General features: G+C 71.5%; 43 protein-coding genes and 2 pseudogenes (1 of these 45 running past the window's edge). 23 read left to right on the top strand and 22 right to left on the bottom strand.

The window, feature by feature from the left end:
- Both ABZT12_RS08070 and ABZT12_RS08065 read right to left on the bottom strand, forming a co-directional pair.
- Positions 1–114, bottom strand: partial view of a response regulator transcription factor gene (locus ABZT12_RS08070; RefSeq protein WP_356379195.1) — the beginning only. Its footprint begins 588 nt before the window's first position; the window shows 114 of its 702 coding nt (coding positions 1–114); its start codon is at positions 112–114; the stop codon falls past the left edge of the window.
- A gap of 197 nt (positions 115–311) precedes the next feature.
- A complete protein-coding gene (locus ABZT12_RS08065; protein ID WP_356379193.1) occupies positions 312–776 on the bottom strand; it encodes a cyclic nucleotide-binding domain-containing protein in 465 nt (154 codons plus the stop codon).
- A 346-nt stretch (positions 777–1,122) separates the two neighbouring features.
- Between ABZT12_RS08065 and ABZT12_RS08060 the strand changes: the two genes are divergently transcribed.
- From ABZT12_RS08060 to ABZT12_RS08030, 7 genes and pseudogenes are all read left to right on the top strand, one after another.
- Positions 1,123–1,746: a hypothetical protein gene (locus ABZT12_RS08060; protein ID WP_356379190.1), complete on the top strand. Its 624-nt coding sequence runs from the start codon at positions 1,123–1,125 to the stop codon at positions 1,744–1,746.
- A 147-nt stretch (positions 1,747–1,893) separates the two neighbouring features.
- A complete protein-coding gene (locus ABZT12_RS08055) occupies positions 1,894–2,799 on the top strand; it encodes a universal stress protein (RefSeq protein ID WP_356379187.1) in 906 nt (301 codons plus the stop codon).
- A gap of 28 nt (positions 2,800–2,827) precedes the next feature.
- Positions 2,828–3,022, top strand: a pseudogene (locus ABZT12_RS08050) (zinc-dependent alcohol dehydrogenase); the annotation flags it as partial.
- A 104-nt stretch (positions 3,023–3,126) separates the two neighbouring features.
- Positions 3,127–3,996 carry a universal stress protein gene (locus ABZT12_RS08045; RefSeq protein WP_356379184.1) on the top strand — a complete coding sequence of 290 codons (870 nt, stop codon included), beginning with the start codon at positions 3,127–3,129 and terminating at the stop codon, positions 3,994–3,996.
- 64 nt (positions 3,997–4,060) lie between these two features.
- A complete protein-coding gene (locus tag ABZT12_RS08040) occupies positions 4,061–6,445 on the top strand; it encodes a phosphoketolase family protein (RefSeq protein ID WP_356379181.1) in 2,385 nt (794 codons plus the stop codon).
- Between the two features lie 202 nt (positions 6,446–6,647).
- A complete protein-coding gene (locus ABZT12_RS08035) occupies positions 6,648–7,193 on the top strand; it encodes a DUF1360 domain-containing protein (protein WP_356379179.1) in 546 nt (181 codons plus the stop codon).
- A gap of 549 nt (positions 7,194–7,742) precedes the next feature.
- The gene (locus ABZT12_RS08030; protein WP_356379176.1) at positions 7,743–10,514 is read left to right on the top strand and encodes a lectin; all 2,772 of its coding nucleotides are present in this window, start codon (positions 7,743–7,745) and stop codon (positions 10,512–10,514) included.
- A gap of 191 nt (positions 10,515–10,705) precedes the next feature.
- Here the strand turns inward: ABZT12_RS08030 and ABZT12_RS08025 are convergent, their stop codons facing one another.
- Complete coding sequence (locus ABZT12_RS08025) at positions 10,706–11,281, bottom strand: helix-turn-helix domain-containing protein (protein ID WP_356379173.1); 576 nt, start codon at positions 11,279–11,281, stop codon at positions 10,706–10,708.
- An 88-nt stretch (positions 11,282–11,369) separates the two neighbouring features.
- On the opposite strand from ABZT12_RS08025, the gene ABZT12_RS08020 reads away from it, so the two are divergent.
- A complete protein-coding gene (locus ABZT12_RS08020; RefSeq protein WP_356379170.1) occupies positions 11,370–12,296 on the top strand; it encodes an NADP-dependent oxidoreductase in 927 nt (308 codons plus the stop codon).
- A gap of 166 nt (positions 12,297–12,462) precedes the next feature.
- Here ABZT12_RS08020 and ABZT12_RS08015 read toward each other — a convergent pair whose 3' ends face one another.
- The 7 genes from ABZT12_RS08015 to ABZT12_RS07985 all read right to left on the bottom strand — a co-directional run bounded on the left by ABZT12_RS08015 (position 12,463) and on the right by ABZT12_RS07985 (position 21,175).
- Positions 12,463–13,860, bottom strand: a complete 1,398-nt coding sequence (locus tag ABZT12_RS08015; protein ID WP_356379167.1) for a hypothetical protein — start codon at positions 13,858–13,860, stop codon at positions 12,463–12,465.
- A gap of 32 nt (positions 13,861–13,892) precedes the next feature.
- Complete coding sequence (locus tag ABZT12_RS08010; protein WP_356379164.1) at positions 13,893–15,230, bottom strand: hypothetical protein; 1,338 nt, start codon at positions 15,228–15,230, stop codon at positions 13,893–13,895.
- Positions 15,227–16,567, bottom strand: a complete 1,341-nt coding sequence (locus ABZT12_RS08005; RefSeq protein ID WP_356379161.1) for a neutral/alkaline non-lysosomal ceramidase N-terminal domain-containing protein — start codon at positions 16,565–16,567, stop codon at positions 15,227–15,229. Before ABZT12_RS08005 ends, ABZT12_RS08010 begins: the two co-directional genes overlap by 4 nt.
- Before the next feature lie 32 nt (positions 16,568–16,599).
- Positions 16,600–17,910 (bottom strand): MFS transporter, encoded by a 1,311-nt coding sequence (locus tag ABZT12_RS08000; RefSeq protein ID WP_356379159.1) that lies wholly within the window; start codon positions 17,908–17,910, stop codon positions 16,600–16,602.
- Positions 17,911–18,212: 302 nt separating this feature from the next.
- A complete protein-coding gene (locus ABZT12_RS07995; RefSeq protein WP_356379156.1) occupies positions 18,213–18,794 on the bottom strand; it encodes a carboxymuconolactone decarboxylase family protein in 582 nt (193 codons plus the stop codon).
- Between the two features lie 251 nt (positions 18,795–19,045).
- Positions 19,046–20,035 (bottom strand): DUF6879 family protein, encoded by a 990-nt coding sequence (locus tag ABZT12_RS07990; protein ID WP_356379153.1) that lies wholly within the window; start codon positions 20,033–20,035, stop codon positions 19,046–19,048.
- 234 nt (positions 20,036–20,269) lie between these two features.
- A complete protein-coding gene (locus ABZT12_RS07985) occupies positions 20,270–21,175 on the bottom strand; it encodes a LysR substrate-binding domain-containing protein (protein WP_356379150.1) in 906 nt (301 codons plus the stop codon).
- A gap of 87 nt (positions 21,176–21,262) precedes the next feature.
- Between ABZT12_RS07985 and ABZT12_RS07980 the strand changes: the two genes are divergently transcribed.
- The gene (locus ABZT12_RS07980) at positions 21,263–21,709 is read left to right on the top strand and encodes an ester cyclase (protein WP_356379147.1); all 447 of its coding nucleotides are present in this window, start codon (positions 21,263–21,265) and stop codon (positions 21,707–21,709) included.
- Positions 21,710–21,795: 86 nt separating this feature from the next.
- On the opposite strand, the gene ABZT12_RS07975 is transcribed toward ABZT12_RS07980, so the two are convergent.
- The 3 genes from ABZT12_RS07975 to ABZT12_RS07965 form a co-directional block, all read right to left on the bottom strand.
- The gene (locus tag ABZT12_RS07975) at positions 21,796–22,047 is read right to left on the bottom strand and encodes a hypothetical protein (RefSeq protein WP_356379144.1); all 252 of its coding nucleotides are present in this window, start codon (positions 22,045–22,047) and stop codon (positions 21,796–21,798) included.
- Positions 22,048–22,282: 235 nt separating this feature from the next.
- Positions 22,283–23,068 (bottom strand): SDR family oxidoreductase, encoded by a 786-nt coding sequence (locus ABZT12_RS07970; RefSeq protein ID WP_356379141.1) that lies wholly within the window; start codon positions 23,066–23,068, stop codon positions 22,283–22,285.
- 604 nt (positions 23,069–23,672) lie between these two features.
- Positions 23,673–24,620: an NADP-dependent oxidoreductase gene (locus ABZT12_RS07965; RefSeq protein ID WP_356379138.1), complete on the bottom strand. Its 948-nt coding sequence runs from the start codon at positions 24,618–24,620 to the stop codon at positions 23,673–23,675.
- A gap of 73 nt (positions 24,621–24,693) precedes the next feature.
- Here ABZT12_RS07965 and ABZT12_RS07960 point away from each other — a divergent pair, with 73 nt between their 5' ends.
- From ABZT12_RS07960 to ABZT12_RS07945, 4 genes are all read left to right on the top strand, one after another.
- Positions 24,694–25,074 (top strand): helix-turn-helix domain-containing protein, encoded by a 381-nt coding sequence (locus ABZT12_RS07960; RefSeq protein ID WP_356379135.1) that lies wholly within the window; start codon positions 24,694–24,696, stop codon positions 25,072–25,074.
- A 54-nt stretch (positions 25,075–25,128) separates the two neighbouring features.
- Positions 25,129–25,767, top strand: a complete 639-nt coding sequence (locus ABZT12_RS07955; RefSeq protein WP_356379132.1) for a hypothetical protein — start codon at positions 25,129–25,131, stop codon at positions 25,765–25,767.
- 126 nt (positions 25,768–25,893) lie between these two features.
- Entirely contained in the window at positions 25,894–26,865 is a 972-nt protein-coding gene (locus tag ABZT12_RS07950) for an ATP-binding cassette domain-containing protein (RefSeq protein ID WP_356379128.1), read from the top strand.
- Positions 26,862–27,653 carry an ABC transporter permease gene (locus ABZT12_RS07945; RefSeq protein ID WP_356379125.1) on the top strand — a complete coding sequence of 264 codons (792 nt, stop codon included), beginning with the start codon at positions 26,862–26,864 and terminating at the stop codon, positions 27,651–27,653. The genes ABZT12_RS07950 and ABZT12_RS07945 overlap by 4 nt, the downstream gene beginning before the upstream one ends.
- On the opposite strand, the gene ABZT12_RS07940 is transcribed toward ABZT12_RS07945, so the two are convergent.
- Together ABZT12_RS07940 and ABZT12_RS07935 are read right to left on the bottom strand one after the other, a co-directional pair.
- Entirely contained in the window at positions 27,634–30,816 is a 3,183-nt protein-coding gene (locus ABZT12_RS07940; protein WP_356379122.1) for a BTAD domain-containing putative transcriptional regulator, read from the bottom strand. The two genes, ABZT12_RS07945 and ABZT12_RS07940, sit on opposite strands and share 20 nt — an antisense overlap.
- 172 nt (positions 30,817–30,988) lie before the next feature.
- Positions 30,989–31,129 (bottom strand): annotated as a pseudogene (locus tag ABZT12_RS07935) (LuxR C-terminal-related transcriptional regulator); the annotation flags it as partial.
- 86 nt (positions 31,130–31,215) lie between these two features.
- Between ABZT12_RS07935 and ABZT12_RS07930 the strand changes: the two are divergent.
- The 3 genes from ABZT12_RS07930 (at position 31,216) to ABZT12_RS07920 (ending at position 32,467) form a co-directional block, all read left to right on the top strand.
- A complete protein-coding gene (locus ABZT12_RS07930) occupies positions 31,216–31,785 on the top strand; it encodes an MMPL family transporter (RefSeq protein ID WP_356379119.1) in 570 nt (189 codons plus the stop codon).
- Positions 31,770–32,108: a TM2 domain-containing protein gene (locus ABZT12_RS07925; RefSeq protein WP_356379116.1), complete on the top strand. Its 339-nt coding sequence runs from the start codon at positions 31,770–31,772 to the stop codon at positions 32,106–32,108. Before ABZT12_RS07930 ends, ABZT12_RS07925 begins: the two co-directional genes overlap by 16 nt.
- Positions 32,109–32,233: 125 nt before the next feature.
- Positions 32,234–32,467, top strand: coding sequence for a hypothetical protein (locus ABZT12_RS07920; RefSeq protein ID WP_356379113.1), 234 nt, complete (start codon positions 32,234–32,236; stop codon positions 32,465–32,467).
- Here ABZT12_RS07920 and ABZT12_RS07915 read toward each other — a convergent pair.
- Positions 32,457–33,413, bottom strand: a complete 957-nt coding sequence (locus ABZT12_RS07915) for a helix-turn-helix transcriptional regulator (protein WP_356379110.1) — start codon at positions 33,411–33,413, stop codon at positions 32,457–32,459. The two genes, ABZT12_RS07920 and ABZT12_RS07915, sit on opposite strands and share 11 nt — an antisense overlap.
- A gap of 221 nt (positions 33,414–33,634) precedes the next feature.
- Here ABZT12_RS07915 and ABZT12_RS07910 point away from each other — a divergent pair, with 221 nt between their 5' ends.
- Positions 33,635–34,516: an alpha/beta hydrolase gene (locus ABZT12_RS07910; protein WP_356379107.1), complete on the top strand. Its 882-nt coding sequence runs from the start codon at positions 33,635–33,637 to the stop codon at positions 34,514–34,516.
- Between the two features lie 144 nt (positions 34,517–34,660).
- On the opposite strand, the gene ABZT12_RS07905 is transcribed toward ABZT12_RS07910, so the two are convergent.
- The 5 genes from ABZT12_RS07905 to ABZT12_RS07885 all read right to left on the bottom strand — a co-directional run bounded on the left by ABZT12_RS07905 (position 34,661) and on the right by ABZT12_RS07885 (position 38,835).
- Positions 34,661–35,425, bottom strand: coding sequence for an SDR family oxidoreductase (locus ABZT12_RS07905; RefSeq protein WP_356379104.1), 765 nt, complete (start codon positions 35,423–35,425; stop codon positions 34,661–34,663).
- 219 nt (positions 35,426–35,644) lie between these two features.
- Positions 35,645–36,667, bottom strand: coding sequence for an LLM class flavin-dependent oxidoreductase (locus ABZT12_RS07900; RefSeq protein ID WP_356379101.1), 1,023 nt, complete (start codon positions 36,665–36,667; stop codon positions 35,645–35,647).
- Between the two features lie 73 nt (positions 36,668–36,740).
- Positions 36,741–37,043, bottom strand: a complete 303-nt coding sequence (locus tag ABZT12_RS07895; RefSeq protein WP_356379098.1) for a Smr/MutS family protein — start codon at positions 37,041–37,043, stop codon at positions 36,741–36,743.
- Positions 37,044–37,099: 56 nt separating this feature from the next.
- The gene (locus ABZT12_RS07890) at positions 37,100–37,993 is read right to left on the bottom strand and encodes an NAD-dependent protein deacetylase (RefSeq protein WP_356379095.1); all 894 of its coding nucleotides are present in this window, start codon (positions 37,991–37,993) and stop codon (positions 37,100–37,102) included.
- A 257-nt stretch (positions 37,994–38,250) separates the two neighbouring features.
- Positions 38,251–38,835, bottom strand: coding sequence for a hypothetical protein (locus tag ABZT12_RS07885; protein ID WP_356379092.1), 585 nt, complete (start codon positions 38,833–38,835; stop codon positions 38,251–38,253).
- A gap of 478 nt (positions 38,836–39,313) precedes the next feature.
- Between ABZT12_RS07885 and ABZT12_RS07880 the strand changes: the two genes are divergently transcribed.
- From ABZT12_RS07880 to ABZT12_RS07860, 5 genes are all read left to right on the top strand, one after another.
- Positions 39,314–40,519 carry a glycosyltransferase gene (locus tag ABZT12_RS07880; protein ID WP_356379089.1) on the top strand — a complete coding sequence of 402 codons (1,206 nt, stop codon included), beginning with the start codon at positions 39,314–39,316 and terminating at the stop codon, positions 40,517–40,519.
- 142 nt (positions 40,520–40,661) lie between these two features.
- Positions 40,662–41,051 carry a signal peptidase I gene (locus ABZT12_RS07875; protein WP_356379086.1) on the top strand — a complete coding sequence of 130 codons (390 nt, stop codon included), beginning with the start codon at positions 40,662–40,664 and terminating at the stop codon, positions 41,049–41,051.
- Between the two features lie 523 nt (positions 41,052–41,574).
- Positions 41,575–45,573, top strand: a complete 3,999-nt coding sequence (locus tag ABZT12_RS07870; protein WP_356379083.1) for an amino acid adenylation domain-containing protein — start codon at positions 41,575–41,577, stop codon at positions 45,571–45,573.
- 29 nt (positions 45,574–45,602) lie between these two features.
- Complete coding sequence (locus ABZT12_RS07865) at positions 45,603–54,881, top strand: amino acid adenylation domain-containing protein (protein WP_356379080.1); 9,279 nt, start codon at positions 45,603–45,605, stop codon at positions 54,879–54,881.
- Positions 54,882–54,920: 39 nt separating this feature from the next.
- The gene (locus ABZT12_RS07860) at positions 54,921–55,793 is read left to right on the top strand and encodes a TauD/TfdA family dioxygenase (protein WP_356379077.1); all 873 of its coding nucleotides are present in this window, start codon (positions 54,921–54,923) and stop codon (positions 55,791–55,793) included.
- A 145-nt stretch (positions 55,794–55,938) separates the two neighbouring features.
- Here ABZT12_RS07860 and ABZT12_RS07855 read toward each other — a convergent pair whose 3' ends face one another.
- Positions 55,939–56,307: a VOC family protein gene (locus ABZT12_RS07855; RefSeq protein WP_356379074.1), complete on the bottom strand. Its 369-nt coding sequence runs from the start codon at positions 56,305–56,307 to the stop codon at positions 55,939–55,941.
- Positions 56,308–56,370: 63 nt separating this feature from the next.
- On the opposite strand from ABZT12_RS07855, the gene ABZT12_RS07850 reads away from it, so the two are divergent.
- On the top strand, positions 56,371–56,832 hold the full coding sequence (locus ABZT12_RS07850) for a MarR family transcriptional regulator (RefSeq protein ID WP_356379071.1): 462 nt from the start codon (positions 56,371–56,373) through the stop codon (positions 56,830–56,832).
- Positions 56,833–57,671 lie beyond the last annotated feature (839 nt).

The following is a 57,671-nucleotide window of genomic DNA, read 5'->3' as shown; positions in this document are numbered from 1 at the left end:
GATGTCGGGCTCGGCGTCCAGCAGGTCGGAGAGGCCGCGCCGGACGACCTCGTGGTCGTCCAGAAGGAAGACACGGATCGGATCCTGTGCGGTGAAGGTGCGTGCCTCGGTCATCTCGACCCCTCGTTCCCGGAGTGCGGACGGGCTGCGGGCCGTCCACTGAGGACGATCATCACTCGCCCGGCCCGTGCGCACCAGGGCCGACCGGCCCAACCGGACCAACGGGCTCTGGTGGCGCGGTGGGGCGAGGGACGCGCCCTCCACGTCCACGACGCACGGTCACTCCTCTCCTCGTCGTCCACCTGGGGCGCTCACCGCAGGCCGCCGCTGCCGTACGGCGCGTACAGGTCGAGCAGCCGGGTGCGGGCCGAGCGGAGCCGGCGGGCCACGATGTCGCCCACCCACCGGGAGATGTGCGCGCCGAACGCGGGATCGTCCTCGCACAGCGCGCGTACGGCCGTGGCGTCGAACTCCCAGGCGCGCACCGGGGTCGTCGCCTCCGCGCCCAGGTGCCAGGTGTGCGGGGCGAACAGCCAGGACCAGCCGACGAGTTCGTTGTGTCCCAGCGAGTCGATGACGGCGCTCCGGCGTCCCGGCACGCGCATGTCGAGGTCGATCGTGCCGGTGCGGATGATCCAGAACCGGTCGGCTCGGCCGCCCTCCTCGAACAGCCGGGCGCCCTGCGGGACCGACACCGCGTGGGCGAGCCGCATCAGCCGTGCGCGGTGCTCGGGGGGCAGGGCGCGCGGTGTGCTCGTGGTGACGGGAGCGTTCATGGCGTGCCTCCAGGAGGGCGTACGTGGCTACCGCGTCCAGCGTCCGCGCCCGTCACCGCGCCGCACCAGGGGCCATCTGGCCCATGGACCGGGCCGACCGGCCGGCGCCGTGCCGGGTGTACCCGCCCCCGTCCGGGCTTTTCGAACTCCTTCCGCCGGGTACTCCGCCCTGCCCGACCGCCGGGGTGACACCCGCGAGGCCCGCCCGGGCCGGGGCCCAACCGGCCCTGTGGAAAGGGCCGTTGAGCCCGGCGTCGGCGGACCAATGGCATCCGGCGGCGGACGGCCCGGCGCACCACAGTGAGCGGTGCGACGAACGATCCGACACCCCGGAAGGACCCCGATCATGGCCGTGCACGAGCACCCGCACCGCAGTCCCAGGTTCCGCCTGCCCTCGATACGCGGGGACCGGTCCGGTACCGACGGCGCCGTGCCGGCGACCGCCACGGCGACCACCGTGCCCGACCGTGCCTTCGCGTCCCTGCGTCTGCTGACCGGTTTCGTCTTCCTGTGGGCGTTCCTGGACAAGACGTTCGGGTTCGGTTATGCGACGCCCTCGGGTAAGGGGTGGATCGACGGTGGGTCGCCGACCAGGGGTTTCCTCAGTTCGGTGGCGGCCGGTCCGATGGCGTCGACGTTCCATGACTGGGCCGGTGCGGGCTGGGCGGACTGGCTGTTCATGCTGGGTCTGCTGGGGATCGGCGTCGCCCTCTGCGCGGGTGTCGCGCTGCGGCCGGCCGCCGTCGCCGGCACGCTGATGATGGCGTTGATGTGGTCGGCGGAGTGGCCGCCGGCGAGGTGGCTGTCGGACGGGTCGCCGAGCATGTCCTCGAACCCGTTCGCCGACTACCACCTGATCTACGCCCTCGTCATCATCGCCCTCGCCGCCGCGGGTGCCGGCGTCACCTGGGGTCTGGGCAGGCTCTGGGCCGAGCTGCCGGTCGTCCGCGACCACGGCTGGCTGCGCTGACCGCGGGGGACACGGCGGGCCCGCCCGAGGGCCCGCCGCGCGGCTGTCCGTTGGGCCGAACGGCCCCGCGGGGGGACATGCGGCCCCTGCAACGGGAATCCCCTCACCGCGACGCTGGAACCAGACACTCGTTCAGGAGGCAGAATCATGGTCCGCACTGTTGTCGCAGGTCTCGACGGTTCACCCGAAAGCCGTGCCGCCGCCGAATGGGCGGCCCGTGAGGCGAAGCTGCGCGGCCTGCCGCTGAAGGTGGTCCACGTCCGGGAGCCCACCCCCGATCCGCTGGCCCAGGCACCCCTGCTGGGCGCCGAGACGCAGCAGCACTGGAGCGAGCGGATCCCCCGCGAGGCGGGCGAGGGCCTGCGCCTGCGCCACCCCGGCGTGGACGTGACCGAGGAGCAGGTGACCGGGACGCCCGCGGACGTTCTGGTGGACGCGGCGAACGACGCCGAACTGCTGGTCCTCGGCTCCCGTGGGCTGAGCGGAGTCGGCGGTTTCCTCGTCGGCTCCGTCGGTCTCTCCGTCGTCGCCCGCGCCGAACAGCCCGTGGTCCTGGTCCGCGCCGGTGAACTGGCGGCCGAGGAGCACCAGTTGGATCCGGCCGGCATTCCGTCGGCCGCCGCCCCGTACCGGCCCGTGGTCCTCGGTCTCGACGCTGCCGCCCCCGCCGACGCGGTGATCGAGTTCGGGTTCGCCGAGGCCGCCCGGCGCGGCTCCGTCCTCCGGGTCGTCTACGGCTGGAACCTGCCGCCGTACTACGCCTACGGCCTGGCACTCGACGGGAGCCTGAACGAGGAACTCTCCCAGGAGGAGACCGCCGCCCTCACCGAAGCCCTGCGTCCCTGGCGCCAGAAGCACCCCGAGGTCGAGGTCGTCCTCGAACCCCGCGTCGGCAGCGCCGCCGGCCACCTGGTCGACGCCTCCCGCGAGGCATCCCTCGTCGTCATCGGCCGCCGGATCCGCCGTGGGGCCCTCGGCGCCCGCATCGGCCCGGTCGCGCACGGTGTCCTGCACCACGCCACCGCCCCCGTCGCCGTCGTCGCCCACGACTGATCCACCTCCGTCCACGAGGAGCAGCACCATGAAGGCAGCCGTTGTCGGGGCGTTCGCTGAACGCCCGGTCATCGAGGAGAGCCCCGACCCCGAGCCGGGTCCTGGTCGGGTCCGTGTCCGCGTAGAGGCCTCCGGCGACCGGCCCGGCAGGCCGAACCCGCCGTTCGGGCCCGGCCAGGAGGGCGTCGGCTCGGACGAGGGGCTCGGCGACGGCGTCACCCACGAGGTCCGCCCGCCGGCGTCCGCGCACGAGTCCGTCGCCGCCGGGCCGCCCGGCGCGGTCCGCGCCCGGATCGTCCTCGACCCCGGTGCGGGGCGGTGACCGCCATGACGCTCCCGGTCGTCGTCGGCGCCGACGGCTCCGAGCCGAGTCTGCGCGCGGTCGACTGGGCGGCCGACGAGGCAGTGCTGCGCGGACTCCCGCTGCGGGTGGTGTACGCCTCGCTCTGGGAGCGCTACGAGGGCACGTCGCCGGTGAAGGCGGACGAGCCCGACGAGCAGGTGATGGCCGAGGACATCGTGTACAGCGCCGCCCGCCGGGCGCGCCGTCGCCATCCGGACCTTCACGTGAGCGTCGACGTGCTGCCGGAGGAGCCCGAGTACGCGCTGGTGAACGAGGGACGGCACGCCGCCGCCCTGGTCCTCGCCACCCGGGGCCGCGGTGGCCTGACCGAAATGGTCCTGGGCTCCGTCAGCCTGGCCGTGGCCGCCCACGCCGACTGCCCCGTGATCGTGCTGCGCGGCAGCCACGACAACCGGGTCGCACCCGCGTCCCGCCGACGGGTCGTGGTGGGCGTCAGCGGCGACGGGAAGGAGTCCCCGGCCGTGCGTTTCGCCGCCGACGAGGCACGCCGCCGCGGTGTGCCCCTGGAGGCGGTACGGGCCTGGCGGTGCCCGGCGCACGAGTCCACCGCCCACCCGCTGTCGGCGGCCGAAGTCGCCAGGCCGCACGAAGAACACGCCGCGGAAGCCCTGGAACAGGCGGTACGGGACCTCCCGGCCGACGTGGAACTGCACCGGCACACCGTCGAGGGCCACGCCCGCCGCGTACTCCTCGACGCCGCCGCCGACGCCGACCTCCTCGTCGTGGGGGCCAAGCGTCGCGACTCCGCCTTCGGACTCCAGCTCGGCCGGGTCGCCCACGCGGTACTGCACCGCTCCAGTTGCCCCGTCGCCGTCGTGCCGCACCGCGTCTGAGCACCGTGACCGCCCCAGGGACCCGCCGCGCGCACATCTCACCCCGATGACTTACGGAGTCACCATGGCCAAGGCCGAAGACCAGCACAGCACCGTACTGACCGACGACGAACTGCGCACCCTGGACGCGCACTGGCGGGCCGCCAACTACCTGGCCGTGGGCCAGATCTACCTGCTGGCCAACCCCTTGCTCACCGAACCCCTGACGGCCGAGCACATCAAGCCGCGGCTGCTCGGCCACTGGGGCACCTCGCCCGGCCTCAACCTCGTCCACACCCACCTCAACCGGGTGATCAAGGCCCGCGACCTCGACGCGCTGTGCGTGTGGGGGCCGGGCCACGGAGGGCCCGCCGTGCTCGCCAACTCCTGGCTGGAGGGCAGCTACAGCGAGACCTATCCGGACGTCAGCCGGGACGGAACGGGGATGGAGAAGCTCTTCCGCCAGTTCTCCTTCCCCGGCGGCGTGCCCAGCCATGTGGCGCCGGAGACGCCCGGTTCGATCCACGAGGGCGGAGAACTCGGCTACTCGCTCGCCCACGCCTACGGTGCCGCCTTCGACAACCCGGACCTGCTGGTCGCCTGCGTGATCGGCGACGGCGAGGCGGAGACCGGGCCGCTCGCCGCGTCCTGGCACTCCGACAAGTTCCTCGACCCGGTGCACGACGGGGCGGTCCTGCCGATCCTGCATCTCAACGGCTACAAGATCGCCAACCCGACCGTCCTGTCCCGCCTCCCGGAGTCCGAACTCGACGAACTGCTGCGCGGCTACGGCCACGAGTCGATCCACGTCACCGGCAGCGACCCGGCCCAGGTCCACCGCGCCATGGCCGCGGCCCTCGACGACGCCCTGGACCGTATCGCCGCCGCGCAGTCCGCCGCCCGCGAGGACGGCGCGGCCGAGCGGGTGCACTGGCCCATGATCGTGCTGCGCACCCCGAAGGGCTGGACCGGCCCCGCCGAGGTCGACGGCGAACCCGTCGAAGGAACGTGGCGCGCGCACCAGGTCCCGCTCGCCGCCGTCCGCGAAAACCCCGACCACCTACGGCAGTTGGAGACATGGCTGCGCTCCTACCACCCCGAGGAACTGTTCGGCACCGACGGCCGGCCGGCCGATGACGTCCTCGCCTGCGTGCCCGACGGCACCAAGCGGCTCGGCGCCACCCCGCACGCCAACGGGGGCCTCCTCCTGCGCGATCTGCCGGTCCCGTCCCTGGACCGCTTCGCCGTCCCCGTCGAGAAGCCGGGCGTCACCCTGCACGAGCCCACCCGAGTCCTCGGCGACCTCCTCGAACAGATCATGAAGGACACGTCCCACCGCCGCGACTTCCGCCTGGTGGGCCCCGACGAGACCGCCTCCAACCGGCTTCAGGCGGTCTACGAGGCCAGCGGCAAGGCATGGCAGGCGCAGATCCTCCCGGTGGACGAAGACCTGGACCGGCACGGCCGCGTCATGGAGATCCTCTCCGAACACCTCTGCCAGGGCTGGCTGGAGGGCTATCTCCTCACCGGCCGGCACGGCATGTTCTCCTGCTACGAGGCCTTCGTCCACATCGTCGACTCGATGGTCAACCAGCACATCAAGTGGCTCAAGACGTCAAGGGAGTTGGCGTGGCGGGCCCCGATCGCCTCTCTCAACTACCTGCTCACCTCGCACGTCTGGCGCCAGGACCACAACGGCTTCTCGCACCAGGACCCCGGCTTCGTCGACCACGTCATGAACAAGAGCCCCGAGGTGGTCCGTGTCTACCTCCCGCCGGACGCCAACACCCTGCTGTCCGTGGCCGATCACGTCCTGCGCAGCCGCGACTACGTCAACGTGATCGTCGCGGGCAAGCAGCCCTGCTTCGACTGGCTCTCCATCGACGAGGCCCGCGTCCACTGCGCGCGCGGCGCCGGGATCTGGGAGTGGGCGGGGTCGGCCAACGGCGACCGCGAACCGGATGTGGTCCTCGCCTGCGCGGGCGACGTGCCCACCCAGGAGATCCTGGCCGCCTCCGACCTGCTCCGCCGCCACCTGCCCGAACTCGCCGTACGCGTCGTCAACGTCGTCGACATGACCCGGCTGCTGCCCCGCGAGGAACACCCGCACGGGATGGGCGACTTCGAGTACGACGGGCTGTTCACCACGGACAAGCCGGTGATCTTCGCCTACCACGGCTACCCGTGGCTGATCCACCGCCTCGCCTACCGCCGCGCGGGCCACGCCAACCTGCACGTGCGCGGTTACAAGGAGATGGGGACGACCACCACCCCCTTCGACATGGTCGTACGCAACGACTTGGACCGTTACCGCCTGGTCATGGACGTCATCGACCGTGTTCCCGGCCTCGGGGTCCGCGCCGCCGCCGTACGCCAGAGGATGGCCGACGTCCGCACCCGCCACCACGCCTGGATCCGGGAACACGGCACCGACCTGCCGGAGGTCGCCGAGTGGACCTGGACCGGCTGAGACCCCCGTCCCCCGTCGGCACCGCGCCGCGCCGCCCCCTGCGGGCGCGGGTGCGGTGACCGCTCGCGGCTCGGTTTGCCGTCCGCGCCGGCGGGAACCCGGCGGCCCATGAGTACAACATTCCCAGGTCGCGGGAGAGGGCACGGCCGGGTTCCTCGGCGGACCGACCGGACATCGGGCGACGCGGAGAGGGGAGCGGGCCATGGGCACGGCAGCTGATGTCACCTTCGGCCGACGCCTGCGCGGCCTCGCCCGGCGCACCCAGCGGCGATACTCCGCCGGGCACGACCGGCCGCTGGGCGGCTACACCGCGGCCATGGCCGGCTTCGGCCTGTACACGACGGCCTGGGTCACGGCGGTCCGGCTGCGCGGCTCCCCGCTGCCCGACCGGCTCCAGCCCTCGGACGTGGTCCTGACCGCCGTCGCCACCTTCCGGCTCAGCCGGCTGCTGAGCAAGGCGTCGGTCACCAGCCCGCTGCGCGCACCGTTCACCCGGTACGTCAGCCCGCAGGGCCCGGCCGAACTGCACGAGGAGGCGCGGTCCGAGAACGGCAAGGAGACCCTCGGCGAGCTGTTGACCTGCCCGTTCTGCATGAGCGTCTGGGTGGTCTCCACCCTCACCACCGGGCAGCTGCTGTACCCGCGCGCGACCCGCACCGCCATGGGCGCGCTCACCGCCCTCGCCGGCGCGGACGCGCTGCAACTGGGCTACGGCGTCCTGGTGGACAAGGCCACGGGCGACGACTGACGCCGTCCGACCCGGCCACGCCACCGCCCACCTCTCCTGAGCCCCCCCCGGGCGGCGGCGGGTGCGGGGCCTGGGGGTCCCGCACCCGCCGTCCGCACTGCTGAGCCGGTGGCGGAGTCCGTCGTCTGACGCGCCGGCGAGCGGGGCCGCCGGCTGGGCGGGGGCGGCGCTCGCACAGGCCTGCTGCCCGGCGGCGTCACCTGCCGGGCCGCCGCCGAACCGCGATCGCCCGTCCCGGCCGACGCCGGCGCGGTCGGCTTCGACGACCTGCCCTCGCGAACCGGCTCATCCCGCGTCCGAGCGCTCCGGTGACCCCGCTTGCGCAAGTCGTTGACATGTCCCTGCCTTGTGGCTAGCTTCACGGTGCGTTCTCGTCTGCACCCCCTGGCGTTCGTAGCCCCGGGGTCCCTGCAAGGCGCTCGCATCGCCGGGCGTCTCATCTCCGGAGTCCGACAACGTTATCAACCCCCGTCATCGCCAAGGCAGTTACCTGCCCGGCCGGGGACAACGTTGTCAGACCCCCGCTCCCGAGTAAAGGAGAAAACCCCCGTGCTGACACGACTGTCGAGACCTCCCGGAACCGGGGTGATCGGTCTGCTCGCGGCAGCGGCGCTGGCCGCGGCCGGGCTGTGCGCACCCGCGTGGGCGGACGGAAGGGCCTCGCTCGTTGCCTCGCCGGCCACCGTGGTCAACCCGTTCATCGGGACGTCGAACGAGGCCGACGACTTCCCGGGAGCCGATGTGCCGTTCGGGATGGTGCAGTGGAGCCCGGACACGCCGTCGCGTCCTTCCGGCGGTGGATACGAGTACAACGACTCCACGATCACGGGTTTCAGCCTGACCCACATCGCCGGGCCCGGCTGCGGCGCGGCCGGGGACGTACCGGTGCTGCCCACGGTGGGGACCGTGAACACCGGTGCCACGGACGCGTTCTCGCACGCCAACGAGTCTGCCTCCGCCGGGTCCTACAGGGTCGCGCTCAACAACCAGGTCACCACCGAGCTGACCACCACGACCCGCAGCGGCATGGCGCGCTTCACCTTCCCGTCGAGCAGCCAGGCCAACCTGATCTTCAAGCTGACCGGCAGTCAGAACGGCTCCACGGCAACCCAGTTCACCAAGGTGTCGAGCACCGAGGTGAGCGGACAAATCACCAGCGGCCACTTCTGCGGTGCCGGGAACACGTACAGCGTCTACTTCGACATGGTCTTCGACCAGCCGTTCACCTCGCAGGGCGCCTCGGCCGCGAAGGCGCCGGCCACCACCCCCGCGAAACCCCAGAACGCGTCCAAGAACGCCGCCGAGAAACCCAACAAGCCGGTGCTGCACGGCAAGACGCCCCGCGCCTCGAAAACCGCGAAGGCCGGCGTCTCCCCGGACGCCGCCGCCTCCAACGGCTACGTCACCTTCAACACCACGGCCAACCCGGTCGTACAGGCCAAGGTCGGCGTCTCCTACGTCTCCGTCGCCAACGCGGTCGCCAACAGGGCAGCGGAAAACACCGGTTGGGACTTCGACGCGACCCGCACCGCCGCGCAGAACGCCTGGAACAGCGCGCTCGGCAAGGTGCGGATCGCCGGCGGGACCGCCGCCCAGCAACAGACCTTCTACACCGCGCTCTTCCACTCGCTGCTGCACCCGAACGTCATCAGCGACACCAACGGCCAGTACTACGGCTTCGACGGCAGGACGCACACCGTCGACGCGGGCCACAGCGCGGAGTACGCCAACTACTCCGGCTGGGACATCTACCGCTCACAGGCCCAACTGGAGGCGCTGGTCGCCCCCCAGGCCGCCTCGGACACCGCGCAGTCGATGGTCGACGACTACACCCAGACCGGGATCTTCCCCAAGTGGTCGGAGAACAACGGCGAGTCGTACGTCATGGTGGGTGACCCGGCGGACGCCATCCTCGCCGACTACTACGCCTTCGGCGCCAGGGACTTCGACACCACGACCGCCCTCGCGGACATGGTCAGACAGGCGAGCACGGCCAACAACGACCGGCCGGGCCTCAACTACCTGAACACACCGGGCTACATGCCGCACGACGGCAGCTACGGCTGCTGCAACTTCTACGGCCCCGTGGCGACCACGCTGGAGTACGACACCGCCGACTTCGCGCTCTCCGCGATGGCCGGCGCGCTCGGCGACACCAGTGACCAGAAGACGTACGCCAACCGCGCGCAGGACTGGCGCAACGTGCTCGATCCGGCCTCCGGATTCGTCGAGCCGCGCAACGCCAACGGCGCGTGGAGCGGCGGGTTCGACCCCACCAGCGGTATCGACATGGTCGAAGCCGACTCGTGGATCTACACCGGGATGGTCCCGTTCGACATCGGCGGACTCGCGCACGCCAAGGGCGGCAACACGGCGATGAGCCACTACCTCGACACCGTGCTCCGCAGCTACACCGGCGACAAGGGCTACGCGTGGGTCGGCAACGAACCCAGCATCGAGTTGCCGTGGGAGTACGACTACATCGGGCAGCCGTACCGGACCCAGGGCACCGTGCGGGCGATCCAGGACCAGATCTGGGCGAACACCCCCGGCGGCCTCGCCGACGGAAACGACGATCTCGGCGCGATGAGCGCCTGGTACGTGTGGTCCGCGCTCGGCATGTTCCCCGAGACCCCGGGCACCTCCGATCTCGCCCTGGGCTCACCGCTGTTCACCCAGGCGGTCGTCACCCTCCTCTCGGGCAGGACACTGACCGTCAACGGCGACGGTGCCGCCGACAACGCCCCCTACGTACAGTCCGCGACGTGGAACGGCGGCGCCTGGAACAACGCCTACGCCCCCACCACGGCGATCACGGCCGGGGGCACGCTCACCTACACGCTCGGCACCAGCGCCAACACCTCCTGGGCGACGGCGGCCACCGCTGCCCCGCCCTCCTACGCCGGTGACACGACGGCGCCGGCCTCGCCCCGCATCGGTCCCCTCACCTCGGGGGCGGCGGCGAACCTCTGCGTGGACGACGCGTCCTCCGCCACCGCCGACGGGACCCACGTCCAGATCTGGGGCTGTGACAGCACCTACGCCCAGGACTGGATCGTCGCCGGCGACGGAACGGTCAGGACCCTCGGCAAGTGCCTGGACGCCGACCACAGCGGGACCACCAACGGCACCCTGGTGCAGCTGTGGACGTGCAACGGAAGCGGCGCCCAGCAGTGGACCGCCGGTGCCAACGGTTCGCTGGTCAACCCCCAGTCCAAACTGTGCCTCGACGACCCCAACTCCAGTACCACGAACGGCACTCAGCTCCAGCTCTACGGCTGCAACGGCACGGGCGCCCAGAACTGGAAACTGCCGAGCTGAGCCACCGGCACGGACCGCCCACCGCAGTACTCAGCCAACGCGGCGCAGCGCGCGCCCGTGCGTCCCGACCTCTCGGCCGGGACGCACGGGCGCGTCCGACCGGCTGTCAGCGTTCGTGGGCCCCGGTCAGCCGGCCGTGGTCGAGGACGGCGAGCAGGGCGGAGGCGGGTCCGCCGCGGTCCCGGACGACCTCAGTGCAGGGACGAGACGCCGGCTGTCCGCACCGCGCCGAGGGCACGCCGTACGACCGCGCTGAACTCCTCCGTACCGGCCGGGTCGCTCCAGCGCTCATGGGCGATCTTCAGGGCGAGCGCGCCCAACTCCGCCGCCACCCGCGCCGCCAGGTCGGGAACGCCGCGGTGCCTGAGCGCCTCGGTCATCGAGGCGGTGAGACCGAGCCCCTTCAGCGCCTCGCGTTCGCGCAGTTCGGGGTTGGCGGCGATCACCGCCTGCCTCCGGGCGGTGAAGTCGCGACGGGCCGCCGTGAAGACCTGGCTCCCGACCGTGTCCAGGGCGTGGGTCACCGCCTCGAACGGCGAGGCCGTGACCGGCGCCGCCGCGATGCCCTCGGTGAGGAGTCCGGCCAGCGTGTCCCCGCCGAAGAGCACTTCCCGCTTGTCCTGGAAGTGCCGGAAGAAGGTGCTCTTCGTCAGCCCGGCGCGCTGCGCGATGTCGATCACTTTCGTGTTCTCGTAACCCCGCTCCGCGAACAGGTCGAGGGCGGCGATCGCGAGTCGCTCGGATGCGTTGGGTTTCCAGCGGGCCATGGGGACAGCTTACGGCACTTGGTCCCGTCGCCTGTGTATAGTGATAAGACCAAGTCCCATCACGGGGCATCCGTTCTGGAGGTCTGTCATGAGCCGAGCCGTTGTCTTCGATACGTTCGGAGGTCCCGAGGTGCTGGAGGTGCGGGAGGTGCCGGAACCGCACGCCGGCCCGGGCGAGGTCCGTGTCCGGGTCGCGGCCGCCGGGCTGAACCCCATGGACTGGATCCTCGCCTCGCGGCCCGAGGCGGCGGAGCAGTTCGGCATCACCGTGCCTTCCGGCTTCGGCTACGACTTCGCGGGTACGGTGGACGAGGTCGGCGATGACACCACGGGGTTCGCCGTGGGCGATCGCGTCCACGGCGGCGCGCTGGGCCGGGCCGTCGCCGACTTCGTGGTGGTCAGCACCGCCGCGGTGCCCCCGGCCCTCTTCCGCACCCCGGACGGCATCAGTGACCAGGTGGCGAGCACGCTTCCGGTCGCCGGGCTGACCGCCGCCGCCGCTCTGTCGGTGATCGGCGTGGGCTCCGGTGACACCGTGCTGATCGGCGGCGCCGCCGGCGGGGTGGGCGTGCTGGCCGTGCAGCTCGCGAGGCTCGCGGGTGCCCGGGTGATCGGGACCGCCTCGGAGAGCACGTTCGCCTTCCTGCGGCAGCTGGGTGCCGAACCGGTGGCATACGGCGACGGGTTGGCCGGCCGGGTACGGGCCCTGGCGCCCGACGGCGTGACCGCGGCGACCGACCTGTTCGGCACCGAGACGGCCGAGACGGCGCTCGCGCTCGGCGTACCGCCCGAGCGGATCTCCACGATCGCCGCGGGGCCCAACCCTCCGGGCGGTGTCCGCGCCACCGGCGGCACCGACGCGGAGCCGGACGCCCTGAAGCGGATCAGCGACGCCATCCTCACCGGTGACATCACCGTGCCGATCGCCGCGACCTTCCCGATCGAGCGGACCCGCGAGGCCGTGGCACTGCAAGCCGGACGCCACGTCCACGGCAAGGTCGTGATCACGCTGTAGACCAGTCCTACGGCGCCGGGTCGGTGCCGCATGCGGCGTCCGCTCGCCGCCCGAACAAGTCCACCCTGTACGGCAGTTGGGCCGCGGTGCGGCCAGGGCGAGCCGATCCCCTCGCCGGTACCCCGACCGTCCGGCTCGGCCCGCCCCAACAGCCCTACGGGGTGGCTCAGTTCAGGGACTTGATGAGGTGGGTGATGCGGGTGGCGGCCTTCTCGGCGGTGCCCTTGACGTAGAAACCGTCCACTGCCTCGTAGGTGAAGTGGTCGAAGTTCCACCGGTCGGGCATGTTCTTGGCGCCGCCCTCGAACATCGACATCACGAAGGTACTGTCGAACGAGGACGCCTCGCGGATGGCGGTCGCCGTGGAGGTGGACAACTCCGGTTCCACACCGGCGAAGACGCCCTTGCCCACCTGGAACACCCAGAGCGGCACCTCGGCCGTGCCGTCCGGGGGGAAGGTGGCCGTCTTGACGGGGCCACTGGCCGGGGCGCCCTTGAACTGGGTGGTGGTGATCTCGTCGGTGATCAGCCGTACGGTGACCTGCTTGCCGCTCTCGTACCTGGTGATGGCCTGGGCCACCCGTACGATCTCGGTACCGAGCCGCTCCCCCTGCGCGGTCAGCAGCGCGAAACCGGCGTCGTGCAGGTCGACGCCGTAGGTCCACTTCTTGCTCTTGTCGATCGTGTAGCGCTTGGAGCGGTAGCCGGGGAACTGGTCGCCGCAGGCGCCGACGAGCCAGAAGCCGACCGCGCCGGGGTACTGGGACTCGACGTGTGCCACGGCGGCTCCGGCCAGGTCCGCGGTGATCGGGAGCGTGCCGTCGTTCATCACCGAGTCCTGCATGACGCACGACTGCACGTTGTAGTTGGCCAGGACGGCGATCGGGTTGCCGTCGAGGTCGTTGAAGCGGGCGACGTACACGCCCTTGTCCGACGGCGCCTGCTCGTTGACGCCCAGCCAGTAGCCGTCGGCGGTCGCCACATTGCGGTTCACGTTCACGTCGGCCCTGCCGCTGCCGTACCCGACCTGGGCGTCCTGGAGGTTCCCGACGGCGTCGGCGACCGCCGCCGAGGTGGCGGTGACGATGTTCCGCACGTACGCGGCGGCGTTCGCCGACGCCGTGGTCGCCGCGACGTGCGGCGCGGAGAAGCAGTGCGTCACGGTGATCATGATGTCGGTCGCGGCGATACCGGTGGCCGCCGCGACGGCCTGCCGCATCAGGGCGACGGCTTCGGCGCTGATCGACGTCAGGTCGAGCACGGCGAGGGCGATGCGGCGCGCGCCCGACTCCACCAGCAGGACGCGTACGTGCAGGTCGTCGTGGACCGCCGTGAAGTTGTCCAGCGGGAGGAGCGAGGCCGAGGGCGTGAAGGCGGCCTTGCCCACGCCCACCCTCAGTCCGCCGGTGGCCGCCGTCGCCGCCCGGGCCGCCGTGGCTCCGTACGTCACCGTCGTCACCGCGGTCGCCAGAGCCGTGACGGCGCCGGCGGCCACCACCGAACGGCGGCTCACACCCCCGGAGTTGACGGAACTCTCATTCTTGCCGTGCTGCCGTTCGGACATCGCGTCCTCGCCATTCGATCGGAGTGGATTCACTACAGGTCATTCGGTCCGGCCGTGCGGCCCGCTCGGCCAGGGGCGCCCAGCCCACGCAGGACGGCGACGATCCGGGCGGCGACGGTCTCCGCCGCGCCCCTGGCGTAGCGGGAGTTCATCGCCTCGTAGGTCATCCGGTCGTAACTGCCCGCATCCGCCATGTACTTGGCGGCCCCGTTGACCATGGTGACGACGCACGTGTCCGGCCAGGGCGACGCCGCCTTCACGGCCAACCCCGTCCGGGCGTTCAACTCGGCCTGGACACCGGCGAACACGGTGTCGCCGACGCGCAGCGCCACCACCGGCGCCTCGGTCGTGCCGTCGGGTTCGAAGACGTACCGCGTGGAGGGACGCAGCGCGTGCAGACCCGCCGGGGGCTTCTGGCCGGGTACCTCCACGAGGTCGTGGACCACGCGGAGCGGGGCGGTGAGGGGGGCGGTGCGGATGTTCCCGGCCGCCCGCAGGGCCGCGTCGCCGAGCCGCTCGCCGAGCAGCCCCACCAGTACATGGGCGTCGTCGTGCGCGTCGGTGTGCCGCACGCGGCCGTCCTCGTCGACCCGGGCGCGGACCGCGGTCAGGTACGGAGCCTGGTCCCCGGCCGCCCCGATCAGGAAGAGGGCCACCGTCCCCTCGGCGCAGCGCTCCTCGATCCGGCGGACGGCGGCGCCGGCGAGGTCCGCGCTCACCTGGCGTTCACCGGCCCGGGTCAGCGCTCCGTTCATCACCGAGGACTGCACGGCGTAGTTGACCAGCACGGCGATGGGGCGCCCGTCGGAGGCGTCGATCCGCAGCACTCCGACACCGTCGTCCGTGTCGCCCTCGTCGTCGGCACCGACCCACCAGCCGTGCGGGGTGCGTACGTCCCGCTGGACGTTCACCCGGCAGGTGCCCCGCCGGAACCCGACCAGGGCGGGCCGCATCGAGGCCGCCGCCCCGGCCGCCGCCCGCGCCACCGCGTCGTCGACAGCCGCGGCCAGCAGGGCGGCCCGTTCCTCCTCCGGCGGGGTGGCGGCGCGGCCGGGCGGGAACACGTGCGGTGCGGAGAACGTGTGGCTCGCCACGACCAGACAGTCCGTCGCGTCCACCGCGCAGGCCGCGCCGACGATCCGCCGTACGCGGTCGACCTGTTCGTCGAAGACCGACGTCTGGTCGACGACCACCAGCGCCGCCCGGGTCGCGCCGTCGTCCAGCACGAGCACCCGTACGGACAGGGGGTCGTGGACGGAGGCGAAGCCCTCGACGGGCAGCAGGGCGGACGGCAGCTCCACCTCGGCCCGGCCGGCGCCCGCCGTCAAACTCCCCTTGTACGTCGTCGCGTTGGGGTCCGGGTCGGTCATCGTGCCCCTCCGGCGCGGGTCCTAGCCGGCCGGCCCTCGATCATGCCGAGGATGCCGTCGACGATGGCGTCCTCGGCGTACCCGCGCCGCACGGGACAGCCGTTGACCGAGTGCACCGGCCGGTCGAAGCGGGCGTCGTCGGGGAGGTAGCCGATGCGGTCGTTGGCGAGGGAGACGAGCAGCGTGCGGGCCAGCGGCGACCGCGCCCTGAGCCGCTGGTAGACCTCGGTGACCACCTCGCCCGACACCCCCGCCAGCGCGACGTCCCCGAGCCGGATCAGGGACAGGCGCAACGGCACCGTGTCCACCGCGTCCTGCCGCATGGTGGCCATGACGTCCCGGCCGGCCTTCACCGGGCAGGCCACCGTGCGCTGCTCGGCCCGGATCCGCACGGCGGGCGTGAGGTCCCGGACACCGCGCGCCACCCGCAGTACCTCGGCGCCGACGAGCAGGCCCTGGGCCTCCATGGCCGTGTAGGCGCGGGCCCGCTGCCGTGCGTCCGGGGCCACCCCGAACGGGAGACCGAGGTCGACGCGGGGTGCCTGGTCGCCCAGCGGACCGGGGGTCCACACGACGACCGCCTCCTCGTCCCGGTCGTCGTGGTCCTCCGCCAGGGCGTCCTCGATGTGGCGGCAGGCGGCGCCCGCCAGGTCGCCGCTGATCTCGGAGGTGCCGAAGACGACGGTCGAGTGCACGGCGTAGTTGACGAGGAGCGCGATGGGCGCACCGGCGAGATCCTCGAACCGCAGGACCCAGACGGTCTTGTCGGACGGGCCGTGCGCGTTGTGGCCGAGGATCCACCGTCCGTCGGCGAACTCCTCACGGTTGACGTTGACGTCGGCGGTGCCGGTGCCCACGCCGAACCGGGCCGGGCGGGCGATGGCCCGGGCCCGGCGGAGCGCCGCCACGACACGGTCGTAGACGAACTCGGTGTACGCGAAGGACTCCGGCCCTCCGGCGTGGGCGAGCGCGCCGGGGGAGACGTCGGCGATGCGGGGCGCGTTGTGGGTGTGTGTCGCGGTGACCACGACGTGGTCGGCGGGGATGCCCAGTTCGCGCTCCAGGCGCTCGCGCAGCGGGGTGATGTCGCCCGCCTCGATCAGGTCCAGGGAGACGAGCGCCGTCTCCGTGTCGCCGTCGCAGAGGTACAGCGCACGGAGGAAGAGCGGATCGTGCACACCGGAGAACTCACCGGGCATGGGGTGCAGACCGGTCAGGTCGCCGGGGGTGATGTCCGCCTTGACCGCGCCCACGCGCAGGGACCGTTCCGTGGGCGCGTGCGCGTACGGACCGTCGGACGGGTCACTGACAGGACGCTCTGCGTACTCCGAGGACAAGGGTGCACTCCTGGTGGAACGGTGTGTGAGGGTCACGGTGCGGTCTCTGTAAGGGAGTTGGGGGAGGTGCCGGACACGGCGGGGCCGGGCCGCCGGGTGCGGACGGCGTCAGGGGCGGTGAGGTTCTCGCCGTCCCGCAGACCGTTCTTGGGCAGCCGGGGCAGCCACAGCAGACCGATAACGGTGGCCACCGCGCCGAGGCCGATGAGGATGCCCATGAACAGGGTCGGCTGCTGCTGTACGAGGGTCGGCGTGAAGAGTCCGAAGACCGCCATGACGTACCGGGCCGCGCCGAAGGTGAGGCCCTGTGCGGTGCTGCGGATCTCGGTCGGGAAGACCTCCTGGCTCCACACCTTGTACAGCCCCTCGCCCGCCCACGTACCGGCGACGGTGTTGGCGACGAACAGCACGACCAGCGAGGCGATCGAGTAACCGCCCAGGATCGCGGCGAGGGGGCCGGCGGCCAGGGCGGCCAGGCCGATGACGAGCAGCACCCGCCGGACGGGCGAGTCGGCCAGCCGCTGGAACAGCAGGGCGACCGCGAGGCCGACGACCATGGTGCCCCACCCGATCAGACTGAACACCTGGACGGTGGAGTGCCCCAGGTCGACGACGAGGAAGGCCCCGAACTGGCCCACGGTGTTGGGCATGATGCCGCTGATGACGAAGTACAGGCCGGTGGCGAGCAGACCGACGCCGTACGGCTTGCGGAAGACGGCCCTCATGTCACGGCGTCCGGCGGCGGAGGCGCGGGTGCGCTGCCAGTCGGCGGACTCGCTCACCCCGCGCCGCATGACCCAGACGACGACCGCCACCACCAGCAGATGGGCGAACATGATCCTGGCGCCCAGCAGGCCCATGCCCCCGACGAAGTACCCGAGGATCTGGGTGACGGCGACACCGGCGAGCCACAGGGTCTGCGCGAACGCCACGGTGCTGCTCTGCCGTCCCACGGCCGCCTCCTCGGCCATCAGCGCGAGGGAGGTGGGCACGTCGGCGCCCATGGCGAGACCCGTGATGATCACGCCGACGAACAGGACGGTCTGGTTGGGGGCGCACAGGACGACGCCGATGCCGATGGCGTAGACGACGAGGTCGACGGCGTACACCTTCCGGCGGCCCAGGACGTCACCGAGCCGGCCGCCGACGACCGCGCCGGTCGCGAACATGAACATGAGCACGGAGTTGAGCGCGCCGACCGACCACGAGGTCATGCCGAACTGTTTCTGGAGGATGACGGAGGACATCCCGACGGTGACGATGGTCGCGCCGTCCAGATAGGAGGCCATGCCGCCGAGCGTGGCGGTGTACCAGGGACGGGGACGGGCTGCGGACTTGGACACGGCTGTGTGCCTCACTTCGCTTCTCTGCGGTCGAGCGGTCGGAGGGTGTGTTCGGGTGGCGGGACGGGCCGACCACGCCTTCGCGCGGACAGGGAGGGGCATCCGTCCGGCGGTCCTGGTCAGGTGAGGTGGGGGCTTGCGTGCACCGCGTCGCGGACGTCGTCCGGTCGGGGAGCGGTCGGTGCGGGGAACCGGCGGGTGGGTACGGGGAGCGGCGGTGGCGCGTCCGCTGCACACGGAAGCCGGTCGGGTGGTGCGGGTGGTGCGGGTGGCGGCCCGGTCGGGGTGGGCGGGCGCCGGAGTCAGGAAGGGGCGTCCTCGCGTGGTACGCGGTGGAAACCGGCCACGTCGGGGAACGGGGGTGCGGTGTCCGGCTCCAGGTCGACCTGGAAGGTGTTGAGGATCAGGGCGAGACTGGTGAAGGTGCCCAGGGCGATCACCAGGTCGACCAGGCACTCTTCGCCGAACTCGGCGAGCGCGGCCTCGTACGTGACGTCGTCGACGAAGTGCTCCGCCAGCGCCTGGTCGGCGAACCGGTGCAGGACTCTCTCGTCGTGCCGGGTGAACCCGGGCTCCCGGCCGTGGGCCAGCCGGTCCAGGGCCGCCGGGTCCAGCCCGGCCTCCCGGCCCTTGTCCACGTGGGCGAGCCAGGAGTGCTGCGCGTCCAGGCGCCGTGCGACGGTCAGCAGGGTGAGCTCCCGCAGCCGGGGAGGCAGCGCCGAGTCCCGCATGCAGGACGTACTGAGCTCCTCCAGCCGGCCGCCCGGCCCGGGGCTGCGCACCAGGACTTGGAAGGGCCCGTGGACGCCGCCCCGGCGTTGTACGAGCCGGTCCCGCAGCCGCGCCTGTGCCGGGTTCATGTCGCGAAGCGGTGACAGCCGCATGGTGCCTCCCTGTGTTTGTCGGGGCCGGGAACGAGGAAGTGGCCTCGGGGGAAACATGACCGAAACCTGACCCGGGTGTCTACGGTCGGAAGGCACCGCGGAGGGAACGCATACCTTGCCCGTTGTCGGGGTGCGCGCAGGGTCGAGGCGTCTCCACGTCGGACCGTCACGGTGTCAAGTCACGGCAGCGCAGGCACAGCTTTCGGACCGCGTGGGGGTGGAGGCCGGGCCGCCGGTGCGGTCGACGGTTGTCAGACGCCGAGGTGGTCGGCCATCCGCTCCTGGGGCACGGCATGGTGCCAGGCGGCTTCCCGCACCCGGGCGTAGCGCAGGACATCGGCGGGCGCGGTGATCAGCTCGATGCCGCTCGACTCGTCGGCCTCGTCGAAGTGCAGCAGGGCGACGGTGTGCGTGTCGAAGATCCAGAAGTCCTCGCCGGGCAGGCCCAGTTCGTCGGCCCGGCGCCGGGTGAGGAACCGGATGTCCTCGCCGGACGCGGCGTTGCGCGGGGTGTTCTGGAGCAGCAGGTACAACTGGCCTTCCGTGTACGGCTCGTCGATGACCCGCACGCGCTGGAACCGCTTGCCGAGGGCCGTCTGCGCACGTCGGTTACGGGACCAGAGGTCGTGGAGATCCCAGTGCACGTGCTCGCCGGTGGTGAAGGCGACGTACTCGGGCTGACGTTCGTGGCGGGCATAGCGGCGGCGGCCTTCGAGGCGCCAGGCGCTGTGCTCGAAGGCGGAGAACAAGCGCCCGAAGTCGTGGTGACCGACGGTGCGGGGCGTGTGCGTGCCGCTCGCGGTGGGCGCGGGAACGCTGCCGTCCGGGGTGCCGTCCGCGCTCGCGAAAAAGGCGGTGGTCGAGCCCACTGTGCCGACCGCGTCGGAGGCGCTGGGGACATGGCCGACGGTCGCCGGGGAGACTGCGCTGTGCTGGGGTGCGGAAGTCGCGGCGGTCGCCCCGTGCGCGGAGGTCCCGGTCGTAGCGTCGGCTTCGGCCGGGTAGAGCTCGGCGAGGGCGTGCAGCAACCGCGCGTACGCCTCACGCTCCGGCCGGCGCGGTTCCGTCCGGCCCGCCTCCCAACCGCTGACGGTGGCCCGGCGGACCTTCAGCGCACCGGCGATCTGCTCCTGCGACAGACCGTGCGCGACGCGCAGACGTCTGCGCTCAGGCGGCGGGGGCAGCGGCGACGCCGACGCGACCAACGCGTCGACGGCGGCGAAGAGCTCAGGCTCGGACACCAGGGACACACCTCCCGCTTCAGCCTAACGGGACCGCGTGGAGGGGCGTACGTAGGGCGTACATCGAGGCGTACGCCGACCGTGCATGGGTGTGTCAGGGCGGTGATGCCGGATCGAGGTGTGGTTCGCCGCTCGCGGGGCGATGACCGTAGGCACGTGTCACCACCTGTCACCACGTGTACCCGCCCGTGACCGCGAGCGCCCCCACTGGCTCCGAACGGCTTCCGTGCGGAGTCAGGTGCCGTGGATGCGGGCGGCCTCGTCCCGCAGCGCTGTCACCAGCAGCTGTGCCTGGAGTGAGGGATGCGGCCGGGTTACGGCGACGGTCGTGCGGCCGGGCCAGTCGCTGTCGGTGACCGGCACGGTTCGTACGCCCGTCGGGAGGGCCGGCACGGCGAGGGCGGGGATGACCGTGATACCCAGGCCGGCCGCGACCAGCCCGAGACGCGTGGACCAACTCCGGCTGGTGCGAACGATGTTGGGGTTGGCCAGCGTCGGCCAGGCGCCGAACTGCGGCTCACCCGGCGCGCCGTCCCCGGCGATCCAGTGCTCCTGGGCCAGGTCCGCCACGCTGACAGTGGCGAGGCCCGCCAACCGATGCGTGTCCGGGACCGCGACCACCAGCTCGCCTTGGGACACCGTCGTCCGGTTGAGTCCGCCCACGTCGTAGTCCGGCAGACCCTGGCCGGTCCCGATGACCACCACGTCCAGCCGACCGGCCCGTACGCGTCGGAGCAGGGCGGGTGTCGAGGCCTCCTCCAGGACCACGGCGAGACCCGGATGGCCGGACGTCACCTGGGCCATCGCGCGCGGGACCAACGCCATGGCGGCCGTGGGGTAGGCGCCGACCGTGAGACGGCCCGCGAGCCGGTCGCGCAGTCCGGCGAGCTCCAGCTCGGTCGCCGCCAGGTCGGCGAGGATCCCGGTCGCCCGCCGGAGCAGCACCTGCCCCGCCGGGGTGAGGGCCACCCCGCGCCCTCCGCGGTCGAAGAGCGGTGCCCCGGCAGCCGCCTCCATGGCGGCCACCTGACGGGAGACGGCCGACTGGGTGTACCCGAGCGTCTCGGCTGCCCCGGTGAACGAGCCGACGGCGGCTACCTGTTGAACGACCCGTAGGCCGGTGAGAGTGAACTCCGCCATGAGCGGAAATTAGCATGCGTGCACGTCATGGAAGTCATGCCGAACCATCGTTGGACCGCATGGCTCGGTACGGGGCACGCTGGTGCCATGACTGAACAACGCACTCGCGATGACCTGGTGGCGCGTCTGGTGCGCGCCGGTGAGCTGGAGGTGTCGGGGGAGAACCTGGCCGAGGCCGCGACGTATTTCGACACGGAGAAGTTCCGCTTCCACGGGCCGGACGGCTTCGAGTCCGACTTCGACGGGCTCAGCGCCTACTTCGCCGCACTCCGCGATGCCTTCGACGACCGGTCGATCCGACGCGGCGTCGTGGTGGCCGAAGGCGACCAACTGGCCTGCCAGACCTGGATAGAGGGGACCTTCGTCCGCGAGTTCACCCAGTCTCCGGCCGGCCCGCTGCCCCCGAACGGTGAGCGCGTCGTCCTCGACCTCATCAACATCTTCCGCTTCGACGACCGGGGCCGCCTCATCGAGGAGTGGGTACGCACCGACAACCGCAGTCTCCTGCGCCAGTTGGGTGCCGAGGGCAGCTGACGGGACGGTCGGCGGGGGAGGGGCCGCCGCACCATGGCTACCGGCTACCGGCTACCGGCTACCGGCTACCGGCTACCGGCTACCGGCTACCGGAGCGACCGGGCGCGAGCCAGGACACGGCGGGTGCCGTCAAGGATGCGCCGAGCGCGCTCCTCGGGTGAGACCCCGGCCTGCTTGAGGCTGCGGGACGGAACCTCGGCGCTGACGGTCACCTCCGGCGGCAGGAGCGACAGCACTTCCTCCAGCGGAAACTCCCCTTGCCCCGGGATGGCTCGCTCGTTGACGGCCTCGTCCAGGTAGGCCGCAAGGCCCTCGGACGCACGGGGACCGTCACTCAACTGACAGTAGCCAATGAGTCGTTGGTCCGTTTACCGCAGGTCGTCCGGTCCTTCGTCTGGGTCCATCTGTATCCATCTGTATCCATCTGTGTCCGTCTGCGTCCAGCGGGCCGGGGAGTCAGGCAGTGGCTCCCCGGCCCGGGGAGCCGAGAAGAGGGTACTTAAAAGATCCAGTGGGTCGGCTGTCATCCGCGTCTTCTCCGACCGCTGGTCGCCTTGGCGAGAGGCGGCGCACTCAGGCCCCCAGCATGTTCAACCCACCGTCGACGGCGATCAGTTGACCCGTCATGAAACGCGCCCCCGTGCTGGCCAGGAACACCATCACCGGCCCGAGATCCGTGTGCGGATCGCCCAGCTCACCCCGGAGCGGCATCGTCGTCCGCAACCGCTCCTTGACCATCGCGGCACCCTCCTGGCCCAGGTGTTCCCACAGGCGTTCGGCGCCCCTCGTGCTGACCGCCGGCGCCAGGGCGTTGACGGTCACCCCGAACCTTCCCCACGCCGCGGCCACGGAACGGGTCCACGCGTGGACGCCGGCCTTCGCCACCGCGTAATGCGGCGCCATGGGATTCCCGCGGACACCCTCCGCGGATCCAAGGTTGATGATCTGCCCGCCACCGTCACGCATGTGCGCGAACGCCACTTGGTTGGTGATGATCGTCGACCGGAGGTTGGCGTCGATGACCAGGTCCAGCTCGTCCTCGGAGAGCGACTCTGGCGTGCTCGGCCGCCAGGTACCCGCCGCATGCAGCAGCACGTCGACACCGCCGAGAACCGACGCGGCCCGGTCGAGCGCGGCGTCCACCGAGGCGCGGTCGCGGGCGTCGCACGGCACCCACTCGCACCGTTCCTTGAGGTCGTCCGGAGGTGGCGTGGTGTGGAAGAGGCCGACCACCTCGGCCCCTGCCGCGAGGAACGACGTCACGGCCGCCGCGCCGATGCCACTGGCCGCTCCCGACACCACCGCCCGCCGTCCGGCCAGCGGGAGGCCCGCCGACGCGGCTTCGTCGGGGCCGCTCACGACGCGGCCTCGAAACGCGGGCAGGCGTCGAGGGCCGGGACGGACTCACGGCCCACCCCCTCGACGCGCGCGCCCGTGGGCTCCGCACGGGGGACGAAGAGCGCCGACGCGCCGCATGGTCGCGGTGTTCGCGCTCCTGCCCCTCGGTGAGCCGACGGCCGGGCATCCACGGCTTCCATCACGTCCGCACTCCCTTGTCGCGTCGTGACCCCAGAAGCCGGAGCGGGCCCTGCCGACCCGCGCGCCCTCCCGAGACCGGACACACTCTATCCACGGCTCCGCGAATTGGGTACACCCAATTCCCGATTCAGGTCACGGTGTCCGTGCGGTGTGTCCGTGCGGTGTGTCCGTGCGGTGTGTCCGTGCGGTGTCCGCGCGGTGTCCGCGCGGTCTCTGTCCGAGGTGTGCGGTACAGGCGTCAGGAGAACCGGTACGCGCCAAGTCGTGGACGGCGGGGCTCACGGCCCCGTCTCCCTTCCGGACGCCTGTCGGCCGTAGAGCCATCGCGTACCGGTGCGCCCGTTTATGCGGACGCTTCGGCAGGCTTCCGGGTCGCTCAGCTCAGGATCGACGAACGGAAGCCTCGCGAGGACCCACGACGGGATCAGACGGTGAGGACGAGCTTGCCCTGGAGGTGACCGGCGTCGAGCAGCCGGTGCGCGTCGGCGACGCGGTCGAACGGGAACGTCTCCTGCACGTGGACCCGGAGCCTGCCCTGCTCGACGAGTTCGACGAGACCTCGCAGGGCGACCGGATCGGGGCCGACCGCGATGCCGCTGAAGCGCATGCCGGCCGCCTCGTACCGGGCGACGAGCTCCATATCCTCCTCGGCGACCGCCGTCACCAAGTGACCTCCGGGGCGCAGCACTTGGAGCGATCGCTCGACGGTGTCGCCGCCGACCGTGTCGAGCACGAGGTCGATGTCGCGGACCGCCTCGGTGAAGTCGACCGCCGTGTAGTCGATCACCTCGTCGGCGCCGAACCCCTCGACGAACTTCCGCTTGCTCGCGCCGGCGGTCGCGATCACGTGCGCGCCGAGCGCTTTCGCGATCTGGACCGCGACGTGGCCGACCCCGCCGCCGCTGCCGTGGACCAGGACGCGGTCGCCCTCGGTCACCCCGCCGAGGTCGACGAGGCCCTGCCACGCCGTCAGCCCGACGACCGGCAGGGCCGCCGCCTCGACGTGCGAGAGCGACGCCGGCTTGCGGACCAGGTGCAGCGCCGGGGCCGACACGACCTCGGCGTACGCGTTCGCCGCCCGTGGGAACAGAGGCATCCCGAACACCTCGTCGCCGGGCCTCAACGGCGACGTCTGCGTCTGCGTCTGCGTCTGCGGAGCCTCCTCGACCACGCCGCTGATGTCCCAGCCGAGGATGAACGGCGGCCGGCCGATCAGCGGGAACTCACCGGCGCGCAGGCGCGCTTCGAGCGGGTTCAGCCCGATCGCCTTGACGCGGACGAGGACGTCGGTCGGGAGGGGCCGGGGCTCGGGCGCGTCCACGATGGTGAGCACCTCGGGACCGCCGAGCGTCTGCTGGGTGATGACTCGCATGGCTCTCCTGGCTTCGAAGGGGGGAGAACCCAGGCTATGTTTTCGACAGGAACCAGCAGGTACCTTAGGCGCCATGAGCGGTTTCGGTCCCGGTGATCCCTTCCTCGCCGACTGTCCGGCGCGTCTGGCGGTCGAACTCATCGCCGACAAGTGGACGGTGGTCGTGCTCTACGGCCTCAGCAGGGGACCGGTCCGCCATGGCGAACTGATCGAGCTGATCGGCGGCATCTCCCGCAAGGTGCTCACCCAGACGCTCCGCCGACTCGAAGCGCACGGACTCATCCGCCGCCACGCCTACGCCGAGGTGCCGCCCCGCGTCGAGTACGAGCTCACCTCGCTCGGGGCGACGCTGATCGACCCGATCCATGTGCTGACCGAGTGGGCGAGGGCGAACGGCGACGAGGTGCTCGACGCGCTCGACGCCCATCCCGAGCCGCTCGCCCACAGCGACTGAGGCCCCCGCGGCTCCAACTGGCTGACCATAGAAGACACCGTCTACGGTGTGTCGATGGCTGACTATCTGCCGCCTGGTGGCGTCTTGCTCGACGTGGACGAACTGACCGCCCGGTGGGCGGACGCCTGGCGGCCGGGACAGGTCGCCGAGCGGTTGGCCGGGGTCCGGACTCCCTGGTGTGTCGCGGCGGGGTGGGCGCTGGACCTGTTCCGCGGTGCCCAGTCGCGGCCGCACGATGACCTGGAGATCGCGGTCCCCGCAGCGGGATTCACCGAGATCCGGAACCGATTCCCCGAGTACGCCTGCGATGCCGTGGGAGCGGGACGGGTGTGGGCGGCGGCGGGAACCGAGGCGCTGACGGCGACCCACCAGACGTGGCTCCGGGATCCGGCGAGCGGCCAGTTCCTCTTCGATGTCTTCCGTGAGCCGCACGAGGGCGGGACCTGGATCTGCCGGCGGGACGAGAGCCTGCGGCTGCCCTACGACGCGGTTGTCGAGCGGTCCGCCCACGGAATCCCCTACCTGGTACCGGAGTTGGTGCTGCTCTTCAAAGCGAAGGCGCCGCGGCCCAAGGACCAGGCGGATTTCGAGGGGGTGCTGCCGTTGCTGAGCCGGGCCCGCCGAGTGCTCCTCGCGGAGTGGCTGGAGCGCATGCGTCCCGACCATCCGTGGCTGGTGAAGCTGTCGGGGTGAGGGGTGACCGGTCGTCTCCTCCGGCCGCCCGGCCAGAGGAGTTGGCATCGCTCGCCGCCGCCCGTTTCAGGGTGGTGAAAGCGTCCTGAAACCGCGCTGAATGCGGCATGGCGCAACCTCTGCGGCATGACGACAACGACAGCGCACTCTCCCGCCATCACGGCCGAGGGGCTGCGGAAGGCGTACGGGAACAAGACCGTCCTCGACGGCATCGACCTGGCGGTGCCGACCGGATCCGTGTTCGCGCTGCTCGGTCCGAACGGAGCCGGCAAGACCACCGTGGTGAAGATCCTCTCCACCCTCGTCACAGCCGACGCCGGCGTTCTGCGGGTCGGCGGTCACGACCTGGCCGCCGACCCGCGGGCCGTGCGCGCCGCGATCGGGGTCACCGGCCAGTTCTCCGCCGTAGACGGCCTGATCACCGGCGAGGAGAACATGCTCCTCATGGCCGACCTGCACCTGCTCTCCCGCGCCGAGGGCCGCCGTACCACCGCGGAACTCCTGGACCGCTTCGACCTGGTGGAGGCCGCGAAGAAGCCAGTCGCCACCTACTCGGGCGGCATGAAGCGCCGTCTCGACCTCGCCATGACGCTGGTCGGCAACCCGCGGATCATCTTCCTCGACGAGCCGACGACCGGCCTCGACCCGCGCAGCCGCCACAACATGTGGGGGATCATCCGCGAGTTGGTCTCCGGTGGCGTCACCGTCTTCCTCACCACCCAGTACTTGGAGGAGGCCGACGAACTCGCCGACCGCATCGCGGTGTTGGACAACGGCAGGATCGTCGCCCAGGGCAGCGCCGACGAGTTGAAGCGACTCGTCCCGGACGGCCACGTACGACTCCGCTTCACCGACCCGTCGGCGTACGAGGCAGCCGCCGTCGCGTTGCGCGAAGTCACCCGCGACGACGAGGCGTTGACGCTCCAGATCCCCAGCGACGGCAGCCAGCGCGAGCTGCGTTCCGTCCTCGACCGGCTGGACTCGGCCGGCGTCGAAGCGGACGAACTGACCGTGCACACCCCCGACCTCGACGACGTGTTCTTCGCCCTGACCGGCCCTGCCGACGTCACCGACCAGTCCAAGGAGAACGTCCGATGAGCTCCCTCTCCCTCGCCGTACGCCACTCGCACACGATGCTGCGCCGCAACCTGCTGCACGTACGGCGCTACCCTTCCATGACCCTGAACCTGCTGCTCACGCCGATCATGCTGTTGCTGCTCTTCGTCTACATCTTCGGCGATGTGATGAGCGCGGGCATCGGTGGCGGCGGCGCCGACCGTTCCGAGTACATCGCCTACATCGTCCCCGGCCTGTTGATGATGACCATCGGCAGCACCGTCATCGGGGCCGCGGTGTCGATCTCCACGGACATGGCCGAGGGCCTCATCGCCCGCTTCCGTACGATGGCGGTCTACCGCGGTTCCGTGATCATCGGGCACGTCGTCGGCAGTGTGGTGCAGTCGATCGCCAGTGTCGTCCTCGTCGGTGCCGTCGCCGTGGGCATCGGCTTCAGGTCCACGGGTGCCACGCCCCTGGAGTGGCTGGCGGCGTTCGGGTTGCTCGTCCTGTTCTCGCTGGCCCTCACCTGGATCGCGGTCGGGCTGGGCATGGCCGGCCCGAACCCCGAGGCGGCCGGCAACATGGCCATGCCGCTGATCCTCCTCCCGCTCATCTCCAGCGCCTTCATCCCGGCCGACACGATGCCCGGCTGGTTCCAGCCGATCGCCGAGTACCAGCCGTTCACGCCGGCCATCGAGACCCTGCGCGGTCTGCTGCTCGGCACCGGGATCGGCGACAACTGGTGGATCGCCGTCGCCTGGTGCGTCGGCCTGACCGTGCTCGGCTACCGCTGGTCCATGGCCCAGTTCAACCGCGACCCGAAATGAGAGCGCGGGCTGCCTCCCGCAGCTCGTCCCGCTCCAGGGCGGCGTACTCCGACACCGCGTCGGCGTACGCCGCCCCGTCGGCGTTCCGCGCCGCCGTCCGGGCGCGGTCCGCCGACATCGTCGGCTGGAAGTCGCGCAGCACCCGCAGCCGTTCGGCCAGCGCGATCATCCGTACGGCATGCGCACCGGAGTCGGTGTCCGCGTTCGTGTTCGCGTCGGGGTGGTCCGAAGCGAGCCCCGCCATGCCGAGGGCGTGCAACACCGTCCCGAACAACGGGAGTTCGATCGGTGGTCCGGCCGGTCCGGAGAGCAGCGTCCGCAGCGCCTGCCGCAGCCGGTCGACCGGCTGCGCGACCGGCGCAAGCCGGCCGGCGTGTGCGTGCGCCGTCACCGCCGCCGCCCCGACCTGCAAGGCCAACGGGTCGAGCCAGGGGTCGCCTCCATGCGGCGGACCGGACTCGTGCATGCGCTCCAACGCGCCTCGCCACAGGCCGAGTCCGACCTCCGTCAGCCCGCGGGCGAGCGCGATCTCGGCACGCTCGCCGAGGTCGTGCCCGTAGAACGTGTCCTGGGGCGAGGTGTTGTCGCTCTCCGCCTGCCGCAGCCAGTACTCGGCCTCGTCGGGGTCGCCGCGCTGGAGGCAGGCGAGGACGAGGAGCCGCCGGACGAAGAGGTAGTCGTGACCGTCGCCGAGCCGCGGCAGCACCTTGAGCACCGCCATGAGCTGCCCGTAGGCTTCCTCGCCCTGCCCTGTCCGCAGGCACAGTTCGCTCAGCCGGGAGTGCCCCATGAGCCGCGTGGACGGATTGTCGGCCGGAGCCAGAGCGGTGATGCTGCGGCGGGCCGACGCGAGCGCGCGGTCGATGTCGTGCTCGTACTCCCACACGTAGGTGGCGACGCTCTCGGCGATGCCGGCGACCAGCGACGACCTGCCGTTGCCGCTGTCGCTGCCGCAGAGCTTGTTGAGTACCTCGTAGTCGGGAGGGAGCATTTCGGGGACCGCGCTCAGCACGGTCGCGGCGGCGCGCAGCAGTGTGTCCGGCGGAGCCGTGGGCAGCCGTCGCAGAGTGACCAACTGCCGTACGGCGACCGGCCCGTGGCCCATGAAGAGAGCCGTCGTGCACAACACCGCGGCAGCCCGGGCGACTTCGACGTGTTCGGGCTCGGGGCGATAGTGCGAGAGGAGCGGGCCGGTGTCCGCGGCGAGGGCGGCGAGGCGGGGAAAACCGGAGTCGTTGGACCACAGGGAGGCGAGGACGGCAGTCAGGGCGGCGACGGTGGGGCCGTCCGAACGGGTGAGGGCGCGTCGCAGGGCGAGCACGAGGTTGTCCTGCTCGACCTTGACCCGCTCCCTGGCGGCCAGCGGTTCCGAGCCGAAGAGCCAGTCGTGGTGTGTGACCCCGAACTCCCGTGCCCAGGCGATGAATTGGCCGGTCGCCCGGTCCTCCTCACCCGCCTCGGCACGCCGGGCCGCGCTGAACTCCCTTACGGTCTCCAGCATGCGGAACCGCACGCCGGCCGGGGTGTCGACGACGGTCAGCAGGGACTGATCGGCCAGTTGCTCCAGCAGCGTCAGCGCGTGCTCGCCCAGCACCCGCTCCGCCGCCTCGCCCGAGAAGCCGCCGGGGAAGACGGACAGCGTGCGCAGCGCCGCCCGGGCGTCCGCCGCGAGCAGGTTCCAGCTCCACTCCACGACCGCGTGCAGCGTGCGGTGGCGCTCCGGTACGTCCCGCGCACCGCCACGCAGCAACGCGAACCGGTCGCCGAGGCGGCGGGCTATCTCGGGCACCGAAAGCGCGCGGACCCGCGCCGCCGCCAACTCCACGGCGAGCGGCAGCCCGTCGAGGTGCCGGCAGAGTTCGGCCACCGCGTCCGGCGGCAGCTCCACGGCGGGCCGGGCGGCCCGGGCCCGCTGGGTGAACAGCTCGACGACGGTGCCGAGTTGGAGTTCCGGCAGCGCGTACACCGCCTCCGAGGTGAGGCCCAGCGGGGCCCGGCTGGTGGCGAGGATCCGTAGCTCCGCCGAGGACGCGACCAGGGCCTGTACGAGGGCGGCGGCGCCCCGGACGATCTGCTCGCAGTTGTCGAGGACGAGCAGGGCGGGCCCGGAGCCGAGCACGCCGAGGATGTTGGAGACCAGGTCGGCGGTGGCGTGGCCGCTCATCGCGCCGGACCGTCCCTCGCCCGCGCCCAGCGCGGAGGCCACCTCCACGGCCACGTCCTCGTCCGCCGTGACGCCGGCGAGCGGTACGAGGTAGACCACGCGCTGCTCGGCCCGGCGGCTGACGGCCTGTGCGAGCCGGGTCTTGCCGAGGCCGCCGGGACCGACGACGGTGACGGCGCGGGAGGAACGCAGCAGCCGCTCCACCGCCGCGATGTCCTCCGCCCGGCCGAGCAGCGGGTTGGGCTCGTGCGGCACCCCGTGCCTGACCGCAGGCGGCTCCCCGCGCAGCAACTCCGCTTGTACGGCCTTGAGTTCAGCGCCCGGTTCCGTGCCCAGCTCGTCGCGCAGCTCGCGGCGGTACGCCTCGAACCGCAGCAGCGCGGCGGACGGACCCGCTGTCGCCGCCTCGCCGCGCAGCAGCTCGGCGAGTACCTCCTCGTCGCGCGGATGCTTCACGGCGGCCACCGCCAGCGGGCCGGCCGCCTCCGCGGGCCGCCCGAGGCGGGCGAGCGCGAGCGCCCGCGCGCGGACCAACGCGCCCTGCACGGGCGCGCGTTCGGCGCGTAAAGCGGCTACGGGGTCGTCGCTGTCAGCGCCCCCGTCGGCAGTGCCCTGCCACAGCGCGAGGCCGGCCTCGGCCGCGGCCAGTGAGCCCGCGTGGTCCCCGGCCCTGGCCCGGTCCGCACTCACGGCGGCGTGCACCAGCAGGGCGGAGCTGTCGACCTGGTCCTCGGTGAGGGTCAGCCGGTATCCGGTCGGGGTGCTGACGAGGACGTCCGCGCCCAGCTGTGCCCGCGCCCTGGAGACGAGAACCTGTACCGCCTTGCCCGGCCGCTCCGGCAACTCGTCGGGCTGCCACAGCCCTGCCACGAGCCGCTCGACGCTGCACCCGGTGCGCAAGTCGCCCGCGAGCAGGGCGAGAAGCCTTCGGAGCCGGGGCGCGGTGACCTCCCGCCCGCGATAGGCGACACGTGGCAGCAGGGTCAGGTCGGTGGTCACCCGTGCAGGTTAAGGCCTGTCCGGCGGAGTAGGTCGAACACCCGGTGAGCGCCCCACTGCCGAACAGGGACCGGCGCCGGAGAGCCCACGCCCGGAGCGCTTGGCGGACCCACGGGGCCGTCGTGGCAGGCCAGTTGCCGCCTGGCTGCGGGGCGCGGCGGGTGGTGGTGGCTCAGCCTTCCAGGTAGGCGAGTACGGCGAGGACACGGCGGTTGTCGTCCTCGGACGGTTCGAGTCCGAGTTTGGCGAAGATGTTGTAGCTGTGCTTGCTGACGGTCTTCTCGCTGACGAACATCCGTGCCGCGATGGCGGCGGGAGCGTCCCGGATCAGCGAGGACGGCAGGACCGCCTACGCGACCGTGACGTTCGACGCGCGGGCCGACCGGATACCCGCCCCCGATGTCACCCGAGTCATCGACACGGCCCAGGCCGCGCGCCGCCGATCTGCGGGTGGAACTCGGCGGCCAGGCCATCAGCTCGGCGGCCGAGGGCAAGACGCAGAGCACCGAGGCGATCGGGCTGATCGGCGCCGGCCTCATCCTCTTCGTCGCCTTCGGCTCCCTGCCGGGCATGCTCCTGCCCCTGCTGGTGGCGATCGCCGCGCTCGGCGCCGGCCTGCTCGCCGTCGGGCTGACCTCGCACGTGCTGGCGCTGGGCTCCGACGCCCCGACGGTCGCGGCCCTCATCGGGCTGGGAGTCGGCATCGACTACGCCCTGTTCATCGGCACCCGCTACAGGACCGGGCTGCGCACCGGTCTGGCACCCGAGCAGGCGGCGGTACGCGCGCTGGACACCTCCGGGCGGGCGGTGGTCTTCGCCGGGCTCACCGCCGTCACCGCGCTCCTCGGCCTGCTCGTCCAGCGGATCGGCCCGCTCACCGGGATGGGGATCAGCGCCGCCACAGCCGTACTGTGCAGGAAACGGTGCGGACGGCGGTTCCCGACCACCGGGGCGTGGCAACCACCGTGAGCCGAACGGTGGCGGAGCCGCCGTCCCGTCCCGAACCTCCGCTACGACAGGACAGCACCCCGCGCGCCCCGAAGTGGGTGGCCGTGGCGTACCTCTGGTGGCTCTTCCTCGGCCTGTGCGGCGTGCACCACTTCTATCTCGGCAGGACCGGCCGCGGGCTGCTGCGCCTGTGCACCCTGGGTGTCTGCGGGCTGGGCTGGCTGGCCGACGCCTTCACCCTGCCCCACCAGGTCCGCGACGCGAACGCCCGCATCGCCGGTAAGAACGTCGGACCCCGGGCCGACGCCCCCGCGGGCCCGGCTCTGAACGACGCCGTCCGCTGACCGACGGATGTGCCGATCGGCACAGTGGCCCCTGGCCGCCGCCGGCAGTCGACGCTCGGTTTCCTCGTGGCACGTGTGCGGTCGGGCCGCGTACGCTCCGCTCCATCGGCAGAAGGAGGCAGGGCATGGTGGCGACGGACGAGCCGTTCCGGATATCGGTCGACGGTGAGGAGTTCGAGGTCAGGCAGCCGCAGGACAGCCCGGGTACCTACCACTTCACCTGGCTGACCGGCCCCGACCCCCAGTACGGGTTCGGGTTCCGCAGCCACCCTCCCGTACGGGTCGACCGGGCCGAACTCGAAGAAGCCGTACGGGAGTTCCTCTCGCAGGTGGACACCGGCACCGGGTTCATCGAGTGAGCCGGGCCCCGGGAACGGCGGGGGACCGGTCGCCGATCAGCAGCTGAAGGCGGCCCAGCCGGTCCGCCGACTCCGTCCCCGGCACCGGTTGCAGGATGAGCAGCCGTTGCCGGGACAGCGGGCTGGCGAGGATCAGGCAGTCCAGATCGAGACGCCCGACCCGCGGGTCGACGACGATCTTGGTCGAGCAGTGCAGCGTCGACACCCGGTGCTGTTCCCACATCCCGGCGAACTCCGCACTTGCGTCGCGCAGGTCGCAGACGAGGGTCGCGGCGGCGGGATCGTGGCCGCGCTGGGCGAGGTTGACGCGGAGGTCGGCCACGTACGACAGGCCGGTCGCCTCCTCCTCCTGCGGCGACGCCGAGCGGAGCACGGAACGCCAGTGCGCGGAGGTGAACCAGTGCCAGGTCAGGTTCCGTTCGTGGCCGGGCCGATCGACGAACGAGCCGAACAGCGCGACGTTCAAAGGGTTCTGAGCGACGACGTTGGAGAGGTCGTCGGAGATGAAGGCCGGTGTCGTGGCCGCTATCGCGTCCAGCGTGTACGACAGTCCCGGATCGATGTAGTCCGGCGGTTCGGCCGACGCCGGAGGTGCCTGTCCCGCGAGCAGGTACAGGTGACTTCGCTCGTCGGGTGTCAGCCGTAGGGCCGTCGCGAGTCCCGCGAGCATGGAGGCCGACGGCTGAGGGCCACGCGCCTGCTCAAGGCTCTCGTAGTAGGCCGTGGACATGTGGGCCAGCGCCGCCACCTCGTCGCGGCGCAGCCCGGGAGTACGACGTCGAGTGCCGGGATCCACTCCCATGTCTTCCGGGCGCAGGGCCTCTCGGCGTCGCCGGAGGAAGTCGCCGAACTGGATCCGGTCCGTCGTCTGCGTGCCCGGCGCGGGCCTCCACTCCGGGTCCGCACCGGCGGTCCGAGCCTGGGCCGTGCCGAGAGGTTGCTCCATGGAGTGCATCGTCGCACTGGGACCCGCGCGCCGTGAAAGCCGACCGTCCTGCCGCGGGCGCCGCCCGGTTTATCCACCGGTCATCACTACGTGGCTGAGCCGTTTCGCCAACCCCGAGGTGCGCATAGCGTGCTGTCGCGAGACGGGCGCGACCCGTTCGACCCGGGCGCCGCCCGGCTCCGTACCTCGATGAACGCACCTCGATGAATCAGGAAGTAAGCATGAACTCCGCGACACCCGTCGTCCTCGTCCACGGCTTCTGGCACGGAAGTTGGTGCTGGAGTCCGGTCACCGAGCAACTCGCCGCGCGTGGCGTTGCCGCGGTCGCCGTGGACTTGGACGGCCACGGGCTCAAGAGCCGCTCGCCGGGCTCTCGTTGGGGGCGCCCGTTCGTCTCCGCGGAGTTCGCCGTGGAGCCCTCGCCGGTGGCCGGGGTCACGGCGTCCTCGGCCGCCGCGAGCCTGGTCGAGCAGGTACGGCGCATCGGCAACGGCCGGCCGTGTCTCGTCGTAGCGCACAGTATGGGCGGCGTGGTGGCCACCGCCGCCGCCGAACTGGCACCGGAACTGTTCGCCGGACTCATGTACGTCTCCGCCTTCGCCCCGGTCAACGGCATGCCGGCCGGGCAGTACACCTTCCTGCCGGAGAGCGCGGGGGAGCAGGTGGCGAGCAACCTTGCCGCGGACCCCGCCTCGGTCGGCGCGCTGCGCTACGACACGGGTGACAGCCTGCGGCGTGCGGCCATCCGCAGCACCTTCTACAACGACGACGTGGACGAAGCGACCGCCGAGGCGGCGATCTCGCTGCTGACCGCGGACGCGCCCGCCGGTATCGCGGGTGAGTCATTCACGGTCACTGCCGAACGCTATGGGTCGGTCCCGCACAGCTACGTCATCTGCACCAGGGACAACGCCGTACGGCCCGCACTCCAGCGTCTCATCGTCGGCGAGATCGACGCCGTCTCGGCCAGGCCGACGGCAGTCGTCGAACTCGACAGTTCCCACTCGCCGTTCCTCTCGCAGCCGAGCGTTCTCGCCGACCTCATCACCTCGACGCACGAAGCGACGCTCCAGGACGACCGGCTGCACACCACCGGCGTCTGACCCGGTCACAGCGCAGGCCCGGCACCGGCCCGGCTGAGGTCCGGCACCGGCCCGGAGCCGGGTCCGCCCGTACCACCATGGCGTGCGCCGCCACCACGAGCGGGGGGTGCGGCACCGGCCGGCCAGGCGCCGCCCTCCCCCCGGTCACAGGAACGAGCCCCCGGAGGCGTCGACGCACTGGCCTGTCACCCAGCGCGAGTCGTCCGAGGCGAGGAAGGCGACGATGTCCGCCACATCCTGGGGCCACCCCATCCTCCCGAACACCGAGTACGCCGCATGAGCGGCCTCGTCCTCGGGTGCGCACCAGCGCTTCTTGTTCATCTCCGTCTTCACGAACCCGGGCGTCACGGCGTTCACCGTGATGTGCCGGGGCCCCAGTTCCCGGGCGAGTGCCCTGGTGAGGGCTTCGAGCGCGGCCTTCGCCATCGAGTAGGCGACCGACTCGGGGAAAGCGACCCGCGTGGCCGCCGAGCTGATGTTGATGATGCGGCCCGCGTCACGCAACCGCTCCAGCGCCTGCTGGATGAGGAACAGCGGCGCCTTGGCATGCACCGCCATGAGCCGGTCGAAGTCCTGCGGCTGTACGGCCGCGATCCCGCCGGGGATGTTGAATCCCGCGTTGTTGACCAGGATGTCCAGCTCCGAAGGCTCACCCCGCTCCCGCAGGCACGCGTCCAGCCGCTCGTACAGCGCCGACGCGTCACCGGGCTGCCCCAATACGGCGGACAGGGCGAAGGCGCGCCCGCCGCTGTCGGTGATGAGCCCCACGGTCTCGCGCGCGGCGCCCTCCCGGTGCCCGTAGTGCACGGCGACCAACGCCCCGTCGGCGGCGAGGCGTTGGGCTATCGCCCGGCCGATTCCCCGCCCCCCGCCGGTGACCAGCGCGACCTTGCCCGTCAGATTCCCCATCGTCCCCCCAGGACCACAGCTCAGCCGTACCACGCCGACTCGCGGGCCCAGTCTGGCCCACCCGTGCCCCCTCACGGGACACGCGGGGCGACGGGCCGGCCCCGTCCACCACCCTCACCGACGGCACCCCTTCACCGTCGGTTCAGCACTCTCCTCGCGTCCGCGGCTCACGTGGTCGACGGTCTCAACGGCCCATACGGCGCGGCTCGTTGGGGAGGGTCAGCGCCAGCCGAGCTCCGGGGCGACGAGGGTCAGGATGTTTTCGAGTACCCGCGCGTTGTAGTCGACCCCGAGCTGGTTGGGCACGGTCAGCAGCAGGGTGTCGGCGGCGGCGATGGCCTCGTCTTCGGCGAGCTGCTTGACGAGCACATCGGGCTCGGCGGCGTACGACCGGCCGAAGATGCTGCGCGTGCCGGCATCGATGTAGCCGACCCGGTCCCGCGAGTCGCGGTCCCGCCCGAAGTAGGCGCGGTCCGTGTCGTCCACGAGCGGGAAGATGCTGCGGCTGACCGATACCCGCGGCCGGCGGGTGTGGCCCTGGGCGCGCCAGGCCTCGCGGTACACCTCGATCTGCTTGCGCTGCTGGACGTGGAGCGGCTCACCGCTCTCGTCGTCCTTGAGCGTCGAGCTCTGCAGGTTCATCCCCGTCCGGGCCGCCCACACCGCGGTGGCGTCCGAGCCGGAGCCCCACCAGATCCGGTCCCGCAGCCCCTCGGAGTGCGGCTCGATCCGCAGCAGCCCCGGCGGGTTGGCGAACATCGGACTGGGATCGGGCTCCGCGAACCCCTCGCCCTTGAGCACCCCGAGCAGCTCCTCGGTGTGCGCGCGGGCCATGTCCGCGTCGGTGCCGCCCTCCGGAGGGCGGTGGCCGAAGTGCCGCCAGCCGTCGATGACTTGCTCCGGTGAGCCCCGGCTGAGGCCGAGCTGGAGGCGGCCGCCGGAGATCAGGTCGGCCGCGCCCGCGTCCTCGGCCATGTACAGCGGGTTCTCGTAGCGCATGTCGATCACGCCGGTGCCGATCTCGATCCGGCTGGTGCGCGCGCCGATGGCGGCGAGCAGCGGGAACGGTGAGGCGTGCTGCCGGGCGAAGTGGTGCACCCGGAAGTAGGCACCGTCCGCTCCGAGCTCCTCCGCGGCCACCGCGAGCTCGATCGCCTGGAGCAGCGAGTCCGACGCGGAACGCGTCCGCGAGTGCGGTGATGGCGTCCAGTGTCCGAAGGACAGGAATCCGACCTTTTTCATACCGCTTTCAACAATGCGCGCTCGGATTCATTCCGATCTCCCTGGCGCGCCGCGTGTCCCGTGGGTCCTCACGTCACTTCGGCGTGAAGTGGACGAGCACCCGGCCGGTGTTGCTGTCGCGGACCTCGACCCGGTCGTAGAGCTTCCGGATGTGCTTCTGACCGAGGTAGGCCAGCACCCTGCCGCGGAGCTGGCCCGTTCCCTTCCCGGGGATGATCTCGGCGACGGGCTCTCCCAAGTGGTGTGCGCGGAGCAGGAACTGACGGAGCGCCAGATCGATGTCCCGGTTGTTGCGGAAGAGGGGATGCAGGTCCAGGCTCAGCACGGTGTCCGTCTCCTCGTGGTGGGGCGCCGGGGCGGCGCCGTCCGTTTCCATCGTCGGGGAACGCCGCCGCCCGGCACACCCCCTGCCCGGCAGCGGCCGACCGATCGTTACGTACGGTCCCCGACGGGGATGCCCAGTTGACCGGCGACGGCGGTGAGCGCGGGGCCCAGGGGAAGCGCCACCCGGGTGAGGGCGTGCGGGTCGCCCCGGGTGGGGTCCTGGTTCACGATCAGTACGGGCTTTCCCGCCCCGGCTGCCTGGCGGACGAACCGGAGCCCCGACATGACCGTCAGCGACGACCCCAGAACCAGCAGCGAGGCCGCCTCGCGGACCAGCTCGCGACAGTGCTCCACTCGCGCCGGGGGCACGGCTTCACCGAAGAACACCACGTCCGGTTTGAGTACGCCGCCGCACTGGGCGCAGGGCACCACGCGAAAGTCCCCGACCTGGTCGTCGGTGAGGTCGGCGTCACCGTCGGGGTTGATGGCGGCGGCCACCGGCGCGAAGCCCGGGTTGGCCTCCTCGAGCCGTCGGGCCAGTTCGCCGCGTGGGCTGTAGGCGCCGCAGGACAGGCAGACGACCCGGTCGAGACTTCCGTGGAGTTCCACGACGTGTTCGCTGCCGGCGGCTTGGTGCAGGCCGTCGACGTTCTGGGTGATCACGCCCGAGAGCGCGCCGTGTCGTCCGAACGCGGCCACGGCGCGGTGTCCGGCGTTGGGGCGGGCGCGCCCGAAGGTGCGCAGGCCGAGGTGGCTGCGCGCCCAGTAGCGGCGCCGGGCCTGGGCGCTGGCGGTGAAGTCCGGGTAGGTCATCGGGGTGTGCCGGGTCAGGCTGCCGCCCTTGCCCCGGTAGTCGGGGATGCCCGACTCCGTGGACAGGCCGGCCCCGCTGAGAACCAGCACCCCGCCGACGCTCAGCGCGTCGGCGACCGGTTCCAGATCCGTGGTGCCCGGCGGCAGGTCCTCGGGCGGGACCCAGCTCAGAGTGGGGCGCATGCGCATGCCGCAAGGGTACGCAACGGGCCGCCGTCATCGGGTCCCCGAGGGCAGGCCCGGGGCCCGGACGCCGGCGGCCGCCCTCGGGGCGGACCTGGCGGGGGCGGCAGGCGGCATGTTCGTACTGAGTCGTCCGCCGGGTGACTCCGCAGCGGTTCGGCACCTGGCCGAGGACGCAGAGCCCCCGTCCCGGCGCCGGCTCGTTCCCGCCGCCCGTCGTCCGGCACGGCGGAGCGCGTACGGACTCGCCGGTGCGCGGGCGGTCAGCCCGCGGGGGTGTTGAAGTTGACGATGCCCTCCACCATGAGAGCGACCGCGCCGGCCAACGGGTTGGTCGTTCCCACGGCCACGACGTCGGGCAGCCTGTGTGCCTCGCTCTCGGTGACGGCCACCATGCCCCAGAACGCGTTGAACCCCGAAGGATCCGTCGGCTTGTCGGTGGCCGCCCCCACGGTCAGGACGCCGCCCGCCTCGGCCACGGCCAACGCGCCCATCTGCCGCAGCGTGTCGTGATCCCGTTCCTCCGCGGCCACCACACTCCAGCCCGCCACCTCCACCTGCCGCAGGGCGTCAAGGAGCTTGCCCGGGGTGTCCGCCCCCGAGACAACGATGTCGGGCAGGACGAGAGCCACCGGCCCCTGTGTCATCGGCAGGGCGGACCGGATCGCCCCGTCGAGGCCTGATCCGAACGACTCGTTCTGGTAGACGAAGACCATCTGGAAGATGTCGGCATAGCGAGCGAGATAACCCACCGTCTCCAGTTTGTGTGTCCCGAAGACGACGACCAGGCGCACAGTGAGTCCGCTCTTGGCGAGTTCGACGACGGTTTCGAGACTGCGGTCCAGCACGGTGACCCCGGGAGCAAGACAGTGCAGCTCCTTCGGATAGGGCGCTCCGAAACGTGTTCCGTACCCGGCACAGGGCAGGATGACCGAAACATCAGGTACGGGCGTGGACGAACTCTGCATCGCAGCACTCCAGTTGTGTGGGAGATGGGGGATCTTGCACACCTCGCCGAGCACAGACTGCCCAGCTCCGACCCCCGCCGAACCTCCCGGCACCAGGCAAGCCGACGCGCGCGGCCGCCACCGGTACGGCTGTTCCCGGTACCTCCCGTAGGCGCGAATACGCCATGAAACAGCCGAGTTGACCGACAACGACCGAGCACGATGGTGCGAGGCGATCATCGCCTTCCCTGGCCGAGATGCGACCTACACTGCTGCCGATCATCCCTGACGACCGTCCTGTCGCCGCCGCCGGCCACTACCCCGAGCCCGGGTGGAAACGACAGGAAAGCGTGGAAGACCCGACGAAAGAGGACGCTGTATGCGGGTGCTGTTGTCTACATACGGGACACGTGGCGACGTCGAACCGCTGGTGGCACTCGCGGTGCGGCTACGGGCGCTCGGCGCGGCAGTGCGGATGTGTGCCCCGCCGGACGAGGAGTTCACCAAGCGCCTCGAAGGCATCGGAGTGCAGTCGGTGCCGGTCGGGCTGCCTGTCAGGGAGTTGATGCGCGGGAAGACCCTGCCCTCGGCGGCCGACCTGGCCCGCTACCGGAACGATTTGGTCGAGACACAGTTCGCCACCTTCCCGGCGGCGTTCGACGGATGTGACGTGGTGGTGGCGGCAGGTCTGGGGCAGATCGCCGCGCGGTCCGTGGCCGAGGCCGCGGGCGTCTCCTACCTGTACGTGAGTTACGCGGCGGTCCACCTGCCGTCGCCGCACCACGCGCCACCGCCGCGGCCGGGCTGGCCGGAGCCCGAGGCCGCCGACAACCGGACCCTGTGGGAGCTCGATGCCCGGAACGTCGACGTGCAGTTCGGCGAGGCACTCAACAGGCACCGGGCGGCGCTCGGTCTGCCGCCGGTGAGCAACGTGCGTGATCACGTCCTCACCGACCGTCCCTGGTTGGCGGCGGACCCGGTCCTGGGGGCGTGGCCGGAGACCCCCGGCCTCGACGTCGTGCAGACAGGCGCGTGGACCCTCGCGGACGAACGCCCCCTCCCGGCGGACCTGGCGGAGTTCCTGGACGCGGGCAGTCCGCCGGTCTATGTGGGCTTCGGCAGCATGTCCCCGGCCGAAGGCGTCGGCTCCATGGCCGTCGAGGCGGTCCGCGCACAGGGGCACCGCGTGCTCGTGTCCCGTGGCTGGGCGGACCTGGAGCTCGTCGACGACGGGGACGACTGCCTCGCCATCGGCGAGGTCAACCACCAGAACCTGTTCCGCGAGGTGGCCGCTGTGGTCCACCACGGTGGCGCGGGTACGACGCTGACAGCTGCCCGGGCGGGCACACCGCAGGTGGTGATACCTCTTCAGCTGTCGGACAACCCGTACTGGGCCGGCCGGGTGGCGGCACTGGGCCTCGGCGCGGCCATCGACGCTCCGACCACCACCGTCGAGACCCTGGGCAGCGCGCTCAGGACCGCTCTGTCACCCGACACCCGGGCGCGTGCGAGGTCCCTGGGAAGCCGGCTGCGCACCGATGGGGCGGAGGTGGCCGCTCGCCGGTTGACCGCCGAGTCCCTGTGAACGACGCCCGCCCGTAGGACCGATCCGGACGGGTGCACCCCTGGCAGGGGGGCACCCGTCCTGGGCCTCGGCACGCGGACCGCGGTCCCGCGGTTGATCGTTGTGGCTGACACCGCGCTGTCGGTTGCTAGCGTTCGGCTTCATGGATGACGGCGTGTACGTAGGCAGTGCGGACGAGGACGCGGCAGCGAACCGGGGGTGGCTGCTCGGGCACTTCAAGGAGCCGGGCGATCCCCGCCACAGTGACGCCGTCGAGGTCAAATGGGGTGTCCACCCGCGCGGTGAGCAACGGGTGCAGTGGGTCAAGGGCGAGGTGCGGACGGCACTGCTGGTTCTCGTCTCGGGACGTTTCCGTATGGAGTTCCCCGGCCGCAGCGTGCTGCTGGAGCGACAGGGCGACTACGTCGTGTGGGGCCAGGGGGTGGATCACTCCTGGTGCGCCGAGGACGACTCCGTGGTCATGACCCTGCGATGGCCTTCCGTCCCGGGGTACACCGCCCCTGACGAGGAGGGCGAGACGCGCCCGGAGTGAACCACCGGCCTCGCGTGGCCCGCTATTTTCAGACAAACTCCTCAATGTCGGATGCCGAGCGCAAACGGTATTGCATCGCCGAATGCGTGTGGCGTTGGTCACCGTTGACCACTCAATCAAAGCGCATTTAGCATCGACGGAAATGAGCCACCGCACGGGCGGCTGAACAAACAACGTCGACAACCGCTGCTCCGCGTACACCTCACGCACCTTTGTGGGGTTTTGGTAGACAGGTGGCAATTCTCAGAGGTGTGCGCGAAGCGCCGCCGAGGTCGTGACAGTCCACTTCCAGATCCGGGACGGGCCCGCCCTTCGAACTGTTCACACAGCAGCGCGAAGAGGGCATTGACCAGGCCGGATGGCCGATCGCCTCAGTCGAGGCCCCTGCTGAAACGCCTAAACCCGTAGCTATTGGTTTCAGATCCCATTTCGCTTGCAATCCGCACGATCCGGACGTCAGTCTGATGCTCGGGGAACGCCGGAACCGTGTTCCGCCGCGTTCTCTTCTCGTGAAGGGTAATCCGTGTCTTTGCCCCGAATCGCAGTCAGTAATCATTCCGACGAAGAGATAAAATCGGCGCCTTTGTCACTGGCGCAGGAACGTCTGTGGGTCATGGCACGCATGGACGGAGACGCCAGTGCCGCCTACAACGAGCCGATGCCCTTCGATATCCGGGGACCGCTGGACCGGGATCTGCTCATCAAGGCGCTGCACCAGGTCGCGGCCCGGCACGAGGCCCTGCGCACCCGGCTGGTCCCCTCCGCGGGTTCGGCGGTTCAGGTCGTCGATCCGCCGGACACGGGGTTCCCGGTGACCTACGAGGATCTGACGGGACTGCCGGACCGGGCCGAACGGTTCGCGCGCATACGGTCGGAGGTGGAGGGCACCCCGTTCCGGCTGGGCGAGGAGCCCATGGCGCGCGGCTGCCTGATCGCCCTCCGACCCGGCCATCACGTACTGGTCCTGGTGGCGCATCACATCGTCTTCGACGGCTGGTCCCGCTCCCTGCTGCTGCGAGAGCTGGGCCTGGTCTACGCCGCGCTCCAGCAGGGGCAGGACGTCCCGCTGCCCGAACTGACCTGGCAGTACAGCGACTACACGCGCTGGCAGTGGGAGTGGATGTCGGGAGACGAGCCCGCCCCGCACGCCGGCTACTGGGCCACCGCACTGGCCGGCACCCCGGCCGTGATCTCCCTGCCCACCGACCGGCCGCGCCCTCCCGAACAGGACTTCCGTGGCGACCGGTTGGCCGTGACCGTCGACGAGGACCTGACGCGGGCCCTGCGCGCACTGGCCTCGGACAACGATGTCTCCCTCTACGCGACCGTCCTCACCGGCTGGTCCGTGCTGCTGTCCCTGCTCTCCGGACAGGACGACATCGTGGTCGGCGCCCCCACCTCGAACCGCCGACGCGGGGACGTCGAGGGCCTGATCGGCTTCTTCGTCAACACGCTCGCCCTGCGCGCGGACCTCTCCGGCTCCCCCCGCCTCACCGACGCCCTGAAGCGGGTGAACGAGCGGATCCGTGGCGCCCTCAAACACGTCGACCTCCCCTTCGAGCGCGTCGTCGAACTGGTCAACCCACCGCGGAGCCCCGCCTACACGGCCCTGTTCCAGACCATGTTCGCCTGGGTCCCCTCCATGCGGAAGGAACTCGAACTCCCCGGTCTGGACGTTGAGTTGCGGGAGGACGCCGCCCACGTACCCGCCAAGTTCGACATGGTCCTGGCCCTGGCCGACGAGGGCCGGCACCTCACCGGCGAGATCGACTACGCGGTGGCGCTCTTCGACCGGACGACGATCGAACGGTACATACACCAGTTCCTCCGCGTACTGCGTCTGATGACCGAGCGGCCCGACGCCGAGATCGCCGACCTGACGCTGCTCGACGAGGAGGAGCAGCGGACACTCCTCGCCACCTTCAGTACCGGGCCCGCCGTGGCCGACCCGGCATCACCGGGCGTGCTGGAACGCTTCGCCGCACAGGTCCGCGAACAACCCGGGCAGTGCGCGGTGGTGGCCGATGACGAGGAACTGGACTACGCGACACTCGACCGCCGGGCCAACCGTCTCGCCCACGCGCTGATCGCCCGCGGCGCCGGTCCCGATCGTGTGGTGGGCCTGCACACCGGACGCACGGCCGAACTCGTCGTCGGCGTACTCGGGATCCTCAAGTCCGGAGCTGCCTACCTGCCCCTCGACCCCGGCCAGCCCCCGGAGCGGCTCACCGCCATGGTGAGCGACGCCGCACCGGTCCTCGTGCTGACCGACCAGAGGGACACCGCGGACGACGCCGGACAGCTGTGGGAACTCCTGGCGGAGGTGGAGGCAGCGGGGACGCACGACGAGGCCCCTGCCATCGACACGGACCGGACCCGGCTCGCCTACGTCATCTACACCTCGGGCTCGACCGGCCGCCCCAAAGGCGTGGCGGTGACACACGGCAGCGTCGTCAACCTCCTCGACCACTGGCGCGAACTCATGGGGGACACCCCCGGTGAGGCGTCGTCGGCGTGGTCGAGTATCGGCTTCGACGCGTCGGTGCACGAACTCCTCGTCCCGTTGACCACCGGCGCCGTGCTCCACCTGGTTCCCGACGAACTCCGGGGAGATCCAAGGGCGTTGCTGGACTGGATGCGCGAACGCAAGGTCACCCAGGCGTTCCTGCCCCCGTCCTACGTCCTGTGGATCGGCGAGGACCCGGTCACCCGCCTGGCCGGATCGAGCCTGCGTCAGCTCCTCACCGGAGTGGAATCCCTGCCGGAGAGCACCCTGCACCGCATGCGCGAGCTGCTGCCCGGCCTGCGCATCTGCTTCGGATACGGCCCGACGGAGGCCACGCTCTACTCCACCGCCTACACCGACCCCCAGCCGTACGACCGGTCGTGTCCCATCGGGCGGCCGCTGCGCGGCACACGCCTGTATCTGCTCGACGCCCGGATGCGCCCGGTACCCGTGGGAGTACCCGGAGAGGTCTACCTCGGCGGAGCGAGCCTGGCCCGTGGCTATCTGAACCGCCCCGACCTCACCGACGAACTCTTCGTGCCCGACCCGTTCGTCCCCGGCGAACGCCTCTACCGCACCGGCGACCTGGCGCGCTGGCTCCCGGACGGCAACGCCGAGTACGTCGGCCGCCGCGACGACCAGCTCAAACTGCGCGGCTTCCGTATCGAACCCGGCGAGGTCGAGGCGGCGCTCCTGGCCGTCCCCGGGGTGCGGGAGGCCGTGGTCCTGGCCGATCGCGACGCACCCGGCGGCCCCCACCTGGTCGCCGGTGTGGGATGCGACGCCGAGACCACGCGGATGCCGTACGAGTGGCGGGCGGCCCTCAAAAACCGGCTGCCGGACTACATGATCCCCTCCGTGGTGGCCGAGTTCCCACGACTGCCGTTGAACCACAGCGGCAAGGTGGACCGGACCGAGGTGCTGCGCGCCGTGGCGGGAGCCCGCCCGGGGCAGGTCAACACGGCCGCGCCCCGCGACCATGTGGAGATGGCGCTGTACCGGGTCTGGCGCGGGGTGCTGCTGCACCCGGACATCGGAATCGGGGACAACTTCTTCGCGCTGGGCGGCACTTCGATATCGGCGATCAAGATGGCCTCCGCCGTCCAGGAGGAACTCGGCGTCGCCCTGCCCGTCCGGGACGTCATGCTGCACCCCACCATCGAGGCGCTCGCGGAGCGGGTGCGCGGCCACGGGGGCGATACCGCGCGGTCCGCGGAACGCAGCAGCCTGGTCGAATTCCGTGCGGGCGGCGGCCGGCAGCGCGTGGTGTGTGTGCACCCCGCCGGCGGCACCGCGTTCTGCTACCTGCCGCTCTCCGCCGAACTGGCCGACGACATAGGCGTGGTGGGGCTCCAGGCGCCCGGCATCAACCCCGGCGAGGCCACCCTGCCCGGCGTCGGGGCGATGGCCGAGGAGTACCTGCGGCTGGTGGCCCCGCGCGCCGACGAGGCACTGGTGCTGTGCGGCCTCTCCTACGGCGGTCTGATCGCGTACGAGATGGGCCGCCGCCTGGTGGCGGCCGGACACGAGAAGGTCAGCGTGGTCCTCCTCGACAGCCACGGTGCCCAGGACGACGAGCAGCGCGCCGCGGTCGAGCCGGTCGGCATGAAGGAGTTCCGGGAGAAACTGGTGCGCTTCAACGGCATGTACCCGGGTATCGACGACGGCCAGGTGGCCCGGTACCTGCACGTCTACAACCACCACCGCGAGACGGCACGCGACTACGCCGTACCCGCATCGCCCGCCCGTGTCGTGCTGATGCAGGCGACGGCCGTGGAGGACACGGACACGGACGTCGAGGGCGCCGCCGCACGTCTACGCGCGTTCTGGCGGCGTCGCGTCAGCGGCGAGTTCGTCGTCGAGCCCGTCGCGTGCGGTCACTGGGACATGCTGGAGAGCGCCGAACTGCCCCGCGTCGCCGCCGTCCTCACCGCCGAACTGCACCGGCTGACCTCCGTCCCAGGCCAGGGCGGGACGGAGCGCACAACTCCTTCAGGCACGACGGAGGCACGATGAAACCGCGCGTCGAAACATCCCCCACCGACGTGGCCGACGACCTGAACCTCCCGGCCGGGACAGCCCTGGAGATCCACCGCCGAGCCCTGCGCACACCACACGCCGAGGCGGTCGTCGACGGTGAAGTCAGCCTCGACTACGCGACGTTGAACGCGGCAGCCGCCGCCGTCGCCCAGGAGCTGGGGCGTCAGGGCGTCACCGCGGGACAGGCCGTGGCGGTGGCACTGCCGCGGTCGTGGCGGCTGGTCTGCGTGATGCTGGGCATTCTGCGACTGGGGGCGCAGGTCGTGCCCCTCGACACCCAGAGCCCCGCCGAACGCCGTCACTTCATCCTCCGGGACTCCGCCGCGGTCGCCGTGGTGCACGAGACGGCCGGGAGCGTCACCGGCCTCCCGCAGGACGTGCCGGCACTCGCCGCCGACGCCCTGCTGCCCGGTCTTCCGGACACCGCTGCCGCCGTGTCTGCGCCGTCCGCCCCCGGCACGGTGTCCTTCCTGTTCTACACCTCCGGAACGACCGGACAGCCCAAGGGGGTTGAGGTCCCCGACGCCGGAGTCCGGCGACTGGCACAGCCCGGCTACCTCCGCGTCGAGCCCGGTCTGCGCTATGCCTGCCTGGCCAACCCGGCCTTCGACGCGCTGAGTTTCGAGGTCTGGGTGCCGCTGCTGACCGGTGGCTGCTGCGTGGTCCTGAGCGACGGGGACGTGCAGACTCCCGAGCGGCTCGCCGCGGCACTGCGGGACGGCCGCGTGGACACCCTCTTCGTCACCGCGGCACTGTTCGACGCGACGGTCACGGCTGTGCCGGACTGCTTCGCATCGGCAGGTGAGGTTCTCGTGGGCGGTGAGCAGCTCAACGCCCGGGTGATCCGCCGCTGGTACCGGGAGAACGCCGACAGCGGCACCCGCCTGTTCAACGCCTACGGGCCGACCGAGTCCACTACCTTCGCCCTGTTCCATCCGATCCCGCGGGACTTCGACGGAGACGTGGTGCCGATCGGCCGACCCCTGCCGCAGACCGGTGCGGCCCTGGTCGTACCGGGCCAGGAGCGCATCGCCGCGCCCGGCGAGGTCGGCGAACTCCTGTTGAGCGGAGCCGGACTCGCCGTCGGGTACCGCGGCCTCCCCGAGGAGACCGAGCGGCGTTTCGTGCGACTTCCGTGGCTCGACGGAGGCGAGGAGCGCCACTACCGCACCGGTGACCTCGTACGGTCCGACCCCGAGGGCCTGGTGGAGTACGTCGGACGAACCGACCGCCAGGTCAAGGTCCGTGGCTTCAGGATCGAGCCCGGCGAGGTGGAACGCCGCGTGCTCGCCCATCCGGCGGTCCGCCGGGCCTACGTGTGCACGCGCCGCGCCGGCCAGCAGGGACCCAACGAACTGCTGGCGTTCGTCGTCCTCCAACAGGAGTTGTCCTACGAGGAGTTCGACGCCCACCTGGCGACCCACCTGCCCGCCTACATGCGCCCCCACCAGATCCATCTCGTGGCCGAGCTGCCGCTCAACGCCAACGGCAAGATCGACCAGGCCGCCCTGGAGCGCCGGACCGGCCGGCCCTGGCGCCCCGCCGCCTCCGGCTCCGCCGGGCCGGCCGCGACGGAGACGGAGCGCCAAGTCGTCGCACTGGCCGAGGAGATACTCGGCACCACCGGCCTCGGGCTCGGCGACCGGTGGATCGCCAGCGGCGGTGACTCGCTGAAGGCGCTCCGGTTCTGCTTCGCCGTACGACAGCGATGGGGCCGCGAGCTGACGCAGGCGGCCGTCCTCCACGGCGACCTGGCCGCCGTCGCCCGGTCCCTCGCCACGGACCGTCCCGGCGAGGAGAGCGCCCTGCCGGCACCGGTGGTCGCCGGCGCCCGATCGGCGCCCGCCACCAGCGAACAGCAGCGGCTGTGGCTGGTACAGCGCCGCGCCCCCGGCTCCCGGGCCTACTCCGTCAACCAGGCCTTCCACGTGGACGGCCCCGTCGACACCACTGCCCTCCGGCGAGCGCTGCGCAGCCTGGTGGCCCGCCACGCGGCGCTGCGCACGGGCTTCCACACCGGCCCGGACGGCCTGGAGCAGACCGTCGGCGAGCCGTACGACCCCTGGCACGAACCGGGCCCTCGGCAGGCATGGGACGAGGAAGAAGCACACGCCTTCGCCGACACCTTCTTCGCCGAGCCCTTCGACCTCGCCGTCCCCCGCATGCTCAGAGCCTGCTGGCTGCCACGTGACAGCGGCGGCACGCTCCTGCTGCACCTGCACCACATCGCCGTGGACGGCTGGTCGTTGAGCATCCTGCTGCACGACCTGTCCGCCGCCTACGCCGGAAACGGCCCGTCCGAGGCACCCGTCCCGACCCCACTGGACTTCGCCGTCTGGCAGAGCGACCGGTTCGCGAGCACCGCCTATCAGGCGCAGCGCGACGAACTCCTGTCCTTCTACCGGGACTTGGCGGAGCCGCAGGAGCCGCTGCCCGTGCGGGACGCCGGTCCGGCGCCGCGGGCACGCCTGCTGCACACGTCGCTCGACGTCGTTCGCCGGGCCCAAGTGGACCAGTTGTGCGCCGAGTTCGGGATGACCCGGTTCCAGGTCCTGCTGACCGTGTTCTCCTGGAGCCTGTACGGCGTGACCGGCCTGGTCCGCCCACGCATCGCCGCCCCGGTCGCGGGCCGCCCGGTCCGCGAGTTCGAGAACAGCGCGGGCATGATGGCGAACACCGTGCTGCTGCCCCTCACCGTCGTGCCCGGCGAGGACCTGCGCTCACACCTCGCCCGCACCAGGACCGGCACGGGGCAGGTACTGGGACGCCAGGACGTGGCGCTCACCGACGTCCTGACCGGCTGGGAGGCCGTCGGCGACAGCACACCGTTCGACTTCCTCTTCGTCCTGGAGAACACCGACTTCGGAGCCCTGCGACTGACCGGCTGTGCCCAGCGCCCCCTGTGGTGGGCGGCACCGGAGGCCAAGTGCCCGCTGACGGTCTCCGTGGTCGAGCACGCGGACGGACTCGACCTGCTGTGGGAGTACGCCGAGGACCGCTTCACCGGCGAGGACGTCGAGGCGATGGCGGAGCTGCTGCGGCGGGGCGTGGACGCGCTCGCGGCCGGTGGCCGCTCCACCGCGCGTGAACTCGTCGTGCCGTACCGGCGCTCCCTTCCCGAGCACGGGCGCGGACCCGCCCCGGAACCCGGCTTCACCACGATCGCCGACGGCTTCCGCCGGCAGGTCGCCCGCACCCCGGACGCCCCCGCCCTCGTCACGGCCGACGGCGCCACCCTGAGCTACGCGGCCCTCGACGCCCGTGCCGCGGCCCTCGCCACCGAACTGGCCGACCGCTACCCGATCCCGGCCGACGGCGGCTCCTGCCGGGCGGCCCTGTACCTGGACCCCTCCACCGAACACGTGGTGGCGCTGCTCGCGCTGGCAAGGCTCAACGTCACCATCGTCCCCCTCGACCCCTCCTACCCGGCCGACGTGCTGCGCCGTGTCCTGGAACAGATCGACCCGCTGTGCGTCCTGACCACGCGGGACGGCTCCGCGAAGCTGGACACCCTGCTCCCGGACGGTGGGGAGCGCCACCTCGTGGTACCGGCGGACCCGGCGCCACGCACGGGTGACAGCACGAGTGCGTCGTACGACGGGCACACACCTGACCGACGTACGGCCGACGCTCCGGCCCACGAGGGCACCCGCCCCCTGTACACCCTGTTCACCTCCGGCTCCACCGGCGTCCCCAAGGGCGTGCAGATCCACGACCGCACCCTGTGCGACCTGATCAGGTGGCAGTCCGGGCCCGGCGGTCTGACCGCCCCCGCGGCCACCCAGCAGTTCTCGATGCTGGCGTTCGACGTGTCCTTCCAGGAGATCTTCGGAACCCTGTGCACAGGTGGCAGCCTCCAGCTGATCCGTCCCGAATGGCGCCAGGACGCCCCCGCGCTCCTGGACCGGCTGGACTCCGCGGGCACCGAGCGGATCTTCATGCCCTACGTGGCCCTGCACCTCCTCGCCGAGTACGCCGTCCGCCTCAACAGGTACCCCTCCCGACTCCGCGAAGTGGTCACCGCGGGCGAGCAGTTGGTGTGCACCGACAGCATCCGGCGCTGGTTCGCCGGACTCCCCGGCGCGCGCCTGCACAACCACTACGGGCCGACCGAGACACATGTGGTCAGCGCCCTGTGCCTGGAGGGGGACCCCGGGCGGTGGCCCGAGCGGCCCGCCATCGGACGTCCGGTGGCCGGCGCCGTCCTGCGCGTGGTGGACGCCCAGGGCGACCCGGTCCCGACCGGGTGCACCGGCGAGCTGCTGATCGGCGGCACCATGGCCACCCGCTGCTACCTCGACCAACCCGCGCTCGACGACACCCGGTTCGTCGAACTCCCCGGCGCCGGACTGTTCTACCGCAGCGGTGACCGGGCGTTCTTCGACACCGAAGGCCTGCTGCACTACGCGGGCCGCGACGACCAGCAGATCAAACTGAGCGGGCACCGGCTCGAACTCGGCTCCGTCGAGGCCGCGTTGCTGCGCCATCCGGCGGTGGTCAACGCCGTCGTCGCCCGTGACGGCGACCGGCTGACGGCCGGCCTGGAGGTCCGTGGCGAAGCACCGTCCGTCGACGAGCTGACCGCGCACCTGTCCGCCCTTCTGCCCTCCTACGTACGGGTCGACCGCTTCCGCAGGCTGGAGCAACTGCCCCGCACCCCCAGCGGCAAGCTGGACCGGCAGGCGGTCGTCCGGGCGCCGGGGGAGGAGATACGTAGGTCCGCGATCACCCGCACCGGCCTGTCGGCCGAGGAGGAGCGGCTCAGCGCCGCCTTCGAGGAAGTCACCGGGTCGGCGATCGCACCGGACCAGACCTTCTTCGAGGCAGGTGCCTCCAGTCTCGCCCTGATGCGCTTCCACCTGCGCTGCACCACGGCACTCGGCTTCCGCTTCAACGTCGCGGACCTGTTCGAGCACGTCACCGTCCGCTCCCTGGCCCGCCACCTCACCACCCCGCGGCCACTCACCCCACCGGCCGCGAAGAGTCACGGGGTGCCCGAACCCGGTGAACCGATCGCGGTCGTCGGCATGGCGGTACGGGTGCCCGGCGCCCCGGACCTGGCCGCCTTCTGGGACCTGGTGGTTACCGGCGGCACCGGCATCCGCCGCTTCGACGCGCCGGACGGAGTCGTCGGCGCGCACAGCACCCTCGACGGCATGCTCCACTTCGACCCGGGCCACTTCGGCATCAGCCCCCAAGAGGCACGCCTGATGGACCCTCAGCAGCGTCACCTGCTGATGGCCTGCGTGCAGGCCCTGGCGCACGCCGGAGTGGCGGACACCTCGACCACACGGGTGGGACTGGTGGCCGGCGCGGGGGAGAACACCTACTTCCAGTCCCTGCTGCGCGAGGCGGACCCCGGCCGACTGCCCGACGGCTTCCAGCTCGCCCTGCACCACGAGAAGGACTTCCTGGCCACCAAGGTGGCGTACCACCTCGGGCTGACCGGCCCCGCCTTCAGCGCCCAGACGGCCTGCTCCAGCTCACTCGTCGCCGTACACCTCGGCGCCGGGCTGCTCCGGCAGGGCGAAGCCGACGTGATGCTCGCCGGAGGAGTACTCGTCGACCCCGGCCTGACCGGCGGCTACCGCTACCGCCCGCAGCACATCTTCTCCGCGGACGGCGACTGCCGGCCCTTCAGCGACGACGCCACCGGCACGGTCGGCGCGAGCGGCGTCGGCGTCGTGGTCCTCAAGACACTGCGGCAGGCACGGCGCGACGGCGACACCGTCTACGCACTCGTCACCGGCTCCGCGATCAACAACGACGGTGCGGCGAAGATGAGTTACACCGCGCCGTCCCTGGCCGGACAGCGGGAGGTGATCCGGACCGCCCTGTCCCGCGCCGGACGCACGGGCGCCGACCTCGGCTACGTGGAGGCCCACGGCACCGGTACCCGGCTGGGCGATCCGATCGAAGTGGGGGCGCTACGGCAGGCGTTCGACGTGAGTGAGTCCGGCCGCTGCGCCCTCAGCTCCGTCAAGAGCCAGCTCGGCCACATGGGCGCGGCGGCCGGTGTGGTGGGCCTCGTACGCGCGGTCCTCGCCGTGCACCACGGGACGCTCCCGCCCAACCTCAACTTCCGTGCCTTCAACCCGGAGATCGGCCCCGATCCCACGCCTTTCCACGTCCCGGCCGAAGCCACGCCCTGGCCCGAGGGACGCGAACGGGTGGCCGCGGTCAGCAGCTTCGGGATCGGCGGCACCAACGCCCACGTCATCGTGGAGCGGGACACCACGCCCGGACCGGTGGCGAACGGCGAGGTACCCCGGTGCCTCGTGCTGTCTGCCTCCAGCGCGGACGCCCTCGCCGCCGACGCCGCCCGGATCGCCGACTACCTCCAACTGCACCCGGAACAGCTTCAGTTCGTGCTGCGGCATCTCCAGACCGGGCGGGTCGCCCGCCGCCTGCGGGCCGCGGCACCCGTGACGGACGCCGCCGCGGCCGGGCACTGGCTGCGCGCGGTGGCCACCGGGGCGGTGCCGCTCGGCACCGCGGACCCGGACGCCGTACCGGTGTCCCCGGACGGTCGCACGGCCCACGACATCGCCGAGGACTGGGCCGCCGGACGCCCTGTCGACTGGGGGACGGGCTCCGCCCAGGCGCCCTGGGACTTCCCACCCCCGTCCTTCGCCCTCACGGAGTACGACTTCGACCGACTGCCCGAAGACCGGCGCGAGGCCCCGGCCGCCCCACCCCGCCGGCTGCCCCCGGAGAACTGGCTGCACCAGCCGCACTGGGTCCGGCTGCGCCGTGCCGCCGCGGCGGACACCACCGTGCCGCCCGGCCGCGCGACCGCCGTGGTCGTCGTGGCCTCCGAGAACACTCCGCCGACCGCACTCGCGCCCTTCATGGCGGTGGCGCCGCGAGTGATACGGGTGCATCCGGCCGGTGCCTTCGCCCGCAGAGGACCGGACGCCTACGACGCGGACCCCGCCGATCCGGCGTCGATGCGCCGGCTGCTCGACGCGCTGTCCGAGGACGGCGTCCCGGCCTCCGCCGACACGGAGTGGGTGCACGCCCTGCCCCTCGACGTGACGGGTCCGGTCGGCCCCGGCACCCTGGCACACGCCCGGCACACCTGCCTGGACAGCACGGCTGCCCTGGCCCAGGCGTTGAGCGGGCGGGACGGTTCCCCCCGGGTGTGGTGGCTGTCGTACGGCGCCCGGCCCGTGACGGGAACGGTGGACAGACCCGAACTGGCGCTCCTCGCCGGACCGGTCGAGGTCGCCCCTCAGGAGTCCGCCCTGACCGGCCACTGGCTCGACCTCCCCGACGGCGACCTCACCCGCTGGGCCGGACACGTGGCCTCGGTGGTCGCCGGGACACGTCGGGCCGGGCACCCCGACGGACCGGCCCTGCCGCGCCAGCTCGCGCTGCGGCAGGGTTACTGGTGGCGGCAGGGCACCGTACCCGTACCGGAGCCGGAGGGTACGCAGTCCCACGTACCGGCCGGAGCGGACACCGTCCACCTGGTGCTCGGCGGCACGGGCGGCATAGGCCGCGCCATCGCCGCCTGGCTGCTGGAACACACCCGCGGCCGGGTGCTGTTGCTGTCGAAGAACCCGCGGGTGCCCGAGGAGCTGACCGAATGGGCCCACCGCATCGGCCTCGTCCCGGCGGATCTCACGGCCATGCCCGTCCACGAGGTGGCGGCGGCCGTCGCCGGCCACACGGCACGGCTGGACGGCGTCATCCACGCGGCCGGTCTCGGACACGGCGGGCTGCTCGTACGACGTGACGCCGCCGCGATGCGCGACGCCGCCGCGGTCCGCGAGAGGGGCGCACTCCTCGTCGAGCACCTGATCGGAGCCTTCCGTCCGGAGATCGCGGTCTACTGCTCCTCGATGTCCGCCTCGCTCGGCGGTGTCGGTCAGAGCGACTACGCGGCCGGCGCGAGCCTCCTCGACGCCTTCGCCCACCACCGGGCCGCCGCGACGGAGACGACCCTCCGGATCGGCATCGACTGGGACATCTGGAGCGAGACCGGAATGGCAACCCGGGTCCTGAACGCGGACGCCCGCCATCAGGCCCATCTCGCGGTCGGCCTGACCGTCGAGGAAGGCAGAGCCGTCTTCGCCCACGCCCTGGCCCTGCAACTGCCCCAACTCCTCGTGTCCACAACGGACATCGAGGCATCCCGGGCCTTCTACGCTCCCGCCGGAAGCGCGGACCGGTCCCCGCACTCCGGACCGGCGCACCCGACGGCCACAGAGGAGGCGGCCTCCGACACCGACAGCACCGGAGACCGGGCGGACGCCATGGCGCGGGTGATCCAGGAGCTGCTGGGGGTCGACGAACTGGACCCCGAGGACTCCCTCTACGACCTGGGCGCCGACTCGCTGACCCTGATCACCCTGATCGCCCAGATCGAGGACGACCACGGCGTCGAGTTCGACCTGGCCTCCTTCAGTCACCGCGTCAGCCTCACGGAGATCCTGAAACACATCGAGGCCGCCCTCACCTCCGCCGAGCCCGCCACCGAGGCGGCCGGCGCCACCTCCCGGGTCGTCCTCGACATCTGGCAGGAGGGAACCGGCCCGGCCGTCCTGTGCCTGGTACACCCCGTGGGCGGAGACATCCAGGCATACCGCACCCTGGTGGCGGCGCTCGGACCCGCGCCGACGGTGTGTCTCATCGCCGACCCGGCACTCCGCGACACCGAGATGCCCGCATGGTCGCTCACCGAGCGCGCCCAGCACTACGACGCCGAACTGCGTGCGCGCTTCGGCGGACCCGAGCACCGGCTTCACCTGGCCGGATGGTCCTACGGCGCCCGGGTGGCGATGGAGATGGCGGGCCTCGCCGAGTCGGCCGGCCGGCCACTGGAAGCGCTCTACCTGCTGGACCCGCCACCGCCCCAGGCGGAAGAGCTGGTCGCCGCCTACGACGAGGCCCACCTGGAGAAGGTCTTCGCCGCCGAACTCGGCACCGGGGCTTCCTCGTTGCCGACCGAGCACGCGCAGGCGTACGCCGAGAGGCTGGCCCACTGCTGCCGTGCGAACCTGCGCAGCCTCGGGGCACACCGCGTACGGCCGCTCGTCTCCGTCCCCACGTACCTGTGGCTGGCCGAACACCCCACGGCGGGCCTGCCCACCCCCGCGGGCCCACGGGAGCCGGACCAGCAGTGGAACAACTGCCTGCCCCCGTCGGCCGTACGCACGTACCTGCCCACGGACCACTACGGCATCGTCGCGAAACCCCACGTGGACTCGGTGGCCGAGACCATCAGGACAACGCTGGCGTCCCCGGGCGCCGACGCCCGGGGAGCCACCGACCTGTGAACCCGACCCCCAACTGCCCACCCCCCTTTGGAGGATGACATGGAGTCATACGAACGCGAGGCACTGGAAGCGGTGACCACACGTCCGGTGCACCCCTACCGCACGCTGACCGTCAACCGGATCACCCCCGTTCTGGGGGCGGAAGTCTCAGGCGTCGACCTGTCGCGGGAGATCCCGGCGGAGCAACTGGAGGAAATCCGGACCGCCTTCCGGGACCACCACGTCCTCGTCTTCCGCGACCAGACGATCACCGCCGAGCACCACAAGCGCTTCGCCGGCGCCTTCGGCGAACTGCGCCCCGTCAACCCGCCGCCGCCCGAGGGCGATCCCTGCATCCTGGAGATCCGCACGACGTCGGCCGCGGCGGACGTGGCGGGCAACGGCTGGCACGCGGACGGCACCGCGGACGCCGAACCGTCACTGGGGTCGATGCTCTACATCACCGAGATACCCGAGCCGGGCTGCGGCGGCGACACCCTCTTCGCCAACATGCACCTCGCCTACGACATGCTCTCACCGGCCATGCGCGCCCTGCTGGACCCCCTGACCGCGATACACGACGGAGCGCAGGCCCTCGCGGGCTACACACCGCCCGCGGACTACGTCATCCCCAAGAGCGAACACCCGCTCGTCGCCCGGCACCCCGAGACCGACCGCAAACTGCTGTACGTCAACAAGGCCTACACCAGTCGCATCCCGCAACTCTCCGCCGACGAGAGCCGGGCCCTGCTCGACGTGCTCTTCGACATCATCGCCCGCAGGCCGGTCCTGCACTGCCGCGTCCGCTGGACCCCGGGCACGCTGGTCTTCTGGGACAACCGCTGCGTCCAGCACCATGCGACGTACGACTACTACCCCTACGCCCGCTACGGCCAGCGTGTCGCCATCAACGGCGGCCCCGTAAAAGCCTGATGTCCTGAACGGGTGAGGCGTCCCGCACGGACCGGTCCCGCGTACGACGCCTCACCGCGCTCCCTGTCACCATGAGCGGTGCGGAAACTCCACATCCTCGGAAGAGCTCGACCGCTACCCCCGGCACCGACGCGCCGCGTGCGTATCAGGTGCGGTCGTGGAGAGTGACTTGGTAGCCGTCGGGGTCGGCGAAGGTGAAGGTCCGGCCGAAGGGGCCGTCAACCGGTGCGGAGACGACGGTGTGACCGTCGGCGACGAGAGCATCGTGGATGGCCTGGACGTCGGTGGCGTGGAGCCAGATCGCGGCACCGATGCCGGGCTGGGCGACGGACGCGAGATCGGTGCCGGGAAGGATGTCGCGGAGGGCGAACGCGATCGGCTTCGTCTCGAAGACGACGGCGTGCGGAGGTCCGGCCTGCGAGCGGACGAGGCCGAGGTACTGCTCGTAGAACGCCTGCGAGGCGTCGAGGTCGCGCACCTGGAGAGAGATGAAGTCGGGGCCGGTCGCGGGCATGGCAATACTCCTCAGCTACGTGTCAGATTCCTGACACGGACCAACGTATGTCAGAATGCTGACATGAGTCAAAACGGTGTCGGCGTCGACCTGGACAAGTCGCTGGGCTACCTGCTGAAGGAGGCTTCGAGCGCCCTGCGTGTGGCCATGGAGGAGGCGCTGCGGCCACTCAGGATGAGCGTGACGCGCTACTCCTGCCTCGAACTGCTGGCTCAACGGCCAGGGTTGTCCAACTCCGAGCTCGCGCGGGGCGCGTTCGTGACACGGCAGTCGATGAACGTGCTGCTCCAGACCCTGGAACGGGAGGGCTACGTGACCAGGCCCGCGGAGGCGCCCGTCGGAAAGGCCCTTCCCGCGCGGCTCACACCTCGCGGCCGACGGAGCCTGGAGAAGGCGACCGTGGCGGTCCGGGCCGTCGAGGTCGGAATGCTGGCCGGCATGACCGAGACCGAGCAGTCGAGCGCGTTCCGCATCCTGCGGAGCATGATCCATTCCCTGCGCGATGCCAACGACGACGGTGCGTAGCTCATCCCTCGGCGCACATCTCGCCGCGCCCGGACGGGAGTGCGGCCCCGCACGTCCGCCTGCTCCGGCCCCGTCCTCCCCGCCGGCGGGGCCGACAGAGGTGTGCCGTGGGGATAGGCATCCCGCAGCCGCCGCCTCGTAGGCGCCGATTAACTTCCTGTCGGACACGCGGAAATCTGTGCTTGCCGGAATAGACATTGGGGCTGGGGTGTGGGTATGTTTCTCTCGTAGCCCAGAGAGACCGCAGGGCCCGGGCAGACACGAACTGCCGGGCAGCAGTACATGTAGTTGCAGTTGGCAGGACGGTGCGGTGGTGGAGTTTCGAAGCCAGGGTTGTCGCAGGACGGCGACGGGGCTGACGACCGGACCGGGTGGCCCGCAGTGATCAGGGGCTGCCGTGAGCAGTAGTGCAGTACCGGTAAGTGAGGTTCGCAGGACTCAGCAGTGAAGTCGGTGAGCAGCACCTCGGTGAAGGCGTCGGCTGCGGGCGCGCGCACCGGGAGGTTCGGCAGTGGGGTTCCAAGCCAGAGCAGACGCAGGACGGGCGACGGGGCTGGCTGTCGAAGAGTGGCGCTGTCACAGGCCACCAGCAGTACGCATCACCAGCAGTACGCATCACCAGCAGTACGCATCACCAGCAGTACGCATCACCAGCAGTACGCAGTTCCCGCTCAGCAACGTAAGTGAAATCAGAGGGAAGAACGGAGGAGCCGCCATCAGGATCGCCCGGGCTTAGGTCTTGAACCCGGGTACCGCAGGACATCGTAAGTGAGGTGGTCTCCGGTCGAGCAACCGCGATCCCAGTACTCCCGGCAGCAGGTAGGTCGGGTGTGCGGAGA

The sequence above is a fragment of the Streptomyces sp. NPDC005423 genome (assembly GCF_040606415.1).
Taxonomy (GTDB): Bacteria; Actinomycetota; Actinomycetes; order Streptomycetales; family Streptomycetaceae; genus Streptomyces.
This window is presented reverse-complemented; position numbering and strand designations above follow the sequence as displayed.

Coding starts and splice junctions, on each gene's coding strand:
- ABZT12_RS07920 (WP_356379113.1), top strand. CDS start 32,234: ATGGTGGCGACGGACGAGCCGTTCCGGATATCGGTCGACGGTGAGGAG.
- ABZT12_RS07960 (WP_356379135.1), top strand. CDS start 24,694: ATGAGCGGTTTCGGTCCCGGTGATCCCTTCCTCGCCGACTGTCCGGCG.
- ABZT12_RS07995 (WP_356379156.1), bottom strand. CDS start 18,794: ATGCGGCTGTCACCGCTTCGCGACATGAACCCGGCACAGGCGCGGCTG.
- ABZT12_RS08035 (WP_356379179.1), top strand. CDS start 6,648: ATGGGCACGGCAGCTGATGTCACCTTCGGCCGACGCCTGCGCGGCCTC.
- ABZT12_RS08040 (WP_356379181.1), top strand. CDS start 4,061: ATGGCCAAGGCCGAAGACCAGCACAGCACCGTACTGACCGACGACGAA.
- ABZT12_RS07850 (WP_356379071.1), top strand. CDS start 56,371: ATGAGTCAAAACGGTGTCGGCGTCGACCTGGACAAGTCGCTGGGCTAC.
- ABZT12_RS08045 (WP_356379184.1), top strand. CDS start 3,127: ATGACGCTCCCGGTCGTCGTCGGCGCCGACGGCTCCGAGCCGAGTCTG.
- ABZT12_RS07905 (WP_356379104.1), bottom strand. CDS start 35,425: ATGGGGAATCTGACGGGCAAGGTCGCGCTGGTCACCGGCGGGGGGCGG.
- ABZT12_RS07950 (WP_356379128.1), top strand. CDS start 25,894: ATGACGACAACGACAGCGCACTCTCCCGCCATCACGGCCGAGGGGCTG.
- ABZT12_RS07910 (WP_356379107.1), top strand. CDS start 33,635: ATGAACTCCGCGACACCCGTCGTCCTCGTCCACGGCTTCTGGCACGGA.
- ABZT12_RS08020 (WP_356379170.1), top strand. CDS start 11,370: ATGAGCCGAGCCGTTGTCTTCGATACGTTCGGAGGTCCCGAGGTGCTG.
- ABZT12_RS07900 (WP_356379101.1), bottom strand. CDS start 36,667: ATGAAAAAGGTCGGATTCCTGTCCTTCGGACACTGGACGCCATCACCG.
- ABZT12_RS08015 (WP_356379167.1), bottom strand. CDS start 13,860: ATGTCCGAACGGCAGCACGGCAAGAATGAGAGTTCCGTCAACTCCGGG.
- ABZT12_RS07860 (WP_356379077.1), top strand. CDS start 54,921: ATGGAGTCATACGAACGCGAGGCACTGGAAGCGGTGACCACACGTCCG.
- ABZT12_RS07955 (WP_356379132.1), top strand. CDS start 25,129: ATGGCTGACTATCTGCCGCCTGGTGGCGTCTTGCTCGACGTGGACGAA.
- ABZT12_RS08055 (WP_356379187.1), top strand. CDS start 1,894: ATGGTCCGCACTGTTGTCGCAGGTCTCGACGGTTCACCCGAAAGCCGT.
- ABZT12_RS07880 (WP_356379089.1), top strand. CDS start 39,314: ATGCGGGTGCTGTTGTCTACATACGGGACACGTGGCGACGTCGAACCG.
- ABZT12_RS08025 (WP_356379173.1), bottom strand. CDS start 11,281: ATGGCCCGCTGGAAACCCAACGCATCCGAGCGACTCGCGATCGCCGCC.
- ABZT12_RS07980 (WP_356379147.1), top strand. CDS start 21,263: ATGACTGAACAACGCACTCGCGATGACCTGGTGGCGCGTCTGGTGCGC.
- ABZT12_RS08060 (WP_356379190.1), top strand. CDS start 1,123: ATGGCCGTGCACGAGCACCCGCACCGCAGTCCCAGGTTCCGCCTGCCC.
- ABZT12_RS08065 (WP_356379193.1), bottom strand. CDS start 776: ATGAACGCTCCCGTCACCACGAGCACACCGCGCGCCCTGCCCCCCGAG.
- ABZT12_RS07915 (WP_356379110.1), bottom strand. CDS start 33,413: ATGGAGCAACCTCTCGGCACGGCCCAGGCTCGGACCGCCGGTGCGGAC.
- ABZT12_RS07945 (WP_356379125.1), top strand. CDS start 26,862: ATGAGCTCCCTCTCCCTCGCCGTACGCCACTCGCACACGATGCTGCGC.
- ABZT12_RS07890 (WP_356379095.1), bottom strand. CDS start 37,993: ATGCGCATGCGCCCCACTCTGAGCTGGGTCCCGCCCGAGGACCTGCCG.
- ABZT12_RS07875 (WP_356379086.1), top strand. CDS start 40,662: ATGGATGACGGCGTGTACGTAGGCAGTGCGGACGAGGACGCGGCAGCG.
- ABZT12_RS07855 (WP_356379074.1), bottom strand. CDS start 56,307: ATGCCCGCGACCGGCCCCGACTTCATCTCTCTCCAGGTGCGCGACCTC.
- ABZT12_RS08010 (WP_356379164.1), bottom strand. CDS start 15,230: ATGACCGACCCGGACCCCAACGCGACGACGTACAAGGGGAGTTTGACG.
- ABZT12_RS07930 (WP_356379119.1), top strand. CDS start 31,216: ATGTCACCCGAGTCATCGACACGGCCCAGGCCGCGCGCCGCCGATCTG.
- ABZT12_RS07965 (WP_356379138.1), bottom strand. CDS start 24,620: ATGCGAGTCATCACCCAGCAGACGCTCGGCGGTCCCGAGGTGCTCACC.
- ABZT12_RS07895 (WP_356379098.1), bottom strand. CDS start 37,043: ATGGAAACGGACGGCGCCGCCCCGGCGCCCCACCACGAGGAGACGGAC.
- ABZT12_RS07985 (WP_356379150.1), bottom strand. CDS start 21,175: ATGGCGGAGTTCACTCTCACCGGCCTACGGGTCGTTCAACAGGTAGCC.